The organism is Christensenella hongkongensis (assembly GCF_000981035.1).
Lineage (GTDB): Bacteria > Bacillota > Clostridia > Christensenellales > Christensenellaceae > Christensenella > Christensenella hongkongensis.
Genome location: NZ_LAYJ01000076.1, coordinates 57,672 through 101,820, shown reverse-complemented (window position 1 = coordinate 101,820; position 44,149 = coordinate 57,672). Strand labels below are relative to the sequence as shown.

Sequence of the window (44,149 nt, the reverse complement as noted above, 5' to 3'; positions counted from 1 at the left end):
CTGGACGAATTCACGGCGATTATCAATACGCCGGAATCGGGCATACTGGCACTGGGAGCGATCACCAAAACGCCGGTGGTAATCGGTGATGAAATTGTGATCAGGCCGATCATGTCGATGACGCTGACGTACGACCACAGGATCGTGGACGGCGCGCCGGCGGCACAGTTCCTGGGACGTGTGAAGCAGTATGTAGAGGAACCGACATTGATGCTGTAAAGCAAGCAAATACTCCTGTTATCCGGCTGCCGGGGGCAGCCGGATAACAAACAAAGGAAAACGAGGATTGGCGAAAATGGCAGAGAAAGTAATCATGCCCAAGCAGGGGCTGCAAATGACGGAAGGAACCATCATCAAATGGCTGGTGCCGGAAGGCGGAAAGTGCGTGGAAGGCGAACCGCTGTTTGAGATGGAAACAGATAAATTGACGATCACGATGGACGCGCCGGCAAGCGGGACGCTCCTTAAGATCGTAAAGGGCGAAGGCGAAGTGGTGCCGATCACAGAGCTGATAGCGGTGATTGGAGAGCCGGGCGAGGATATTTCGGCGCTCATCGGGGAAACGGGCGGAGCAGCGGCTCCGGCGGCGCAGGAAACGCCTGCGGCAGGCGGAATGGAAGAGTTTGACGTAGTGGTGATCGGCGGCGGCCCGGGCGGATATGTGAGCGCGATCCGCTGCGCACAGTACGGCAAAAAGACGGCGCTCGTTGAAAAGCGGGAGCTTGGGGGGACATGCCTGAACAGGGGATGTATCCCGACAAAGGCGCTGCTGCACACAGCGGAGCTGTATGAGGAAATGAAGGAATCAGGCGATACGCTGGGCATTAACGTAAAGGAAATGGCAGTGGATTACGCAAAGACAGCGGAGCGTAAGAACAGCGTGGTGAAGAAGCTGCGGATGGGAATTGCGGGGCTTGTGAAGGGGCGTAAGATTACGCTTTTGGAAGGACAGGCGGTATTGACCGGAAAGAACACCTTCAAGGTGGGAGACAGGGAATACAGCGCGAAAAACATCATACTGGCAACGGGCTCGGAGCCGGCGCGCGTGCCGATTCCGGGAGCGGACAAGGCTGGCGTGATGAACTCGGATGGCGTACTGGAGCTTACAAAGCTGCCGGAGTCTGCGGTGATCATTGGCGGAGGTGTGATCGGCATCGAGTTTGCGACGCTTTTAAGCGCATTTGGCAAAAAGGTGACGGTAGTGGAAATGCTGCCGCGCATCCTCAATGAAATGGATGAGGACGCAAGCGCGACGATGAAGAAGCTGCTGGAAAAGAAAGGCGTGGAAATCCACACGGGAGCGAAGGTGCTGGAGATCAGGGACGGTCTTAAGTGCGTCTTTGAAGAAGACGGCAAGCAGGGCGAAGCGGACGGCGAGATCGTAGTGATCGCGGTGGGCAGGCGGCCTGTGACACAGGATCTTGGGCTTGAGGCGGCGGGAGTCGCAAGCGAGCGGGGCTTTGTGCAGGTAGACGGGCAGATGCGTACAAACGTGCCGGGGATCTACGCGATCGGCGACATCACAGGAAAGATACAGCTTGCGCACGTGGCGAGCGCGCAGGGGCTTGTGGCGGCTGCGAATGTAAATGGCAAAAACGAAACGATGAAATATGATATTGTACCGGCATGTATTTATTCGAGCCCGGAGATTGCGAGCGTAGGACTGACGGAGGCGCAGGCAAAGGCGCAGGGGCTGCCGGTGAAGACAGGAAACTTTGCGACGGCGGGAAATGGCCGCAGCATGATCATGAACTGTACAGACGGCTTTGTAAAGCTGGTGACGCACAGCGAGACGGGAGAAATCCTTGGGGCGTGCATGGTGGCGCCGCGTGCGACGGATATGATCGGCGAGATTGCGGTTGCGATGAAGGCCGAGGCAACGGTGGAAGAGATTGCAGATACGATCCACGCGCATCCGACGGTGAGCGAGATGATCATGGAAGCCGCACACGATGTGGAAGGCCTTTGCTGCCATAAGTTAAGGTAATAAAAAGAAACTAAATAAAAAATATGAGAGGTGTAAAAATGAGAAAGGTTGTAACGTATAACCACATTGGTCTTGTAACTGAAAACTTAGAAAAAATTATTGATTTTTACTGCGGCCTGCTTGGCTTTAAGGTGGCTGCAAAATTTAGGGCGGATGATGAGGACAGCAGGAAGACGCTCAACCTTCCAGGTATGAGCCAGGACATAGTAATGCTGGAAAACGAGGACGGCTCGGTGGCGATGGAGCTATTGTATTATATCACCCCCAAAGCGCCGAGCACAGCGAGGCCGAGCGATTTTGCTTTCAATGACGTAGGGGTAAAACATTTCAGTGTATCAGTTGACGATATTGGAGAAATTTACCAAAAGCTTTCACAATATGATGGGAAAAGTGTTTCGGAGCCAATTTCGCATTCGGAAGGATTCACATTTATGCTTGTAAGGGATCCGGACGGAAATTATTGCGAAGTCAGACAATATAACTAAATAGACACAATGAAAACAACAGGAGGAAAAGAAATCATGGAAAAACTGAGAATTGCTTCAATTGGTGTGGGACGTATGGGAATTTGTCATGCTGAGACGGTTGCATTGCGTGTGCCGGACGCGGAGCTTGTGACGGTATGCGATCTGAATGAAGAGCTTGCAAGGTCTACTGCGCAAAGGCTGGGCGCGAGAAAATACACAACCGATTATCATGATGTAATGAATGACGAGGAAATTGATGCCGTGTTTATTACGAACACCTCTGCTGCGCACTGTGAGTGCATCAAGGCGGCCTGCGCTGCGAAAAAGCATATTTTTTGCGAAAAGCCGACGGGACTTACGTTTGATGAACTGGATGAAATAGACGAAGCTGTGGCGTCGAATAAAGGCAAAGTAATACAGGTGGCTTTTTTGAGACGGTTTGATAAATCGATGATGGATGCAAAGGCAAGAGTTGACCGTGGAGAAATTGGGGATGTGATTAAGGTAAAAAGCGTGACGAGGGATCCCGGCAAACACAGGGAATTTTTCGATCGTTTTCTACCGGGATCGGGTGGCATTTTCTTTGACCTGAACGTACACGATTTCGACCTTGCGAGATGGTTTGCAAATTCTGAGGTGGAAAAGGTGTTTGCGATTGGCGGGGTATACTCGTTTGAAGAATTTAAGGACTTTAACGACCTGGACGCTGATGCAGTTATGCTCCAGTTCCAAAACGGTGTGATGGCGGAAATTGAAGGTAACAGGCTGGCAACCTGCGGTTATGACGTTTGGCTGGAAGTAGTGGGGACAAAGGGTTCTATCACTGTAAATACAGGGATCAATTCATTTGTTACGGTGAAAGACGAATACGGTATGAGAAATGAATGCTGCCCGTGGTATTGGGAACGTTTTGGCGACGCATACGAGAGCGAAGTGTTTGCCTTTGTGGATGCCGTACAGACAGGCAAAGAAACTCCGTGTGGGACGACAGACGCAAGGCGTGTAGTAGAAATTGCAGATCTGGCAAAAAAATCGTTTGATGAAGGGACGTCTGTGTACAACCATTATCTGAAGTAAAGAATGGAGCCGGAAAATGGAGAAAAGAATTGAAGCGCTGTTCCAGCCAATCAAAATTGGGACATGCGAAATCAAAAACCGTATCGTACAGTGCCCAATGGATCCGGGACCAATCGTCGATTCAGACCGCAAGTTTGATTACCGTGCCAGGAACATACTGGAAGAAAGAGCGCGGGGGGGAGTTGGGTTGCTGATTACAGGAAGCATATATGTACTTACGCCGGAATGGGACTCTTTTGCTGATTACAGGGATGTATTTCTTGGACCTGCTACGGAAATGTGCAAAAACATCCACCAGTATGGGGCCAAGGTATTTGGTCAGCTTACAATTGGAGTGGGGAGATGTCAGTTTCTGACACCTGAAAATGTAAAGGATATTGACCGTAGCCGTCTTGTGGCTCCGTCTGACGGGGTTCCAAACGCATGGATGCCGGAAATAAAACATTCCGGTGTATCCAAAGACTGGATTGGCCATTTGCTTCAGTGTTTCAGGGATTCCGCAAAGCTTTTGAAAGATGCGGGATTTGATGGAATTGAGGTACACGCACTGCATGAGGGATATCTCCTGGATCAATTTGCGATTGAAAAATTTAACCACAGGACGGATGAATATGGCGGTACGCTTGAAAACAGGCTACGCCTTGCAAAGGAATTGCTGCAAGCTGTAAAAGACTCCTGTGGTGAGAAATTCCCAACCATAATGCGAATGAGTATGGAAAGCAAAATGAAGGGCCTGAACGATGGAGCACTGCCCGGGGAAAGATATGAAGAATACGGACGTTGCCGTGAAGAATCAAGAGAGATCGCCGTATTGCTTGAAAAAATGGGATATGATGCGATTGATGCGGACAACGGCTCAAACGACGCATGGTATTGGTCCCATCCACCTGTCTACATGCCGCATTTGTGCAATCTTGAGGATGTAGCATTTGTCAAGCAGGCCGTCAGAATTCCCATGTTCTGTGCCGGTAAAATGGACGATCCGTACAGGATTGCCAAGGCGATAGAGCAGGGGAAAATCGACTGTGCAAGTATTGGAAGGACGCTACTCGCCGAACCGGACTGGCCAAACAAGGTAAAGGAAGGACGAATGGAAGAAATACGTCCGTGTATTTCATGCCAAAGCGGCTGCTTTCGGATTGTATTTGGACAAAGCATGACCTGTGCTATCAACCCAAGGCTGGGAATGGCAAACGAGCGCGATTTCGGTAAAAGTGACCGTCCGGGGAGAATTGCTATTGTGGGCGGTGGTATTGGCGGTATGGAGAGCGCGAGAATTTGCAGCCTCAGAGGACATAAGGTAGACCTGTTTGAAAAGGACTCAAAACTGGGCGGTGTTTTTAATGCTGCGGCAATGCCTGCATGTAAGGCCTTTGACAGAAAGCTACTGGCATGGTATGAACACGAAATGGAGCGCTGTGGCATCATGATCCATCTGAACACAACAATATCCGCGGCAGAACTTGCGGCGAAAGGATATGACCGTGTGATTGCAGCCACGGGAAGCAAGGAACGCAGACTACCGATTCCGATGGATGTGGAAGCGGATATGCGTACCGCGATTGAGGCACTTTGCAGCCTTGATACGGTTGGTAAGCGTGCAGTGATCGTAGGGGGCGGGTTGACAGGATGTGAAATTGCCTACGAATTGGCTTTGAATGGAAGGAAGGTGAGCGTTGTAGAAATGCTTCCGGACATTTTGCAGACACCCTTCCTGAACCCTGCAAATTCAATGATGCTGCGCAATCTCCTGACGTATTACAAAGTGAATTTGTACAAAAATTCAAAGGTGGTATCTATTGGAAAAGAAGGCGTTTGTATTGAGAGCAAGGGAAAGCAGACAGAGATTCCAACCGATACGGTGGTCATTGCTGCAGGATATGTACCAAATCATACGCTGTTTGACGAACTCATAAAGCTTGGAGTAAATGCGTATAACATTGGCGACTCCAGAGAAGTTGGAAATTTGCTGTCGGTTGTAGAGAATGCTTACGACTGCGCAATGTCTTTTTGACAACAGGATAAAACAGAAAGGAAGAACAACAATGGACGTGAAGTTTGGGATTATCGATTTTGCCCTTCCGGGCAAACGAATCGGAAATATTAAGCTGGCGAGCGATATGGGGCTTAACGGTATACAGATCATTTATATCACGCCGGAAGACGAACCTTTTATGCTCGACTGGAAATGGCACAGGGATTATTATCTGGAGATGGGTGACAAATATAATGTAAAATTCCCTTCCGTAAATGTAAGCGATTTTGATTACACAGGTATGCTTCACCCCAAAAATACGGAAAAGGGAAAACTTGTCTATGATATTATCGACAGGACGATAGACATGGCCTCCTATATGAAAATGCAGATGGTATTATATCCCAGTTTTGGCGACGGTGAGATCAGGACGGAAGAAGAACTAGAAATTACTGCGGAGGCTCTGCGGTATGGCTGCGATGAAGCGGCAAAGCATGGAATGGATGTTACATCGGAAAACACGCTCTCACCGGAATGGACGTTGAAACTTGCAAAGCTTGTGGACAGACCAAATTTCTCAATCTCCTACGATACGCAGAATTATTGGAGGGTGGCGAGGCTCGATCAGCTTGAAGTAATCGATTTCCTGTACAAAAATGATCTTTTGTATCCTGAGATACATGTAAAGGACGGGATAGATAGTGTTATCAGCTCTCAGTTGATTGGAGACGGAAACGCCAACGTACCGGGTTCGCTCGAATATCTTAAAAACATCAACTACGACGGATGGCTCTATCTGGAAAATTACTACAGCAAAAAACCGTTGTGTGAACGTGGCGGGGATATTTTTGACCTGCTCAGGCAGGACGTCAAAAGAATGAAAGGTGCCTTTGAAGAATAAAGGCTGGGAGAGAAGGAGAAAAACATGGGAAAAGTAATTGGACTCAACCACATGGGAATCGTGGTGGAGGATTTGGAAAAAATGAAAGCCTTTTTTACTGGCGTTCTGGGATTCAGTGTGGAACGAGAATATGGTTGCAAGGATGATGATTTTTGCAAAGGAATTGGCCTTGGAGACGCCCGGATTAAGATAGCCGAGCTTTGTTATGCCGACCAGAGCCCGGCAATGAAGCTGCTATCCTATGAATCGTGCAAGTCGTCGAATACACAGCGCCCAAAAGATTTTATGATCAATGACACAGGATTGCATTACAGCCTTGAGGTCAGAGGAATCGACGAAATCTACGAAAAGCTTACAGACGCGGGCTTGGAATGCTTGAGCCCGCCGTTCTGGAGGGAGAGTGGAAATTCCTATTTGTTCTGCAGGGATCCGGAAGGAAATTTCTGTGAAATGGTTCAGTGTGGAAAATGAATCAAGTGGTTAAAAAAACGGCTGGAAGAATCCAGCTGTTTTTTGCTATTGGATTTGGAAAATGATCATTTGCCCAAACAGTACTTGAAGGCTGGACGATGCTCTGATACAATAATTAGGAGTATAAGTCATGATCCCCATCATTAGAGGTTTGACAGGCAAATGGCGGGGAAAGGAACGACAGAATCAGGCTGGTATTGTTTTCATCGGACGCAAAGGACTGTGCAGCTACAGATTTCGATGAGACGCAGGGATGGTTTTATGCCCGATACAGCAAGACCTTGCAAAATAAAGGGGGAAACGCGGTATGGAGTACTTCCAGCCGCTTCAAGTGAAATATGACAAAAGAAGGCGGAATCAAGACGGCAAAGGGTTTTTTGTTCGTATTGTCACGGATTGCGATTGTAATTGTTGTAATTGCGCTTGTTATTGTCGCATTTTATGCGGCAATGAACACCATGAATATCCGTATGGTAGCAAAGGATGCCTTTACGCAGAGAGCTACGGCGGTTTTAATGGATGACGAGGACGGGACGAACAAAGAGCTTTTGAGCCGCTTTTTCACAGAGTATTATTTGAGCGCCGATTCGTTGTTGCATGGATCGGCATATGATGATTTTACAATTACCAATTATTACCAGCGTACGGATGTAGACGGTACGATCGTGTGGCCGTGGCAGGATCGCGCAACGATTAACGTGGATGACCTGGTGACGGATATTGCCGGAACGCCGATCGTTCAGGATGAAGCGGCGGCGCAGGAGGGCCTGGAAATTACGCAGAAGCCCCCGGAATGGCAAAACGGAACCTATGAGGTAACGCTGGTTAAGGAAGACAATACCTGGAAAATAGACGGTATTAAGTTTGTGAAGGCTGTGGAGCCGACTGTAACAACCAGCCCTTCGGCAGTGGCAAGCCCTTCCGCAAGCGCGTCACAGGCTGCGGATGAGCCGGAGGACGGCGAAACGGCGCAGCAGGAATAAAGCGGAAAATAAGAGGGCATACAAAGGGATATTCTTTTGTATGCCTGTTTTTTTGACGGGAATGGACGATATGGAAATACCAAAAGTTTACCTTGCACCGATGGCGGGCGTAACGGATGCGGCGATGCGTGAGGTATGTATTGAGTGCGGCGCGCAAATGACCGTTACGGAGATGGTCAGCGCGAAAGGAATTATGTACAAAAATGCACATACCAAAGAGCTTCTCTCGCTTAGCAAGCTTGAAAAGCGGGTGGTGGTTCAGCTTTTTGGGCGGGAACCGCAGACGGTTGCAGATACGGCTAAAAAAATATGTGATTCGATGGGCGAACGGTTGTTTATGATAGATATCAATATGGGTTGCCCTGCGCCAAAGATTGTAAACAACGGCGAAGGGAGCGCGCTCATGAAGGAACCGATTTTGGCGGGAGAGATTATTTCTGCTGTCAAAAAGGCGTCGGATGTACCTGTCAGTGTCAAATTTCGCGCAGGGTTCAGTAACCGTGATAAAAACGCTGTAGCCTTTGCAAAAACAGCCGAGGATGCGGGAGCGGATGTACTTGCGGTACATGGAAGAACGCGCGAACAGTATTACAGTGGAAAGGCAGACTGGGATATTATCGCTGAAGTGAAGCGGGCCGTACAGGCAAAGGTGATTGGTAACGGCGATATTTTTACGGCACAAGATGCTGTGGGGCTGCTTGAAAAAACAAAGTGCGACGCGGTGATGGTAGCGCGCGGCGCGCAGGGGAATCCTTTTTTGTTCACGCAGATCAGGGAATTGCTTGAAACAGGATGCGTCAAAACAATTCCAACAGAGGAGCAAAAAATAAGGATGTGCCTGAGGCAGGCCCGTCTGGCTGTAGACCAAAAGGGCGAAACGCTTGCGATCAAACAAATGCGTGGACACGCTTCCCATTATATAAAGGGAATGAAGCATGCGGCGCGTTTGCGTACCGAGGTAGTCCGGGCTGATACTTATGCGCAGCTCGAGGAAATATTGACCGGCATATTACGGCCAATGGATGAAACTTAGCGCGTAGCGAAACGCAATTATGTATGCTTTATAGCAGTTTTGGTAAATATTGGTTGTGTAACCATTTAATCAACTGCAATAAAAAATAAGTTGCATTTAAAGCTGTTTCATGGTATTATACTGCTGTTACGTATTTTAATCGGAGGTTTGTCATGGAGGTATTATCTCTTATCATAAAAATAGTGTTGGTAGCTTTCTCTATTTTCCTGATTGTGGTGGTTCTGCTGCAGTCTGGTGCGAAAACAGGGGTGCCCGGTGCGATCGGCGGCGGTGCGGAAGCTATGTGGGGTAAAAAGAAGGCCCGTGGGATGGAAGCGACGTTGGTGCGGCTTACAAGAATTGCCGCGATCGGTTTCATGATATTGGCTGTATTGCTTGTGGTCATGCAAAAGTATTGGATGTAAGCAAAAATGAGAATCAAAAGCACCCACGCAGGGGTGCTTTTTTTATGGCTGGATCATACGGAATGCGTATGACCGGAAGGACAGGAGAATTTATTTGATAGAAAAAGAACGGATATTGCAGATGATCGGCGACCGGATTTATGCAGATCCAAAGATGATGGCGCAGGATTTGGAAGTCCCGGAGGAGGAACTGCGGGAAGAGCTTGGCGCGCTGGAAAAAGAGAATGAGGTCGCAAAGACAAAAAGCGGGAAATATGCGCTGGCAAGCACGATGGGGTTGTTTAAGGGAGTTCTTGACTGTAAACAGGGCGGTTTTGCGTTCCTGAGAACGCCGGAGGGCATGGACGATATCTTTGTAGCGCCTTCGCATAAGGGCGGTGCGTTCAGCGGGGAAGAGGTGCTTGTAAAACTTTCGAAGCACCAGCAAGAGGGGAAGCATCTGGAAGGAAAGGTAATCAAGGTGCTTTCACCGCTGCCCGTAGAGACGGTTGGGACTGTTCAGGCAAAAAATGGGACTGTATTTGTTGTGAGCGACGATTCGGCAATCGACGATATCTACGTTCCCAAAAGCAAAACAATGAAGGCCAAAAACGGCCAAAAGGTAGTGATCAGCGTAACGCGTCGCGCACAGAATGGAAAAAGCCCGGAAGGTAAAATTACTGAAATACTTGGACGAGCGGGAGACGCGGGCATCGATATCCTTGCATATGCGCGGCGGTTTGGACTGGTATCCGATTTTCCTGAGGATTGCGCGCAGCAGGCGCGTGAGCTGACAGGCGGGGAAAAGGATTTGAAGAACCGGCTGGACCTGCGCGATGAAATGATTGTGACGATTGACGGCGACGACGCAAAGGATCTTGACGACGCGGTATCGCTGCGCCTTCTGGATAATGGAAATTATGAACTGGGCGTCCATATTGCGGACGTAAGCCATTATGTACGCGAGGGAACGCCACTTGACAGGGAGGCGCTCCGGCGCGGCACGAGCGTTTATCTGGTGGACAGGGTTGTGCCAATGCTTCCAAAGGAATTGTCCAATGATTTATGTTCGCTCAATGCAGGCGAGGATAAGCTTACGCTTTCCTGCCTGATGGAAGTCAACGCGCGTGGAGATATAGTCAGCCAGCGTATTGAGAATAGTGTGATTCGTTCCAGGCATCGCCTGACTTACAATGGCGTGAACCGTCTTCTGGCCGGGGACGCGCAGGAAAATGAGGCGTATGCGGATATTGCCGGGATGCTGCGAAGCATGAATTCGATTGCCAAGACGCTTCGTGAAAGACGCTTTGAGAAGGGGAGCATTGATTTTAATATCGATGAAGCTGAGATCATATTAGGAGATAACGGCGTGCCCGTAGATGTTCGAGTCAGAAAACGCGGAGATGCGGAAAAGCTGATAGAGGAATTTATGCTTCGGGCGAATATCACAGTTGCAGAGTTATATCATTATATGGATATACCGTTTTTATACCGTATCCACGAACAGCCGGATGCAGACAGAATGAAGGAGCTTGCGATTTTTCTTGGGAATTTTGGTATCCACCTGAAGGGATTCCAAAACATTCATCCGCACGCGATTCAGGACGTGTTGGAGAAGGTTGCCGGTACGACAGAGGAAACGATTGTAAATACAGTGACGCTGCGGGCGCTTAAGAAAGCGCGGTACGCAACGGAGCCGGTTTCGCATTTTGGGCTCGCGGCAGATCAGTACTGCCATTTTACATCGCCTATCAGGCGATATCCGGACTTGCAGGTGCACCGTATTATCAAAGCGACGATAGAGGGCAGGATGAATGAGGGATATATTCGCCATTTGTGCAGCATACTGCCGGAGGTAGCGCAGCACACCAGCGCCCGCGAACGTAACGCAATCGAAGCGGAACGCGCAGTAACGAACCTGAAAATGGCAGAGTACATGAAGGAGCATGTTGGCGAGGTATACGAGGCAGTTGTATCGGGAGTGACTCGCTTTGGGATTTTTGCGGAGCTTAAAAACACGATAGAGGGCATGATTCCATTGGCGCGGCTTGATGATGATTACTATGAATACTATGAAAAAGAATACTGTGTGATCGGCGAACATACAAAAAAACGGATTACGCTTGGTGATAAGATCAGCATCAAGGTGGTATCCGCAGATGTGGCTTTGGGGAAAATAGAATTTACCTTTGCATAAACTTGGGTTATAATAGTAATAGAGAATGTGATAAGAGGAAGCGGCATGGCGGCAGGAGAGAAGGTGCTTGCGCAGAATAAAAAGGCGTGGCATGAATATTTCATAGAGGATAAGTACGAAGCAGGAATCGAGCTTGTGGGCACGGAAGTAAAATCGTGCCGTATGGCGAGGGTAAACCTGCGGGATTCTTATGTAAATATTCATGGAGCGGAGGCGTTTGTCAATAATTTACACATCAGCCCCTACGAAAAGGGAAACATTTTCAACAGGGATCCGCTGCGTGTCAGAAAGCTGCTGCTTCACAAAAAAGAAATCACAAGGTTATTGGGGCTTACCGCGCAAAAGGGATACACGCTGATTCCGCTGCGGATGTATTTAAAGCGGGGCAAGGTCAAGATTGAGATCGGCGTCTGCCGCGGAAAGCATTTGTACGATAAACGGCAGGATCTCAAGGAAAAGGCAATCAAGCGGGATATGGAGAGAAGATTTTAAGGAAAACAATTAAAAATTTCATATGGGGATGTACTGGTTTCGACGGGGGCATTTGTAAAGGCAATAAGCAAGCCGCAGTTGAGTACTCTGCGTTAAAAAGATTCACCTAAATATAAATGCTAAAACAAACAAAACTGCAGAGGTGGGTTCTCCCGCTCTGCTCGCTGCTTAATTAAATAAGCGGCCTTCTGACCTTTCCTTTCCTGTTTGGGAAAGAATCGGGAGCTAATTTAAAACAGGCTACTATGCTGCCAAAGCTTTGAGGCGGCATGGATTTTATGAAGCTACTTCTTCCTGAATTTTGTGGTTTGGGGTCTTGAAGAGGGAATTTTACAAAAACCAATAAGCTTGTAGAAAGTTGCCCGGGCAGGCTTTCGGACAGGGGTTCGACTCCCCTCATCTCCACCAAGTCTTACTGACAAAATAGCTGGATTTCTAAAAAAGCCTATAACAATGGGCTTTTTTAGGCTTCGAAACACAGAACAAAAAAAGTATGTTTTCCATAGCTGGATTTCAAATTTTCATATTTTTTCTAAAATATTAGTATAATATTTAATTAAAAAATGTATCGGATGAGCGGAAATATGAAAAAGGAATATCAATCTGTCAGTGTGTATGACGCTTTACAGGAACGGCTTGAATATATATTCCAAGAATTTGATAATATTTATGTTTCTTTCAGCGGAGGGAAAGACAGTGGGCTGCTGCTTAATCTTGTGATGGATTTCAAACGGAAATATTACCCTGACCGTATTGTTGGTGTTTTCCATCAGGATTTCGAGGCGCAATATACGCTGACAACACAGTACATTGAACGAACCTTCCAAAATTTATGGCCCGAGACCAAAAATCTATATTGGGTATGCCTGCCAATGGCGACGAGGACGGCGCTCAGCAGCTATGAAATGTACTGGTATCCGTGGGATGATACTAAAAAGAAGCTGTGGGTGCGCGATATGCCGGACCACCCTTATGTCATCAATTTAGACCATCCATTCGATCATTATCGCTACCGGATGCATCAGGAAGACCTTGCAAAGCAGTTCGGACGTTTTTATAAAGAGCAGCATGGGAATAAGAAAACGGCCTGCTTATTGGGCCTGCGGGCGGATGAATCATTACAGCGGTATAGTGGATTTTTGAATAAAAAATATGGATATAAAGGTGAATGCTGGATCTCCAAACAATTCAAGGATGTGTGGTGTGCCTCTCCCTTGTATGATTGGTCGACGAGCGACGTTTGGATTGCGAATTACCGGTTTGATTACGATTATAACGGTCTTTATGATATGTATTACAAAGCTGGATTAAAGCCGGACCAGATGAGGGTTGCTTCGCCGTTCAGCGACGCTGCAAAAGAAAGCCTGAACCTGTACCGGGTGATCGATCCTGTGATCTGGACAAAGCTGGTAGGAAGGGTGCATGGGGCAAATTTTGGCGCTATATACGGCAAAACAAAAGCAATGGGATATCGGAATATTACGCTGCCGGAGGGACACACATGGAAAAGCTATACTTATTTTTTGCTGGAGACTTTGCCCAAAAGGCTACGAAATAACTATATCAAAAAATTTAACGCATCTATAGAATTTTGGCATAAGACGGGCGGCGGACTGTCGGAAGAGACGATAAGGGAACTAAAGGAGAACGGATACAAAATCAAACGAAATGGAGTTTCCAACTATACTTTGGATAAAAAGTCCCGGATTGTTTTTTTAGGGAGACTTCCAGACCATACGGACGATATCAAAAGTACCAAGGATGTGCCAAGCTGGAAACGGATGTGTTATTGTATTTTGAAAAATGACCATGTCTGCCGCTTTATGGGATTTGGATTGGCCAGGCAGGAGCAAAAACGAGTGGAAATGATCAGGAAAAAATATGGAGGATTTATCGATGAGCAAACAAGACTTTAAGAGTCCGGCGTATCAGGTCATTCCAGTGCCGATTGAAAAAGTGATTCCGAATACATATAATCCGAATAAAGTAGCGCCGCCGGAGATGAAGCTATTATATGACAGCATCAAAGAGGATGGTTATACCATGCCCGTCGTATGCTATTATGAAAAGACAGCGGATAGATATGTGATCGTAGATGGGTTCCACAGGTACCAGGTCATGATGAATTATCCGGATATTTATGAGCGGGAACATGGTATGCTGCCGGTTTCCGTGATCGATAAACCTTTATCAAAACGAATGGCAAGCACTGTCCGGCATAACCGTGCACGGGGCTCTCATGATGTGGACCTGATGAGCAATATTATCAAGGAGCTGCACGAGATTGGGCGTTCTGACGCATGGATATCCAAACATTTGGGAATGGATAAGGATGAGATTTTACGCTTGAAGCAAATAACAGGGCTTACCGCATTGTTCCGTGATGTTGAATTTGGGAGGGCGTGGAAACCGGCGGAGGAAACAGAATAGATATATACCGGCAATCAAACAGAACCCGTATTCCAAAGATACATATATGAAAGAGAAATGATACAATAAAACGAAAACAGGTATAAAAAAACGGGCACAGCCCATATAAATTTTATCCGTTTACTTGCTATAATTGAGAGTATGTTCAGCAAAAAAACTCTCTGCAATTCAACTACACTAGTAAAATACCATTTGATTGACAGTGAACACAGGCAGCTTTTTCAGGCGATTAGTAATTTGCTGGACGCTTGTTCCCAGGGAAAAGGGCGCACGCAAATAGAGACCACGATTCAGTTCCTGAATAATTATGTGGGTAAGCATTTTTCCGGCGAAGAACGTCTGCAGATGGAAAGCAAATATTCGGATTACCCAGCGCACAAAAGATTCCGTGATGGATATAAGCAGAAAATGGCACAAGTGACTAACGAATTAACAGTAAATGGGGTAAATGTCTCATCTGTTGACAAGGTGAATGAAGCAGCAGGACTTTTGGTCGCACATATACATACAGAGGACAAACGATTGGCATAACACATAAAGTCCGCCAAGTAAGAAGGGATGAGCTGGGCGCAGGACACAAAGGGAGAAAGCCGCTCGTTTCCAGTAAGAAGGCATAATGAAAGCGGTTGGGGAATTTTATGCTCTCCAACCGCTTTTTGTAATTGAACCCCACGCTAAGCGTGGGGTTCCGTAAAGCTTAAAGCTATGAGAGAGAAAACCTCCGTTTGCTAAAATAAATTTGCGGACTGACAAACTGCAAAAAAGAAGCAAAGGGAGGTTTTCAAAATGAATGATAAAAAAAGCTTAGCACATACAAAATGGAACTGCAAATATCATATCGTATTGGCAATAGTATATTGAATAACACAAATCCGGTGATATATCGAAAGTGTAAAATAATGTATCATCTGAATTTGCCGTATCGTGAAATGTGTAATTTAGATCACTATAGCATTGGCACCAAAGTATAGAAGACAGGTGTTTTATGGAGAAAAAAGAAGAGAAGTTGGAGAAATATTGATGACAAGATGGGAGATCGGTTGAGGAGCCCATTTAAGGACAACCCATTTATGGATAGCAAGTAACGAATATGCAAATGTCAGGCCCTATATGTGCCTGTTTAGGCATTGCTGGTAGCCCGCATATGAAATACCTCCGGCGTAGCGGGGGGATATTTGAAGCCCGTAGTGATCCTGTAAAAGCAGCCCGGCGCCAATCTCTTCTGCATAACCGATCATGGCGCCCCTGCGGGAGCAGTACTCCGTAACGGGATGAATATTGGGATTATACCAAAAAAGCGTTGGCTCCAATCCCTCTTCGCGGAGGGCTTCAATATATTTGGTCGAACAGGGAGCACAACAAACATGAAGCAGTAATTTCATACAATTCCCCCTTTCACAAGTTATTTTATACAGTATCCAGCATCAAGAAAAGCGAGGCCTGTGGCAAGTGGAATCGTTTATGGCTGCTGTTTTCCGAGCGGGATATTTACATGGCATAAATAGTTCGATATAATTATATAAAAAACAGAAAACGGTTTCATATGAAAGAAAAATGAGTGGGGAAAACAGTATGATAGACCAGAAACTTTTCAATGAGATGATGAATAAAATGGAAAACACACTGAATGAGGGAAAAATTGATGTGATTTTATGTGAAAAGTTGGATAAACAAGCACTTGAATCACGCTTAGTAGAACATGCGTCTGAATACGGACAGATAATCTATCTGTTGAATGGAGCAATGGAATGCGAATGCAAAGACGGAAAACAAAAAGAGGTACATGCCAACGAGAGTATCCTGATCCCGCGGGGAATGCCGCACTGTATTAGAAATATAAGCAGTGAGGATTTTTTGACGATCTATGTTCAGTTTCAAACAAACCATTTCGAAATTTCCCGCTGCATTCATATTTGTGACAGAAATTTAAGAATCCTGTGGATTTTAGAAACTTTAAGAGATGAACTCAAATGTGAATACCGTTCCGCAATGATTGGACGTTATCTTTTTGGAACTGCTTTGCTGATGATGATAAAGATGCAGTTTGAAAAAGAAACTAAAATTTCAACATTTGACAAGGCAGTTTTGTATTTACGTACGAATATCAATGGAAAGATCAATATCGAAGAGCTTGCAAAGACGCTTTTTGTCAGCCCTTCTTATCTGTGCAGGTTATTTCAAAAGCGTGTGCATATGACAATCATGGGTTACTTGTGCAGCATGCGTATTAATGAAGCCATGCAATATCTGGAAGAAACAAATTATGGAATTGAAGAGATTGCCTTCAAAGTTGGATTTTCTTCCCCAAAATATTTCACGAAGAAGTTTAAAGAAGTGGTTGGTATGACGCCGTCTGCATTCAGGAAAAAATTCGAATAAAAATCAAATTTAAAAATCTGAGCCGTGTTTCATATGATAGGTTCAATAAAATATACTTTTTGTTCAATAATAGGCATTTTATTTACATAAAAACTATAATATAATTTCATACATAAATATAAACACTTGCGAAAATAAAAATCTATTTCTCAAGTCTTCATTCTATAATTCACAAAAGTAAATACAGTTTAAAGGCGCAGATAAAATAGCTGTTGTCTTTATAAATATAATTATTTTAGGAGGAATAAAATGAAAAAAAGTATTGCAGTATTGATTTCTGTCTTATTGGTTGTCTCGCTTTGTCTGGTAGGGTGTAGTGGAGGCGGTTCTGGCACTGTAGCAAGTCAGGATCAGCCTGCAGAAAAAAGTGCTGCGGCAACGGAAGCCACTGCAACGGAATCTGCGGAAACGTCCGCAAGTGCAGCCGGCAACGCGGCATCTGGAAATGAAGATCTGTTAGTCTTTATTGCCGATACGACAAACGAATCCCAAGGGTACTCCGCAAAACAATTTGAAAAATATGGAAGCGAATATGGTTTTCAGGTAAAAATTATGTCAGATGAAGGAGACGCCCAGAAACAATCCACGGCGATTGGCAATGCTGTTACGGCAGGGGCAAAAGTAATCTTTGTAAATCCGTGCGATATCAATGCAATTGTTCCCGCATTGCAGAGTGCGAAGGATGCTGGTGTGAAAATTGGTTTATATTCTTCTGATTTAGCTGAAGAAAATGCTTCCGTGCGTGATTTCTTTGTAGGAGCGAACGATGACGATGCTGGAAAATTCGCGGCAGAGGCATTCAATAAAAAGTTTCCGGATGGAGCCAAAATTGTCGAGGTAATGGGGCAGACCGGTCACGACGCACAGATCAAACGCCACAGTGGTTTTGACAAGTATAAGAACGATAATATTGAAGTACTGGACAGCAAAGGTGTAACGCAATGGGCGACAGCTGAAGCCATGGCAATCATGGAAGATTTCATTGTGAAGTACGGGGATGAAATACAGGGTGTTTTTTGCCACTGGGATAATGGAGCGACGGGCGTTATCGAAGCGCTAAAATCCGCGGGGATGAATGACGTATATGTCGTGGCGGTTGACGGATGTAAAGCAGGGTTTGACCAGGTTGAGTCAGGGAAACAATCTGTAACAATCATGCAGAACTTTGTAACAATGGCTCAAAAAGCTATGGAAGTAGCGCGCAACGCAATTGATGGCAAGGATTTCGAAGTCGTAAACTACATTGATTTTGACGTAGTTACAAAAGATAATATTAAGGATTTTGAAGTCCCGGAATGGTAAGCTTTGGGCATTGAGGGATTGGCAAGACTCGCTCCGGTTAAGCTGTACGGAGGCGAGTCTTGCTTTTCAAAACAAATGGAGGGAAAAACATGGAAAAGGATAAAGAACCGATTTTAATCATCGAAGATGTCAACAAGTCGTTTCCAGGTGTTAAGGCTCTCAATCATGTATCCCTTGAAGTAGGGAGAGGGATTGTCCACGGGATCATCGGCGAAAACGGAGCAGGAAAATCTACTTTGATGAAGATTCTATCCGGCGTATATACGAAGGATTCCGGCACAGTGATATTTGATGGAAATACGATTGAACATACGACTCCTATTCAATCACTGAATATGGGCCTGAGCATCATATATCAGGAACTTAATTTAGTTAACAGTATGAGTGTAGGCGAAAATATTTTTCTTGGAAGATTTAAAGAGCTAAATGGGATGAAGGGTGTTCACAGGCAAGCAAAAGAGCTTCTTGACAGCATTGGATGTAAAATAAACACCTATACGCTTGTGGAAAAACTGAGCGTCTCGGAAAAGCAAATGGTGGAAATCGCAAAAGCGTTATCATTTCGTTCTAAGCTAATTATCATGGACGAACCGAGCAGCAGTTTAACGGATGAAGAGTTGGAGGGCCTGTACCAGATCATTGAGGGATTAAAACAAAAAGGAATTGCAATTATTTATATCAGTCATAAAATGGATGAAATTTTCAGGCTGTGTGAAACTGTTACGATCATGCGTGATGGCAACGTAATAGAGACAAACAGGATAGGGGCATACACCCGGGAAGATATTATTGCGAAGATGGTGGGCCGCTCTATTGAAATGGAGTTCCCGGAAAGGCCAAGGAGCCAGGGAAATGTGCTTATGGAGGTAAACCATCTTAATTCCCATAAACTGCATGATATTTCCTTTCAAATCAAATGCGGCGAAATATTGGGCCTTGTCGGGCTTGTCGGTGCCGGGAGGAGCGAGATCGTCCGTGCTATTTTTGGTGCAGATAAGGTGAAAGGCCATACGATCAAGATGGCGGGGAGACCTGTAAATATCCGCAGGCCAGCAGATGCCATTAAGGCCGGTATTGCATTTGTACCAGAGGACAGGAAGGAGGAGGGCCTTGTGTTGCCATTCAGTGTGGAACAGAATATTTCAATGGCCGCCTTGAAAAACATAAGCCCAAACAGCTTTGTGAATAAAAGCAGAGAACAGGAAATGGCAAGGGAGCAAATCAAGGCGCTGGAGATAAAGACACCCTCTGAAAAGACCAAGGTGGTCAGTCTTTCCGGCGGGAACCAACAGAAGTGCATTCTGGCACGCTGGCTCGAGATGAAGCCTAAGGTCCTTATATTGGACGAGCCTACGAAGGGGATCGACGTTGGCGCGAAATACGAGATTTATCTTCTGATGAAACAAATCGCAGAAAGCGGCAGCGCTATTATTCTGATATCCTCCGAGCTACCCGAAGTATTGAATATGAGCAACAGGGTACTGACGGTCAGCGAAGGAAAAATTACCGGTGAATTCAACCCTGAGGGAATCAGTGCTGAAGTAATCATGAAAAGTGCTTTGGCATAATGATGGGAGGATGACAAAAGATGGAAGCAATCAATGAAAAAGGACGCGCCCTTAACCGGGCGGGTAAATTTATCCAGACAAATTTGGTGCTTGTTGTCCTGATCGTTCTGGTCGTGATTACAGCAGTGGCGGAACCCCGGTTTGTTTCAAGCGCGAATATCGCAAATATATTAAGGCAGTTCGGTCCCCTTGCCTTCGTGTCACTGGGGATGACTTTCGCAATTATAGCCGGATTTATCGACCTGTCTGTAGCAGGAATTATCAATCTGACAGTTGTAGTTACCATAACCCTGATCGACGTGCTTGGGCAGGTCCCGGCGCTGTGCGTGGGACTGCTTGTTGGAGCGGGCGCGGGTTACCTGAACAGTAAAATACTGATTTCTGGCGGGGCTACAACGCAGGCCCGGGCACTATTTATTACTTTTGGGATGAGTACGATTTATGGGGCTCTTGCACTCCTTATTTCCGGTGGCTCGACAAAGCAGTTAAGGTCGCTGGGATCGGATTATTCTCTTTTCCAATCGATCGGACAGGATGGATTTGGAATATTGCCAGTATCGTTTATCATTTTTCTCGGCTGCCTTGCAGTTCTCTATATCTTCCAGTCCAAGACCTATATGGGGCGGGCGATCAATCTGACGGGAGGAAATAAAAAAGCAGCAAATCTGGCGGGTATTCCTGTAAACAGAAGTATTACAATTATATTTACATTATCAGGTCTTATGGCGGCGGTAGGCGCAATCGTGTTATTTTCCCGTGTGACCTCAGCTTCACCGCTTATCGGCGAAGGGTATGAAACAAACGCGATCCTGGCTGTTGTAGTCGGCGGCTCATCCCTACTGGGGGGGAACGGAAGCGTGTTAAAGACCATTCTGGGCGTGTTGCTCGTCACCCTCATGTCAAATTGCCTGAACCTTTTGGGTGTGTCAACCTATATGCAGGTTGTTGTCAAGGGGGCGATACTTGTAATCGCTATCTGGCTTGACAACCGCCGGAAGGTATGAGGAGGGGATTGTATGAATACGGAATTGACTTTGGGTAAGAAAGTAGCAGACGGTCTTTTGAAACAAAAGGCTCTGCTTGTAGTCATCATATTATTGGCCTATATGGCGTTCGGGCATCCCGAATTTTTCTCTTCTTTCAATTTGATGGATATGCTGAAACAGGCATCTGTGAACGAAATGATCGCGTTTGGAATAACGATCGTAATCATTTGCGGCGCGTGTGATCTGTCTGTGGGTGGTACGATGTGCGTCTCGGGTATCTTGGCAATCCTGCTCATGAATGTCCTGCCAATGTGGATCGCAATTCTGGTGGCTGTCGGAGCGGGTGCGTTAGTCGGATTTATCAACGGCTTTTTTGTGGTAAAGCAGAGGACGGAGCCGTTTATTATTACGCTTGGTATGGGGATGCTGTTGAAAGGAGTATGCCAGCAGCTAACGGATGCAAAACCGATCCAGCCGGGCAATCAGGAATTTATGCAGTTGGCGAACGGGAAGATCTTGGGGATTGTTCCAAATATCGTAGTTGTAATGATTTTGGCCTTTATTGCCGTATTCGTATTGCTGCGGTATACGGCGTTTGGCAGGAACTGCTATGCGATTGGCGGGGACTATTCTGTGGCCCAGTACTCGGGCATCAATGTGATACGGACAAAATGGGTTGCCTTTGTCCTGTCCGGTGTAATAACTGCCGTGGCAGGAGTAATGCTGTCCTCACTCATGAATTCGGGTGCTTCTACCTATGGCGATAATACTGCTATGCTCGTTAATTGCGGCGTTGTTGTAGGCGGCACTTCGTTTGCCGGTGGGGTAGGCGGCGTATGGCAGTCTGCATTGGGTATGTTTGTTCTGGTTATACTGTCCAACTGTATGAACCTGATGGGAATCGATCCATATGTCCAGCAGGCCATACAGGGAATCGTTATCGTGGCGATTATCTGGCTGGATTGCTATACGCTCAAACGCGCAAGGGAAACCGTTTGATTATGGAGTATGCTTCTTTTGAAAGAAAAATACGATTGAAAAGAAAGAATAATCGTGCTAAAATGAAATAAAAAATGATTGGCTAGTATATTATGAAGAAGCGTGAATTGGATATTTTAAATATTGTCACAAAGCAGGAAAGCGTAGAAGTCTCTAAACTGGCGGAAATGCTCGGGGTATCCTCGGTGACGGTGCGTAAAACGCTGGACAGTCTCGAATCAAGGAAGCTGATCCGGCGGGAGCACGGGTTTGCACTGGCGATTTCAAAGGACGACATCAATAACAGGCTCGCGGTCAATTATGAAATCAAACAACGCATCGGAAGAGAAGCGGCAAAAACTGTTTCCAACGGAGAAACGGTGATGATAGAATCCGGTTCCTGCTGCGCCGTACTGGCCGAACGTCTGGTCAATGAAAAACAAAACGTCACAATAATTACAAATTCCGCGTTTATTGCGGATTTCATTCGGGAAAAGCCGTCGGCTAAGGTGATCCTTTAGGGAGGCGAATACCAGAATGAAGCGCAGGTAATGGTTGGCGCGATTGTCAGAAAATGTGTAGAGAGCTTTTGCGTCGATAAATTTTTTATTGGAACCGATGGATTTTCGGCTAATACCGGATTTACGGGAAAGAACCTTGACCGGGCTGAAGCGGTGCAAAATATGGCAAAGCAGGCAAACAAAGTCATCATTTTGACGGATTCCAGCAAGTTCAGGCAGCAAGGGGTTGTGATGCTACTGCCTACGAAGGCCATAGATACGGTTATTACGGATGAAGGGATCGACAGGCAGACGGAAAATTTGCTGCGTGAGAGTGAAGTGCAGATTGTCAAAGTAAAAGGGATGCCAAATGATTTGGAGCCGGATACTACAATGAAAAAAACATGAAAACAAAAAGCCGGTAAGGATACCCTCCTCTACCGGCATTTTATTTGTGGGATGATCAGAAAAACGCTTCCACGTCATTTTCGAAAAAGCGCTGTTGGAAGGCCAACAGATCGGTTTCATGAAGCGCGTCTGCTTTTTCGTAATCATATGCCAATCCCAGCATAGAATATTTTTTTTCACCAAATTGATGAAAAGGCAGGAGTTGGACACGTGCCAGACCGAGTTCTTTTATAACGCTGCAAAAGGCATCTGCATCACTGAGCGAGTTGTTAAAACCGGGAATCACGGGAATACGCAGCAATACATTTTTTCCACTTTTGACGGCACGCCCTATATTTGAGAGAATAACCTCATTCGAAACGCCTGTTTTTTCTTTATGCTGTCCGCTGTCCCAGTGTTTCATATCTGTAAGCAGATAATCGGCATGTTTTGTCACTTTATCAAACGTTTTATAAGGGGCATAGCACGAGGTTTCGATTGCAGTTCCGATATTCTCTCTCTTTGCCGCACTGAGTAAGAGGTCCGAAAACTCAGGCTGACAAAGCGCTTCACCGCCCGAGAGAGTGATTCCTCCCCCGCTTTCCTCATAGAAAGGAGTATCCTGACGACATATCTCGAGGACTTCCTGAACCGTCATTAAACGGCTGTCTGATTCCAGCGCACCTGTGGGACAGGCAGATACGCAGGTTTCGCAGCCGGTGCATTTCAGGCGGTCAAAGCGAAGGCTTTGATCAGCGAATGAAATAGCCTGATTGGAGCACATGCGTACGCAGCTGCCGCACCTGGCGCATTTTGAGAAATCCCAGAGGATTTGCTTCCCGCAGGACTGGCTTTCCGGGTTGGAACACCATGCGCAACGAAGAGGGCAGCCTTTCAGAAACACAACCGTCCTGATCCCCGGACCATCGTTTAAACTGAATTTCTGGATATTGAAGATAAGCGCTTCCATTTATGCCATACTCCTTTAAAATATTCACTTACGAAAACATTATAACAAGATAAAAAAGTATTTTCAATTACGAATGAAAATATATTTTATTGCAAATAAAAAATATTTGATATTTATAGGAAATTTATCTTGATAATTGATATCTATATGATATAATAATTACGAATGAAACTATAAATACTTTCTTTAAAAATAAGGGGCGGTAAAGATGCTTTCAGTAGGAATTGATATTGGCGGAACAAAAATCGCATATGGTTTATTTGACCGGAACAGGAAACTGATCGGTAAAATGAGGTCGCAGACTCCGCAGAATTTGGCGGCCGAGGATTTTTTCCAATATGTGAAACGTGACGTTGAAAAAATGGCTAACAAAAGTAATGGTTTATTAAATGATATTGAAGGGATTGGGGTTGGAATTCCCGGTTCTATACGTTATCCGGATGGATATATCGTTGTAAATTCCAATATTCCAAAATTAGCAGGTTTTGGGGCTGGGGATTACCTGAAAAAAATTTTCCCTGGCGCTGCAATCGAGATAGATAACGACGCACATGCGGCGGCATTGGGAGAAAACCGTTATGGAGCGGGCAAAGGGCACGACCATATGATTTATTGTGCCGTCAGCTCAGGGATATCTTCTGCGGTCGTCATTGATGGTAAGCTGTTTAAAGGAAGCAATGGATTTGCGGGAGAAAGCGGGCACATGCTGATTACGCCGGATCAGAAAAGGGAGGTTTATTGCCCGTGCGGGAATGATGGGTGCTTCATGAGTTGGTGCAGCGGGCAAATGATAGCAAAACATCTATGTAAATGGGTTGAGGAAGGCAAGAAAACCACAATCAGCGACATGGTGGAATGTCCGGAAGAGATTTCAACTCTGGAAATCGTGCGGGCATGGGAGCATGGCGATGCGCTTGCGGGGAAAGCAATCAAACAGATGCAGCACTATTTCGCTTTATGGTTTTTTAACATATATGTGTTTTTAAATATTGACTGTTTTGTTCTGGGAGGTGGTTTGCTGAAGCTAGGCGGCCGCTTTTGGAACGAGATATACAGACAGTTTGAAGGATATAAAAAAACGGGTGAAAAAGTTATTTTCAAGGAAGCGGAGCTTGGCGATGATATGGGGATCATAGGCGCCCATGAATTGCTTTATTAGATTTTGCAAGCAGATGGAGGGATGAATCAAATGAGCAAAGTTATAGAGAACTATTTTGGCGAAATGACAGGAAGGATGAGAAAGTTTCGTGAAGAGCTTGTCGACACTAAACCATATATTTGCGTAGAACGTGCGTTGATAACAACAAAAGTATACCAGGAAAACCAGGATCAGCCTTTGGCAATTAAACGTGCGATTATGCTCAAGAACATTCTTGAAGGCATGAGCATATTTATCGAACCGCAAACCCTGATTGTTGGTAACCAGGCCAGCAGTAACCGCAGTGCGCCGATATTCCCGGAGTATGCGATGCAATGGGTGATAGACGAGTTAGACCAATTTGAGCATAGGGATGGAGACGTTTTCTATATAACAGAGGAAAATAAACGCAAGCTGCGCGACATCGCGCCTTTTTGGGAGCACAATACAGTGCTTGACCGGGGACTTGCAGCGTTTCCTCCCCACAGTAAGCTATATTATGATCTGGGAATTATCAAATCTGAAGGCAATATAACCTCGGGCGATGCCCATTGTGCTGTCGATTACGGCAGAATGCTTCAAGTGGGATTGAAGGATTATGAGCGGAGAACAAAAGAAAAGCTGGAGGCTCTTGACTTAACGGATTACAAAAATATAAAAAAAAGCTATTTCTATCGAGCGATCCTGATCGTTATCGAGGGAGTCAGGGCCTTTGCAGCGAGGTATTCAAAGCTTGCGGACGAAACGGCGGCGCAGGAAAAAGATCCGGTGCGCAGGGCGGAACTTCTGGAAATCAGCCGGATACTTGCGAAAGTCCCCTATGAACCGGCTTCAAGTTTTCATGAGGCGGTCCAAAGTGTTTGGCTGATCCATCTCATATTACAGATCGAATCCAACGGTCATAGTCTTTCCTACGGGCGCATGGACCAGTATTTATATCCTTTCTATGAGGCCGATATTCGTAGCGGAAAAATCGACGACGACAGGGCAGATGAACTATTGTGCAACCTGTGGCTCAAGACCTATACAATCAATAAAGTAAGGTCGTGGAGCCATACGCAATTCAGCGCAGGCAGCCCACTTTATCAAAATGTAACGGTGGGAGGGCAAACGACTGACGAAAAAGATGCTACAAACAAGCTTTCAAGGCTTATACTGAAAAGCGTCGCACAATGCCATCTCACACAGCCCAATTTGACTGTAAGATATCACAAAGGCTTGACTCATGAATTTATGAGGGAATGTGTAGAGGTGATACGTTATGGCTTCGGTATGCCGGCGTTTAACAATGATGAAATTATTATTCCAAGTTTTATCAAATATGGAGTTTCACATGACGACGCCTATAATTACAGTGCCATCGGCTGCGTGGAAACCGCGGTGCCGGGCAAATGGGGCTACCGTTGCACGGGAATGAGCTTTTTGAACTTTCCCAAGGCTCTGTTGATTGCGATGAATAACGGCGTGGACCCGGCTTCCGGTGAAAGGGTATGCGAAGGGACGATGCACTTTAAAGACATGAAGAGTTTTGACGACCTGCTGGAGAGCTGGGATAAGGTGATACGTGAAATGTGCAGGCAGTGCACGATCATCGACGCAACCTGCGATATGGTCTTGGAACATGATACGGCCGATATTTTATGCAGCGCCCTCACGGACGATTGTATAGAGCGCGGACTTAATATGAAGGAAGGAGGTTCCGTCTACGATTTTATTAGTGACTTGCAAGTAGGCATCGCAAATCTGGCGGACAGCCTTGCGGCCATTAAACAACTAGTATATGAAACTAAGCAGATTACGCCGGCAGAATTATGGGAAGCACTGCAGGCAAATTTTGGGGGCGAAAAAAACGAGCGGATCAGAAAGCAGCTTGAAGCTGCGCCCAAATATGGCAACGACGACGATTATGTGGACGAGCTTGTGGTAGACGCGTATAATGTTTACATCGACGAAATGAAAAAGTACCATAATACCCGCTATGGGCGCGGACCGATCGGTGGAATTTATTATGCAGGAACCTCATCTATATCAGCCAATGTTCCGCAGGGGGCAGGCACCTTGGCAACGCCCGATGGAAGGAAGGCGGGCGAACCGCTGGCGGAAGGTTGTAGCCCGAGTCATGAAGCTGACAAGAATGGGCCGACAGCAGTATTTAAGAGTGTGGCCAAGTTGCCGACTGAGGAGATTACAGGAGGAGTCCTCCTCAATCAGAAAGTGACGCCGCAGATGCTCCAGAAGGAAGAAAATCGCGATAAGATTATTATGTTGATGCGAGGATTTTTTAATCGGCTGCAGGGCTACCACGTTCAGTTCAACGTAGTCAGCAGGGAGACATTGCAGGACGCACAGATACATCCGGAAAAGCATAGGGATTTGATTGTGCGGGTTGCAGGTTACAGCGCGTTTTTCAATGTGCTCAGCAAAAAGACGCAAGATGATATTATAGAGAGAACGGAACAGGTTATCTAACAATGGGTAGCGGGCCATAAGCAAATCCTTAAATATTGAAAGTGCAGGGAGAGCTTTGTAACGGAATTGATACAGAAAGCGATATAGATGTTGTTTGTATTCTTTTGTCGAATAGGTTTATGTGCCGTAGGTCATACAAGCGATGAAGCATATTTATGTCTAATTATGTTGCCTGCAAAAATTACTTGCGTGTTTGGGAAAACTCCGCTCTGTAGAGCTTTGCTACAGGTAATATTCGTCAAAGTATGGCACCTGCATTCGCGGCAAGAATCCGAGTGGTTTTGGCAAGGAGATGCAGGACGGAACACTGAACGATTTAGGGGTTATAGTATCCATTTGATCGTTGTATCTGTTTGGTTGACCGAAAGTCGTGGGATATGGCCCTAACGGTATCACTGTGACCAATACGCTGAGGCTGCATTATCCCACGGGAGGTCGACTGCCGGGCAGAAGTTGTAAAAAAACAAGGACTTGAACCGTGGTTGCAAGATTTCTAGTGAAAGATTTTGATAAAAAGTTTTTTAGGTCATTCATAAAAACGTAAGAACCAGATGTCTTCAAATAGTTATTATAGATGCTTGCGAATAAAATAGCGGCATCTTTTGGATTAACCGCAGCTAATTGAATATGCTTTACTAAGACGTTATTAATGTTGTGCATGATGACGATTTTTTCTATTTGGCATGGTGTGTATAACTATCCTTTGCACAAAATTGTCAACAATTCGCTCTTGATATTCTTTTTTCCGGCGCAGGAACGCTTTCGAGCCTTTCATCTGCGGCCGCGCCCCCTGCGACGTGGATTGATGCTATGGAAGGATTGACCGCTTACCCGGCCATGCGATACACGCTTAACAGGTTCGGGAAGGACAGGCGAATCCTCCGTTGGGGATATATCGATATTCAGGTTCTTAATCATCTTTCGCAGCCGGTCGATCTCGTCCTCATCCTGGTTGATAAACGTATAGGCGACGCCTTCCTGTTCGGCGCGGCCTGTGCGCCCAATACGGTGTACATAACTTTCGTCATCCAAAGGCGCGTCATAATTGATGACGGCGTCGATATTCTTGACATCAATACCCCGGGCGGCGATGTCTGTGGCAACGAGAGTATCAAGTTTGCCTAAACGGTATTCTTTCATCACCCGGTCACGCTGATTCTGGCTCATATCTCCATGCAGTGCGGCAGCCTTAAATCCCTTTTTCCGTAACTGGGCTGCCAGTCTGTCCGCCTTGTGTTTCATGTTTACAAAGATCAGCGTCAAAGGAAGATCATTGTTTTTTAAGAGTGTAATCAGGATATCATTTTTATAGCCGACAGGAATGATCGTATAGTATTGTTTTACCGTTTCCACCGCCAGGGATTCTTGCTCAACACGGATTTCCCGTGCATCTTTTTTTAAGAACTGGTTTGCGATCATATAGATTTCCTGCGGGATGGTTGCAGAAAAAAAGACGGTCTGCCTGTCTTTTGGCGTTGCGCGCAATATTTTTTCCATATCCTTGCGAAAGCCCATATCCAGCATGCGGTCGGCTTCATCCAGAACGACGGTACGGATATTTTTGAGCTGAACGGTTTGACGGTGCATATGATCCATCAGGCGGCCGGGCGTAGCCACAATGATATGCGGCGTTTTATGCAACATGTCAAGCTGCTTCTTGATATTTTCGCCGCCATATAGGGTGACGATACGTATACCGGGTTTGTTTTTTGCAAGATTACGAAGTACACCTGCAACCTGCACCGCCAGTTCTCTGGTCGGGCACAGGATAAGCGCCTGGGAAATTCGCTGCGTCCGGTCGATCTGCTGAACGATAGGGACACCGAACGCGCCCGTTTTGCCTGTTCCGGTCGGCGCCTGTACCAACAGGTCGGCTCCTTCCAGAAAGCCCCCAATGGTCAGCTCCTGCACCGGTGTGGGTTTTTCAAAATTCATGTTACGAAGGCTTGCTTGGATATCATCTGAGATACCGAGGTCTTTAAAAGGTGTTTCTTGCATTTATTGTCTCCTAAAAATAATCTTTAAGCCGTAGAGAGAACAATAAAATAGAATGTTTCCCAAACAGCCCGCTGTATCTTTCCATAAAAAAACGCATATTTCTGTAAAACCATACTGGGCTTACAAAATATGCGCGACAGTGCGGAATTGGATACTATAACTATGATAGCACAACAAGGGACTTTTGTAAAAAAAATTTCATATATGGACCAGTTTTAAGGTGCAAGGATTAGTGGAATTCAAACAGGAATATTCTCCGCGACAAGTGGTACTATTCTAAATATATCTTACCATACACAAAAAAATAAGGTATAATATTATTGGAAAAATCCAAAGTTCTATGTCCATGAAGTTGCTTAAGACAGTAAGGAACCCAGACAACTGAAGTTGGCATAGTATGGACAACCAGAAATGGTTGTCTTTTTAGAAACGCTGTATCAGTGTAAGGAATAATATTCAGAAATCCAGTATTGCGGCTGAAGTGCTTCCGGACCTTACGGTGGATGGAGAACTGACGATCGGCGAAACTGTGGCGGACCTCGGTGGCATTGCCTGTATGATGGATATCGCCAAGACGATTGACGGATTTGATTACAAGGCCTTTTTCAATGCGTATGCGCAGGTATGGCGTAAATCGGCGTCGGAGGCTTTCTGCACGATGCAGACAAGCGCGGACGCCCATCCGCTGGGGTATGTGCGTACCAATGTTAATGTGCAGCAAATGCAGGAATTTTACGACGCCTATGGGCTTGGAGAAAACGATGGGATGTACGTTGCGCCCGATGAACGCCTTGCGGTTTGGTAAGAAGGAAGATATACCAATAAACAGGCGCTGATCGATAAAGGAGCAGTACACGGAGGGTAGATAAATAAAAATGAAGAGGATCATATGTTGGCTGGTGGCGATCATTTTAGCGGTAACCGCAGTATTTTCCTGTGTATCATTTGCTTTTGCAGCGGAAGGCCCCGCGGAGCTTTCTCTGGTTTTTGAAAACTGTGATCCGCCGGAGGCGGGCGATCTTTACGCGGCGGAGGAGGACACTACAGTCCGGGTGGCCGATACTGCTCCCGCGGGCGGGGAAACGATCTATTATATGCTGATGTTTACCCTGAAAAATAAGGAAACGAGGATGACGGAGCGCATTGCGTATACGGGGACTATATTGCTTCGGGAAGCAATCGCGCAGGCGGTAGCAGATGGAGTGCTCACGCAGGAGGAGCTCGACGGCGTGGGTGTTGTATTTATCGATATGACGGCGGGCGATGAATATGATCCGGTTGCATCCGGCAATGCACGATTTATGCCGGCAACCTGCAAACAGGTCGCCTTCGATCAGGCAGCCGGAGAATATCCGGCGGGAACGCAGCTTGGGCTTTCGAGCGGAACGGCGGATGCGCAGATTTATTATACGCTGGACGGGACGTCGCCGAAGCTCTCCAGTGCGTCTTTGTATAACCCGGCGAATAAACTGACGTTGACAGAGGATGTCAGGATTTTGGCAAGCGCGCGGAAGGCGGGACTCAAGAGCAGCGAGCCTGCATCGGGAGCCTATACCGTGCACAAGAGCGGAATGGTGACGGCAGATCCCGCGCCGGGTACGGTTGCGGCAGGAACGCAGGTGACACTGCGTGCGGCGGCGGACGAGAAGATATTGTATACGACAGATGGGACTGTTCCGGCGCAGGGCGCGGCGGGAACGACAGACTCCGGGGCCGACACGGCAGTGGTTGTGATCGGTCAGGATACGCTCATCAATGCCCGTACCCATAAAGACGGTGTTGCTATGGGCAATGTGCAGCGTTTTTCTTATACGGTGGGGGGCATGGGCGATCAGTACGAGCCCAACGACGCCCGGGAGACGGCGACAGATGTTTCCTTTCCTTCCAAAATCCGGGCCACGATCCACAGCGCCGCGGATGTGGATTATTACAAATTCCATTACAGTTATGCGACGCCCATAGAGCTTTTGCTTTTCCAGCCGGATGAGGAAGACGCGGCATATTCGCTTACTCTTCTCCGCAGCGACGGAAGCGAGGTCGCGGCAAGCGCGCTTGCGGGAGACCAGCGGATTACGGCAGAGCTTGTCGAAGGGGATTATTATGCTGTGGTAAAAAGCCCGGATGGGGCTTTTTCCGCAAAAGAATATACGCTTACGATTTCCAAGCAGGCAGCGGAAGGCCTCGATCTCTCAGAATACAATATGCTCAATGCAATGCTCAACGCAGATTCCTCTGAGGAATGCTATACGCCGACCGAAGGACGCGGCGGGGTGCTTTCCGGCGGGGACATCTATATGGCGCTCGCCTATCTTGCGCGGTGGAGCGGTCCGGTTCTGGAGGAAGACGATCCGTATATGCTGGACGAATTCGGCGGCGACGTGAGCGAGTTCGCCTATAACCAGCTTCCTGCACGCTATCACTTGCGGCAGGCGATTCTGCTGCCAGACCGGGAGAAAACGGCGGAAGATACGCTCCACTATAAAAACGCGATCTATACCTATGGGGCGATCTATTGCGGAATTCGACATCAGGAAGGAGAAGGCGGGTATTACGACGAGACCGGTTCGTATTATTTCAAGCCGGAGGCGGATATGGCCGGGGGCGGACATGCAATCTCACTGGTAGGGTGGGATGATACGGTTCCGGCGGAACAATTCACGGTAACTGTGGACGGCAGTTCGTATACGCCTGCGGGCGACGGCGCGTTTATCGCTAAAAATAATTATGGTACGGAAAAGGGACAGAATGGTTTTTTCTATATTTCCTATTATAGCGCAGACCTATCCGCCAATCCTGCTGCCGCCATATTTGTGGACAATCCGTCGAGCGATTACGACAATATTTACCAGTACGATCCGCTGGGCTATACGAACCTCTACGAGCCCAGTCAATATTCGCGGGGCAAGGTGCTGTACACAAAAAACGTGTTTACGGCAGCAGGCGCGCAGGATGTAAAGGCCGTGTCATTTTACTCCATGCACGAGGATCAGGATTATGACGTTTACCTTGAGGCGAACGGCGAGACGCGCCATGTGGCGAGCGGGGCCCATAAATATAAGGGCTATTATACGGTGGAGCTTGGCGAGGGGATTTCCGTCGCCGCAGGAGAAGAGTTCAGTGTGACTGTGCGGCTGCAAAACCGGGACGGAAGCGACGTCGTCGCGGCGATTGAGATGCCGATCGCGGGCCGTTCGGACAGGGCGCGGGCGCAGGCCGGGCAGAGCTTCACCAGCACCGACGGACGTGACTGGACTGATATTTCCGCGAAATATTCCGCGAACAACTGCATCAAGGTGTTCACGGACGGCGCGGGCGGCGGAACGGACGATTCTTCCCAAGGCGGCGTGGGCCGGGTGCTCAGCGTGGCACAGCTCGAGAGGACGGGCGAGCTTTCCATTCCGGCGGCAGCGCCGGACAGTGCGTCAGGCAGCGGACAGAACACGACCAGCAGCCTGCCGCAGGGCAGGACAGCCGATCCTGTTACAAATTTGCCGGAAAAATTTGACCTGCGCGATATTGGTGCGGTCACTCCGGTGAAAAATCAGGGCTGGATTCCTTCCTGCTGGACCTTTGCGACGATGAGCAGTGCGGAAAGTATCCTGCTGCGGCAAAATAATATTGCCGAACAGATGGGCGTGGAAAGCGTCAGCATCGACGGCGCGGATTCGGTTTATCTGGAGATCGGGCAGACGGCAGATTTTTCCGCAACAGCGACGGTTACCCCAAACGAAGAGGTATTTTCCGGAATCCGGTGGAGCTATGCAGGCGATCTTGACAGCATCGATATCAGGATGGAAACCGGATGCAGCGGAGAAACAGCGGTGCTGTTCACTGCAAAAGCGACAGGAACGGTTGTGGTTACGGCGACAAGTACGGCAGACGATACCAAGTCGGTGAGCAAAACGATCACAATCGTGCAGGACGCACAGATTCCGGGCGCGGAAGGCAAGGAGATTATTTCATTGCCGCGGATGGAGGACGGCCTCGAGCTCGAAAAAATACAAGAAGCCCTGAATGGGCTCGGCCCACAGCAGGCGCTGCTGATTCCGGCGGAGGAAGGAACAATCGTTCCCAAAGAGGTCTTTGAGCAAATCAAGGGGCAGGATAAGACAGTCATTTTTGCAATTCTGGATGATACGGGCAAGGTGGTTGCGCGGTTCGTATTCTACGGGGGAGACATTACGGCGGCAATGGACATGAGCCTTGCGTTTTCCAACACACCCGGCGAGGCGGCGAAAAATGCAGCGGTATTTCCTCAGGGAACAAAGCTGCTGTTCCTGAACTTCGGGCACAGCGGGGCGCTCCCCGGAAAAGCAACGGTATCCGTGCTTGCCGTGCCTCCGTTTGGAACAGGCGAAGAAACATACCTGTATTACTTCAATGGAACAGAATATGATGATATCAGCACGCAAAGCGTGGACAGCGCCGGATATGCGGCGTTTACCCTCGAACATTGCTCCGAATATGTACTTGCAAACCAGAAACAACCGGACAGCGGCGGAACGGCGGATAGCGGGAGCGGAACGCAGCAGGAAAATGGGACACAGCAGGGAAGCGGGGCGCAGACAGGGGATACGAAAGATATGACGCTGTGGGTTATCGTTGCCATCATTGCAGGCGCGGCGGTGGCTGCCGCGGTGCTGATCGTGCTGCTGCGGCGCAGGAGTGGAAAGTAAGGCAAGCAGTGGTGGGAAATACCGTTAAAGTCAGGCGATACGGTAAAACTGACAATTTGCCAGAGTCAGACCTGTACTGTACTTTATTCGCCAATTATTTTTTGGAGTTCCTGTAAAAAAAGCGTTGCCGCTTTTGAAAAAACCTGATACCGTTTCCAGATAAAATTCATCCCGGCCTCAATTTTTGGAGAAAGCGGTACAAAACAAAGATTGCTGTTACCGCTGGTATTGATCAATTTATCGAAAGTAATTGCATATCCCATACCTTCGTCTACCATGCGGGACGCATTGTAGATCAGATTATAGGTCGCCACAACGTATCCGGACTTCACAAAGACAGACAATTCATCGCTGCTTCTTTGCGCAGAGACGATCAACGGCTTCCCGTACAAATCCTGCGGGCGAATTGAATCCATCTTCGCAAGGGGGGAATCCCGCCGCATCAATACGCCCCATAAATCCTTGGCGGGAACAGCAAAATAGTCATGTTTGGATCGGTCGGCAGGAGCAAAGATAAGCCCGAAATCGATGAGGCCTTTATCAAGACGCTCCATCACAAATTCCGCATTGCCACTCAGAATGTGAAAACAAACCTGCGGATACCTGTCTTGCAGGTTCCGCGCCGCCTTTGCAATCAATCGGATGGCGTCGGTTTCGCCTGCGCCAATATAAATATCACCGGCGACAACGCCATCTGAAACCATAAGCTCGTTTTCTGTTTTCTTCACAAGATCAATGATTTCTTCGGCGCGTTTTTGAAGGAGCATTCCTTCCTCGGTTAATGTGATTTTTCGGTTGCCGCGGATAAAGAGCTGTTTTCCCAGCTCATTTTCCATGTCCTTCAACTGCCTTGAAAGAGTAGGCTGGGATAAGTGTAAAGATTCCGCTGCGGCCGAGATATTTTGCTCCCGGGCGACTGCCAGAAAATATTGCAACACTCTGATTTCCATTGTTTACCCTCCTGATAATAAAATAGCATTGAACTAATATGCCTGTCAAGCATGGATGTGTATTTGATATAAGTATTTTTCATTTTAAAATCAGGGTGCTAATATGAAAATATGTTTGAAACAAACACAGAAAGGAATGATGGCGATGTTAGGAAATTTTAGTTATTGCAACCCAACCAAATTGCATTTTGGAGAACAATCGATCCAGGCTCTGCATGATGAGCTTCGGCAATACGGAAAAAGAGTCATGCTGGTCTATGGCGGCGGCTCTATTAAGCGTAATGGTATCTACGATGAAGTAGTGGGAATATTGAAGGCAGAAGAAAAAATTATCTATGAAGATGCGGGCGTTATGCCAAATCCAACGGTGGAAAAATTATACGAGGGATGCAAAATTGCACGGAAAAACGAGGTGGATTTAATCCTTGCGGTGGGCGGCGGTTCCGTATGCGACTACGCAAAGGCGGTTAGCGTTTCCGCTTACTGCGAGGAGGATCCATGGGATAAATATTATCTGCGCATGGAGGATGTGGATAACCGGATTATTCCGGTAGGGTGTGTTCTCACGATGGTGGGGACCGGCTCTGAAATGAATGGCGGTTCAGTTATCACCAATCATACGCAGAAGAAAAAGATAGGGCATGTGTTTGGGGAAAATGTGTTTCCGAAGTTTTCGATATTGAACCCTGTATTAACGTTTTCTATTCCAAAATACCAGATGGTGGCTGGTTTTTTCGATATTATGTCGCATATACTGGAACAATATTTTTCTGGTGAGGATGACAATACCTCCGATTACATCATGGAAGGATTACTCCGCTCGCTGATACACTCTTCGCGGATTGCGCTTAAGAACCCAATGGACTATGAAGCGCGCAGCAATATCATGTGGACTGCGACCTGGGCGCTCAACACATTGGTCGCAAAGGGAAAATCTACCGACTGGATGGTGCACATGATCGGCCAGGCAATCGGCGCATATACCGATGCGACTCACGGCATGACGCTTTCCGCCGTATCCATGGCATATTACAGGTTTATCGCTCCGTATGGACTTGAAAAATTCAAAAAATACGCAATTAATGTTTGGGATGTAGTCCCGCAGGGAAAAACGGACAGGCAGATTGCCGATGAAGGCCTTGGGCGCATGGAGTCTTATATGAAAGAGCTGGGACTTGTTATGAACATCAGCGAATTGGGTGTTACACAGAATATGCTGGAGGATATTGCAGACAGTACTTTTGTAATGCAGGGAGGATATAAGGAGCTCAACCATGGCGAAATTGTCGAAATCCTTCAAAACAGCATATGACGAAGCAGGACTGAAACAGTACGGTGTAATGCGTGTTTTGATTGGGATAAGAAAAGGAAATACGTGAAGCAGGTTTGGGCGAGAGCAGGCGTTTTTTAACAATGTGCGTTTAATCATTCACGATATATTTTTGTGAATGGGAACCGCAGCTTAAGGAGCACAATAACATTGAACGATACGGCAGTACGTTTCAATGGAAATACCAATTTTGGTATGCAAAGAATATCTGTGGAGCAATCGGGATGACTGCCTTTATCCAGACAAGATGGTAATGGGACAAATTGAAGGGTATATAAAATGAACCAGAATGAATTTTTAGATCACATGAACCGCGGGCTTTTTGTAAAGGGCGGATCGGAAGAGCATGACTGTATGCAGCAATTAAACAGGGAGGCGCGCCGCATCACAGCAGAGCTGAACGGCTCGTATCATGAAATGGACGAGATTCAAGCGTTGTTTTCGGAATTGACAGGGAGGCCTGTAGATAAAACGTTTGGACTATTTCCGCCGTTTTACACGGATTGCGGCAAAAATATACGGCTTGGCAAAAATGTGTTTATCAATGCCGGATGTCATTTCCAGGATCAGGGTGGCATCACAGTGGGAGATAACACTATGATTGGGCATAATGTCGTGCTGGCAACGCTCAATCATGATCTTGATCCCCAAAAGCGCAGGGATATGTATCCCGCGCCCATCGTGATCGGAAAGGACGTATGGATCGGATCCAATACCACGGTCACGCCCGGCGTGACGATTGGCGACGGTTCTGTCATTGCCGCGGGCGCGGTGGTTACGAGGAATGTTCCGGATCACGTGCTTGCAGGCGGAGTTCCTGCAAGAATAATCAGGAAAATTTGAAAGGAATCGAAACCATGAGAAACATATTTTGGTGATTTCCACAAGCCCGCGTAAGGGCGGAAATTCGGAGTTGCTTGCGGACGCTTTCATATGAGGGGCGCAGGAGGCGGGCTATGAGACGGGCAAAATGGCTTAAGGTGTTTTACGGCAGGTAGAAATAAATGACGAAAAAAATTACGGTTTTATTATGCGGAATATGGCTGATATTTTCATTGGCAGCATGCGGCAGCACTGTAGCGACAATGTCGCAGGCTGCCCAAGCGCAGGCTATCCCTTCTGTGCAAACAACGCGGGGAACCTCAACGGAACAGCCGGGCACGTCACAGACAGAGCAGGGGCGAGCGGAGGAAAAAATCGATCAGCTGGATATGCAAATGACAATAGGCGAACATACCTTTATAGTGCGTTTGTATGACAATGAAACGGCGCGGGCCTTTGCAGAGCGGCTGCCGCTGACTCTGGAGATGGACGAGCTGAACGGCAACGAAAAGTTTAACTACCTTTCCGATGGACTGCCGACTGAAGCTGAGCAGCCGGCCACCATACAGGCAGGCGATTTGATGCTTTACGGCTCTGATTGCCTGGTGCTGTTTTATGAGAGTTTTTCAACTTCATACAGCTATACGCGGCTTGGTTATATGGAAAATACATCCGGCCTTACGGAAGCGCTTGGCGGGGGAAGTGTGCAAGCGACATTCAGTATAGGGTAATGCAGTTTATCAAGGAATTTTTCATCGAGCAGCTGAAAAAATCTTTATCGCAAACGGTTTGGGATGCCGGATTATGGTGAGTTATAAAAAACAACCGCGAAATGCGGTTGTTTTTTATAGAAACGTGACTGACAATCTACCAATCTATGTAAACAAAGTAGTAAATTTTTTGTAAAAGGCTTGACTTGGAGTCCACTTCAGGTATTATGCTGAAGTGGTAGAAGATACGATGAAACTGAAAAGAGGGTAAGATATGGAGATAAAAAAATTGGGGTTTGGCCTGATGAGGCTCCCGCTTTTGGATGAAAATGACAAAAAAAGCGTAGATATGGAGCAGGTCAGGTTCATGGTGGACGAGTTTATTTCACGGGGATTTACGTATTTTGATACAGCGTATATGTATCATGAGTTTACAAGTGAAATAGTGGCGAGGGAGGCTCTTGTAAAACGCTATCCGCGGGAAAGCTTTACATTGACTTCAAAAATGCCAACTATGTTTTTGGAAAAAGCCGAAGATATGGACAGAATTTTTTCTGAGCAGCTTGAAAAATGTGGGGTGGAATATTTTGATTATTATTTGTTGCATAACCTGAACGTTCTGCATTACGAAATTGCACAGAAGTTTGATAGCTTTGGATTCATCAAAAAGAAAAAAGCGGCTGGCAAGATCCGTAAGATTGGATTTTCTTATCATGACAATGCAGACCTCCTGGAAAAGATATTAACCGATCATCCGGAGGTTGACGTCGTACAACTTCAAATCAATTATCTGGATTGGGAGAATGAAAGCATACAGTCCCGCAAATGCTATGACGCCGCGCGAAGGCATGGAAAGGAAATCATTGTGATGGAGCCTGTGAAGGGCGGCACGCTTGCCAAGGTACCGCCAAAAGTGGAAAATCTGTTCAGGAATTATGCGCCTCATATGTCCGCAGCGTCATGGGCGGTACGGTTTGCCGCGAGTAACCAGGGGATTCTCACTGTTTTAAGCGGTATGAGCAATCTGGCGCAGCTTTTGGATAATACTTCATATATGGAAAAATTTGCTCCGCTTAATGCAGAAGAGCGCGCTATTATAAAGCAGGCGGTCAGCGAGATTAATTCAACGATTGCAATACCGTGCACTGGCTGTGGATATTGCGTTGAGGGATGTCCAGGGAATATTCCGATTCCGGCATATTTTTCATTGTATAATCTGGAAAAGCAGGCAAAACCCAAGGGATTTTCGGTTCAGGGCGTGTATTATGAAAACTATACGAAGACGCATGGAAAAGCATCCGATTGTATTGGCTGCAAAAACTGCGAACGCCAGTGCCCGCAGCACCTGGAAATTGTGGAAGGCCTTCGTGATGTGGCGAAAGCTTTTGAGTAAAAACAGATAGGGGCCGACCTGTAAATTGTAGCGCCGGATTTTTTATGAAAGCGTTTGATGGATTCCGATTCTGGGTATTACTAATTCAAGTGAAACCATACCGATAAAAAATACCAATCAGGAAAGGAATTATGATCATGAAAAAAATTTATTCTGTTAAAATGACAAACACCGGAGGACGCACAGGAGAGGTTTTTTCGGAAGACCACTCGCTTGATTTGAAAATTGCAGCGCCGGGCAGTGGCAATGCGGGAGCGACAAATCCGGAACAATTATTTGCGGCAGGCTACAGCGCCTGCTTTAACAGTGCGCTGGAGCTTGTGATGCAAAAGGCAGGGATCAATGCGAAAAGCACGGTTGCTATCGTCGTTTCCCTATATGAAAAAGAACCGTTTGACTATATGATCGGCGCAGATATCGAGGGACATATAGAAGGGCAGTCCCCGGAAAAAACGCAGGAACTCCTGGAAAAAGCGCATGAGGTTTGTCCGTATTCCAAGGCAACGCGGGGTAATATTGAAGTAACGTTAAAGGCAGTCTGAATCAGGAGAAAAAAGCGATCCCTTTGGACCGCTTTTTTTGTTGACTAAAACCATTTGGAAAAAAAGACAAAATATGTGTACTGCATTCACCTTACAAACATGCGGGTGTTTTGGCAGCCCATGTAAAAGGGGCTGTAAAAGCAAAATCACGTAAGTATAAAGAGGTCTGTAAAATAAAAGCCGGAACAATCCGGCTTTTTGTATTTGAAAAATGCCTGTACCCATTAAAATGGTGCGTATAAAAGGGCAAAAGAATTGCGAAACATTTGCACCTATGATAAAATTGAACATATATGGACAGAGTTATGTGGGCATTTCCGCTGTTCCTTTTCAGGTGCCATGTAACAGATGATTTACAGAATTCAGGGATTTTATTACAGCAAAATAATACTTGATGGTAAAAATATAGAATTTGTATGGCAGGGAAGGTATATGCAGGACAAAAACGATAGCGCGATGTTTTCACAAAAGAAAATTTTAATTGTGGAAGATAACCAAATGAACCGGATGATTTTGAAACGGATTTTATCATCCGAATACCAGGTGCTGGAAGCGGAAAACGGACAGGCGGCACTGGAGGTTCTCAAAAAACATCATGAAGATATTTCTTTGATCCTGCTTGATATCGTTATGCCTGTCATGGACGGATATACGTTTCTTTCAATTATGAAGGCTGATCCTTTATATTCTTCCATTCCGGTTATTGTTACGACGCAAAATGACGGTGAGACGGACGAGGTTGCGGCTTTATCAAACGGCGCGACCGATTTTGTGGTTAAGCCATACAGGCCCCAGGTGATTCGCCACAGGGTGGCAAGCATTATTAATCTGCGCGAAACTGCAGCTATGATAAACCAATTCCAGTTTGACAGGCTCACGGGGCTTTTCGGTAAGGAATTTTTTTATAAACGTGCAAAAGATATACTCATTCGGAATCCGGGAAAAAAATATGACATCATTTGCTCGGATATTGAGAACTTTAAACTGATCAACGATGTGTTTGGAACCCAGGCGGGCGACAGCCTTTTAAAGGTAATTGCGGGCGTTTATACGAGCATTGTGGATGACAGGGGAATTTGCGGACGGTTTAACGCAGACCAGTTTGCATGCCTGCTGGAGCGTCAGTCAAACTATGCGGATGAGATGTTTATCGAAGCCAGCGCACAGATATGTACCCTATCGAACACAAAAAATATTGTAATGAAGTGGGGGATCTATCCCATAGAAGACGAAACAATTTCTGTGGAACAGATGTGTGACCGTGCGCTATTGGCTGCACGCAGTATTAAGGGCCAGTATGGAAAATATTTTGCTATTTATGACGACGAGCTTCGCAGCGCGCTGCTTCACGAACAGGCGATCGCCGATATTATGGAATCGGCACTTGAAGAGGAACAATTCGAAATATACCTGCAGCCTAAATACAGGGTAAGGGACGGAGAACTGGCGGGCGCGGAGGCACTGGTGCGATGGAATCATCCACTATGGGGATTTCAATCTCCCGCTGAATTTATTCCATTGTTTGAAAAAAATGGCTTTATAACAAAGCTGGATCAATTTGTGTGGGACAAAACCTGCTCTATCCTAAGGGAATGGGAGGACAGGGGGATCCCGCCGTTTGCCATTTCTGTAAACGTATCACGCGCCGATATCTACAATGCCGACCTTACCGACTTTTTAGTGAAAACCGTACGAAAATATGGATTGCATCCTTCGCGCATTCATCTGGAAATCACGGAAAGCGCTTACACGGAAGATCCAAACCAGATCATCAATACGGTGCGGCACCTTCGCGAGCTTGGCTTTATCATTGAAATGGACGATTTTGGAAGCGGTTATTCTTCTCTGAATATGCTAAATAAGATGCCGCTTGATATTTTGAAGCTGGATATGAAATTCATACAAAGTGAAACGGCAAAACCGGTGAATGAAGGGATTTTACGCTTTATTATCGGCCTTGCCCGCTGGATGGATCTTAGCGTTGTGGCGGAAGGCGTTGAGACAAAAGAACAGCTGGAGCGCCTGAGAGATATTGGATGTGATTTTGTCCAGGGATATCTTTTTGCAAAACCAATGCCATGCAACGAATTTGAAGCGTTGCTCAAAAAGCAGCAGATAGCTGTGCAGGAAAAGGCAGATGCAGGCCCCGGGATATATGGAAAAAAACTCCTTCTGATTGCGGATGAAGATCAACAATACCGCAATGCCGTGCGAAAAAACTTTGAAGATCATTTTGAAGTATTGGAAGCGCCGGATGCCAAAAGCGCATTGGATTACATAGGGCGATATGGTTATAAAATCGTGGTAGCCGTCGTGAGCATGACGCTTGCGGATTGCGGAGGCGCTTCTGTTCTGAGCGCGTTGCAAAAGGAAAAAGCGATTTGCGATGTTCCTGTCATTGCAACAGGACCACAGGACGAACAACTGGAGGAAAAGGCGCTGAGCTATGGCGCTGATGATTTTGCAGGAAAACCGCACTCTTTAAGGGGACTTTCAAACCGAATTATGCGCATGATCGAAATAGCGGCGTCGCAGGATCGCGAAGGGGTGCTGGAAAAAGAGGCGTACCGTGATTATTTAACGGGACTCTTGAACAGGCGGGGTATGGATTTTGCAATTAATTCCATGAAAAAAGAGAAGACGCCTTTGGCGGTTTATCTGTTTGACCTGGATCATTTAAAACAGGTTAACGATACGTACGGACATTTGGAAGGGGATCGTATTATTCAGCAATTTGGCGCCTTCCTGCAATCCCATACGCGGGAGAACGATGTTTTGGCACGTTATGGCGGGGATGAATTTATTGTTGTAATGAAACAGATTAAATCGGAACAGGATATGCTGAAAAAAGGCCGGGAGATTTGCCGGACCTTTCAGGATAACTGTTTTGTAAAAGGCATTCCGGCATCCTGTACGGCAGGGATAGCCATTTGGAATGCGGGAGATTCGATGGAAGAAATCATTGACGGGGCAGACCAGGCTTTGTATCGTGCGAAGAGCGGTTATAAAGGTGATTGTTGCCTGTGGGAAGGATAAGCGGATGGAGAAGACGGGGACGGCAAGAGAGGTTGTGCGCGAATTCTGCGGCAGTTGGTTTGAACGGAGGGATGCAGAAGCAGCCGTCGGATTTTTATCTGACGGTATTAATTTTGTAGGCACCGGCGAAAACGAATTTGCCTGGGGAAGGGATGAGATGATCGAATATATAGGCAACGACATCCGTGAGATTTCGGAGCCGTTTGCCTGTAAATTTTCGTTTGTCCGTGAGCAGAAAATTTCTGATCGTATTTGCTATATATCGATTGAGATGATATTAAAAAATACTCTTTACGCATGGCACCTGCGTGGTTTTTTTACGATGGTTCAGGAAAAAAATGACGACTGGCTGATTCGAAACCTTCATTTTGCGGAACCAAGCAGCAGCCAGAAGGGGAGTGAGCATTACCCGCAAACGCTTGTAATGGAGAACATTGCGCGGCAGCGGCAGGAGCTGCTTTACGACTCCCTGCCCGGCGGAATGATGGGTGGATATATTGAAGATGGGTTTCCGTTCTATTTTATCAACCGCCAGATGCTCGAATATTTGGGCTATGATGACGAAGCGGAATTTGTTGCAGATATTGACGGAATGGTTTCAAATTGTATGCACCCTGACGACAGGAGCCTGGTGGACGCTTCCGTTGCATGCCAGATGAAAGCGGGCGGGGAATATATCGTGGAATACCGGATGAAGAAAAAAGACGGTTCTTACATCTGGGTGCACGATACGGGCAGGCAGGTCGTGGCAGAGGATGGCAGGCATGCAATTATATCGGTCTGCATTGATATAACCGATCAAAAACTTGCGCGCGAAGAGGTGCTGAATCTTTATAACAACATTCCCGGCGCGGTATTCCGTTGCCGGTTTGACGAACATTTTTCTGTCATTGACGCGAACGATGGTTTGTTCGAATTTTTGGGCTATACCCGTGATGAATTTGCAGCAATGGGAAACAAGATGTCCGCTGTGATCTGTCCGCAGGACATGGCTGAAATGCCCGGCAAGCTAAACGCACAGCTGGAACATGGCAACACCATTCAAAACGAAAACAGGCTGATCTGCAAGGACGGGACCGTCAAATGGGTTTCAATTAAGGCGCAGTTGTTTACGGAAAAAGGTAAAGAGCAATATTTCTACTGCGTTTTTGTGGATATTACGGATGAAAAGCAGTTGCAGGAGAGGGAAAAAGACCTCTACGAAAAGGAACTGGCTTATTTCGCGGAACTGGCTCCGGCCGACGGGACCATACAGGGACGTATCAATGTAACGCAAAACAGGATGGAAAATTATGTGAGTACGTCTAACGTTGCTGTTGCGCGCGTAGGGGATTCTTTTGACAAAACGGTGGATAACCTTGCGGCATCGGCCGTTTATGCGGAATATGGGGAAGAAATCCGCAGCGTTATGGACAGGAAAAAGGTGCTGGCAGATTATGCGATGGGAAATGTTGATTATCATTTTGAGTTTTTGAGAAGGCGCAATGACGGCAGCACCTTCTGGGGCAGTACCAGCCTGCGCTCCTGCCTGAATCCGGAAACCGGCGATATCATCGTTTTTTTCTATACGTTGGATATTACAGAGCAAAAATTGCAGGAGCAGCTTTTGGACCGGATTG

General features: G+C 46.6%; 36 protein-coding genes, 1 other RNA gene and 2 pseudogenes (1 of these 39 running past the window's edge). 35 read left to right on the top strand and 4 right to left on the bottom strand.

Annotated elements, in window-relative coordinates; genetic code table 11:
* The 16 genes from CHK_RS05060 to CHK_RS04990 all read left to right on the top strand — a co-directional run.
* Positions 1–219 (top strand): 2-oxo acid dehydrogenase subunit E2 (locus CHK_RS05060; RefSeq protein ID WP_046442934.1); only part of this gene is annotated, 219 nt, incomplete at its 5' end.
* 76 nt (positions 220–295) lie between these two features.
* Positions 296–1,987, top strand: a complete 1,692-nt coding sequence (gene lpdA, locus CHK_RS05055) for a dihydrolipoyl dehydrogenase (protein ID WP_046442957.1) — start codon at positions 296–298, stop codon at positions 1,985–1,987.
* 38 nt (positions 1,988–2,025) lie between these two features.
* On the top strand, positions 2,026–2,472 hold the full coding sequence (locus CHK_RS15595; protein ID WP_052740350.1) for a VOC family protein: 447 nt from the start codon (positions 2,026–2,028) through the stop codon (positions 2,470–2,472).
* A gap of 36 nt (positions 2,473–2,508) precedes the next feature.
* Complete coding sequence (locus CHK_RS05045; protein ID WP_046442933.1) at positions 2,509–3,531, top strand: Gfo/Idh/MocA family protein; 1,023 nt, start codon at positions 2,509–2,511, stop codon at positions 3,529–3,531.
* A gap of 16 nt (positions 3,532–3,547) precedes the next feature.
* Positions 3,548–5,545, top strand: a complete 1,998-nt coding sequence (locus CHK_RS05040) for an oxidoreductase (RefSeq protein WP_046442932.1) — start codon at positions 3,548–3,550, stop codon at positions 5,543–5,545.
* A 31-nt stretch (positions 5,546–5,576) separates the two neighbouring features.
* Positions 5,577–6,407, top strand: coding sequence for a sugar phosphate isomerase/epimerase family protein (locus tag CHK_RS05035; RefSeq protein WP_046442931.1), 831 nt, complete (start codon positions 5,577–5,579; stop codon positions 6,405–6,407).
* A gap of 24 nt (positions 6,408–6,431) precedes the next feature.
* Positions 6,432–6,878 carry a VOC family protein gene (locus CHK_RS05030; RefSeq protein ID WP_046442930.1) on the top strand — a complete coding sequence of 149 codons (447 nt, stop codon included), beginning with the start codon at positions 6,432–6,434 and terminating at the stop codon, positions 6,876–6,878.
* A 338-nt stretch (positions 6,879–7,216) separates the two neighbouring features.
* Positions 7,217–7,861 carry a hypothetical protein gene (locus tag CHK_RS05025; protein WP_046442929.1) on the top strand — a complete coding sequence of 215 codons (645 nt, stop codon included), beginning with the start codon at positions 7,217–7,219 and terminating at the stop codon, positions 7,859–7,861.
* Positions 7,862–7,901: 40 nt separating this feature from the next.
* The gene (gene dusB, locus CHK_RS05020; RefSeq protein ID WP_242844866.1) at positions 7,902–8,894 is read left to right on the top strand and encodes a tRNA dihydrouridine synthase DusB; all 993 of its coding nucleotides are present in this window, start codon (positions 7,902–7,904) and stop codon (positions 8,892–8,894) included.
* Between the two features lie 152 nt (positions 8,895–9,046).
* Positions 9,047–9,298, top strand: coding sequence for a preprotein translocase subunit SecG (gene secG, locus CHK_RS05015; protein WP_046442928.1), 252 nt, complete (start codon positions 9,047–9,049; stop codon positions 9,296–9,298).
* A gap of 94 nt (positions 9,299–9,392) precedes the next feature.
* The gene (gene rnr / locus CHK_RS05010) at positions 9,393–11,474 is read left to right on the top strand and encodes a ribonuclease R (protein WP_052740349.1); all 2,082 of its coding nucleotides are present in this window, start codon (positions 9,393–9,395) and stop codon (positions 11,472–11,474) included.
* Between the two features lie 45 nt (positions 11,475–11,519).
* On the top strand, positions 11,520–11,966 hold the full coding sequence (smpB, locus tag CHK_RS05005; protein WP_046442927.1) for an SsrA-binding protein SmpB: 447 nt from the start codon (positions 11,520–11,522) through the stop codon (positions 11,964–11,966).
* A 24-nt stretch (positions 11,967–11,990) separates the two neighbouring features.
* Positions 11,991–12,374, top strand: a transfer-messenger RNA (tmRNA) gene (gene ssrA, locus CHK_RS16050).
* 176 nt (positions 12,375–12,550) lie between these two features.
* A complete protein-coding gene (locus CHK_RS05000; protein ID WP_046442926.1) occupies positions 12,551–13,882 on the top strand; it encodes a phosphoadenosine phosphosulfate reductase in 1,332 nt (443 codons plus the stop codon).
* The gene (locus CHK_RS04995) at positions 13,863–14,396 is read left to right on the top strand and encodes an IbrB-like domain-containing protein (RefSeq protein WP_046442925.1); all 534 of its coding nucleotides are present in this window, start codon (positions 13,863–13,865) and stop codon (positions 14,394–14,396) included. The genes CHK_RS05000 and CHK_RS04995 overlap by 20 nt, the downstream gene beginning before the upstream one ends.
* 192 nt (positions 14,397–14,588) lie before the next feature.
* A complete protein-coding gene (locus CHK_RS04990; RefSeq protein WP_235843832.1) occupies positions 14,589–14,927 on the top strand; it encodes a hemerythrin family protein in 339 nt (112 codons plus the stop codon).
* 575 nt (positions 14,928–15,502) lie between these two features.
* Here the strand turns inward: CHK_RS04990 and CHK_RS04985 are convergent.
* Positions 15,503–15,778, bottom strand: coding sequence for an epoxyqueuosine reductase QueH (locus CHK_RS04985; RefSeq protein WP_052740347.1), 276 nt, complete (start codon positions 15,776–15,778; stop codon positions 15,503–15,505).
* 172 nt (positions 15,779–15,950) lie between these two features.
* Between CHK_RS04985 and CHK_RS15590 the strand changes: the two genes are divergently transcribed.
* The 6 genes and pseudogenes from CHK_RS15590 (at position 15,951) to CHK_RS04955 (ending at position 22,517) form a co-directional block, all read left to right on the top strand.
* A complete protein-coding gene (locus tag CHK_RS15590) occupies positions 15,951–16,775 on the top strand; it encodes an AraC family transcriptional regulator (RefSeq protein WP_082103402.1) in 825 nt (274 codons plus the stop codon).
* 249 nt (positions 16,776–17,024) lie between these two features.
* Positions 17,025–18,077 carry a sugar ABC transporter substrate-binding protein gene (locus tag CHK_RS04975; protein ID WP_046442923.1) on the top strand — a complete coding sequence of 351 codons (1,053 nt, stop codon included), beginning with the start codon at positions 17,025–17,027 and terminating at the stop codon, positions 18,075–18,077.
* A gap of 89 nt (positions 18,078–18,166) precedes the next feature.
* Positions 18,167–19,645: a sugar ABC transporter ATP-binding protein gene (locus CHK_RS04970; protein WP_046442951.1), complete on the top strand. Its 1,479-nt coding sequence runs from the start codon at positions 18,167–18,169 to the stop codon at positions 19,643–19,645.
* Positions 19,646–19,665: 20 nt separating this feature from the next.
* Complete coding sequence (locus CHK_RS04965) at positions 19,666–20,649, top strand: ABC transporter permease (RefSeq protein WP_046442922.1); 984 nt, start codon at positions 19,666–19,668, stop codon at positions 20,647–20,649.
* Between the two features lie 12 nt (positions 20,650–20,661).
* A complete protein-coding gene (locus CHK_RS04960; RefSeq protein ID WP_046442921.1) occupies positions 20,662–21,630 on the top strand; it encodes an ABC transporter permease in 969 nt (322 codons plus the stop codon).
* A gap of 92 nt (positions 21,631–21,722) precedes the next feature.
* A pseudogene (locus CHK_RS04955) lies at positions 21,723–22,517 on the top strand (DeoR/GlpR family DNA-binding transcription regulator).
* A gap of 55 nt (positions 22,518–22,572) precedes the next feature.
* Here the strand turns inward: CHK_RS04955 and CHK_RS04950 are convergent.
* Positions 22,573–23,466 carry a glycyl-radical enzyme activating protein gene (locus CHK_RS04950; RefSeq protein WP_046442920.1) on the bottom strand — a complete coding sequence of 298 codons (894 nt, stop codon included), beginning with the start codon at positions 23,464–23,466 and terminating at the stop codon, positions 22,573–22,575.
* Positions 23,467–23,674: 208 nt separating this feature from the next.
* Here CHK_RS04950 and CHK_RS04945 point away from each other — a divergent pair, with 208 nt between their 5' ends.
* Positions 23,675–24,625: an ROK family protein gene (locus tag CHK_RS04945; protein ID WP_046442919.1), complete on the top strand. Its 951-nt coding sequence runs from the start codon at positions 23,675–23,677 to the stop codon at positions 24,623–24,625.
* 30 nt (positions 24,626–24,655) lie between these two features.
* The gene (locus CHK_RS04940) at positions 24,656–27,073 is read left to right on the top strand and encodes a glycyl radical protein (RefSeq protein ID WP_046442918.1); all 2,418 of its coding nucleotides are present in this window, start codon (positions 24,656–24,658) and stop codon (positions 27,071–27,073) included.
* A 771-nt stretch (positions 27,074–27,844) separates the two neighbouring features.
* Here the strand turns inward: CHK_RS04940 and CHK_RS04935 are convergent.
* Positions 27,845–29,071 carry a DEAD/DEAH box helicase gene (locus CHK_RS04935; protein WP_052740342.1) on the bottom strand — a complete coding sequence of 409 codons (1,227 nt, stop codon included), beginning with the start codon at positions 29,069–29,071 and terminating at the stop codon, positions 27,845–27,847.
* Positions 29,072–29,570: 499 nt separating this feature from the next.
* Between CHK_RS04935 and CHK_RS04930 the strand changes: the two genes are divergently transcribed.
* A complete protein-coding gene (locus CHK_RS04930; RefSeq protein WP_160295593.1) occupies positions 29,571–29,876 on the top strand; it encodes a M13-type metalloendopeptidase in 306 nt (101 codons plus the stop codon).
* Between the two features lie 70 nt (positions 29,877–29,946).
* Entirely contained in the window at positions 29,947–33,747 is a 3,801-nt protein-coding gene (locus CHK_RS04925) for a lectin like domain-containing protein (RefSeq protein ID WP_046442916.1), read from the top strand.
* A gap of 83 nt (positions 33,748–33,830) precedes the next feature.
* On the opposite strand, the gene CHK_RS04920 is transcribed toward CHK_RS04925, so the two are convergent.
* A complete protein-coding gene (locus CHK_RS04920) occupies positions 33,831–34,697 on the bottom strand; it encodes a LysR family transcriptional regulator (RefSeq protein WP_046442915.1) in 867 nt (288 codons plus the stop codon).
* Between the two features lie 145 nt (positions 34,698–34,842).
* Between CHK_RS04920 and CHK_RS04915 the strand changes: the two genes are divergently transcribed.
* From CHK_RS04915 to CHK_RS04885, 9 genes and pseudogenes are all read left to right on the top strand, one after another.
* A complete protein-coding gene (locus CHK_RS04915) occupies positions 34,843–36,009 on the top strand; it encodes an iron-containing alcohol dehydrogenase (protein ID WP_046442949.1) in 1,167 nt (388 codons plus the stop codon).
* A 122-nt stretch (positions 36,010–36,131) separates the two neighbouring features.
* A complete protein-coding gene (locus CHK_RS17150; RefSeq protein ID WP_131924830.1) occupies positions 36,132–36,281 on the top strand; it encodes a DUF3737 family protein in 150 nt (49 codons plus the stop codon).
* Between the two features lie 25 nt (positions 36,282–36,306).
* Positions 36,307–36,870: a sugar O-acetyltransferase gene (locus tag CHK_RS04910; RefSeq protein WP_046442914.1), complete on the top strand. Its 564-nt coding sequence runs from the start codon at positions 36,307–36,309 to the stop codon at positions 36,868–36,870.
* Positions 36,871–36,895: 25 nt separating this feature from the next.
* Positions 36,896–36,961, top strand: a pseudogene (locus tag CHK_RS17145) (flavodoxin family protein); the annotation flags it as partial.
* Between the two features lie 70 nt (positions 36,962–37,031).
* A complete protein-coding gene (locus CHK_RS16895; RefSeq protein ID WP_235843831.1) occupies positions 37,032–37,580 on the top strand; it encodes a cyclophilin-like fold protein in 549 nt (182 codons plus the stop codon).
* 253 nt (positions 37,581–37,833) lie between these two features.
* Positions 37,834–38,952 (top strand): aldo/keto reductase, encoded by a 1,119-nt coding sequence (locus CHK_RS04900; protein ID WP_046442913.1) that lies wholly within the window; start codon positions 37,834–37,836, stop codon positions 38,950–38,952.
* Positions 38,953–39,089: 137 nt separating this feature from the next.
* Positions 39,090–39,494: an organic hydroperoxide resistance protein gene (locus CHK_RS04895; RefSeq protein WP_046442947.1), complete on the top strand. Its 405-nt coding sequence runs from the start codon at positions 39,090–39,092 to the stop codon at positions 39,492–39,494.
* A 456-nt stretch (positions 39,495–39,950) separates the two neighbouring features.
* Positions 39,951–42,530 (top strand): EAL domain-containing protein, encoded by a 2,580-nt coding sequence (locus tag CHK_RS04890; protein WP_046442946.1) that lies wholly within the window; start codon positions 39,951–39,953, stop codon positions 42,528–42,530.
* Positions 42,531–42,534: 4 nt separating this feature from the next.
* Positions 42,535–44,149 carry the 5' end (the start) of a response regulator gene (locus tag CHK_RS04885; RefSeq protein WP_046442912.1) on the top strand. It continues 1,976 nt past the right edge of the window, so only the first 1,615 of its 3,591 coding nucleotides appear in the window; its start codon is at positions 42,535–42,537; the stop codon falls past the right edge of the window.

What these genes read in the sequence shown, in the direction of transcription:
- lpdA (WP_046442957.1), top strand. Translation starts at nt 296, where the DNA reads ATGGCAGAGAAAGTAATCATGCCCAAGCAGGGGCTGCAAATGACGGAA.
- CHK_RS15595 (WP_052740350.1), top strand. Translation starts at nt 2,026, where the DNA reads ATGAGAAAGGTTGTAACGTATAACCACATTGGTCTTGTAACTGAAAAC.
- CHK_RS05045 (WP_046442933.1), top strand. Translation starts at nt 2,509, where the DNA reads ATGGAAAAACTGAGAATTGCTTCAATTGGTGTGGGACGTATGGGAATT.
- CHK_RS05040 (WP_046442932.1), top strand. Translation starts at nt 3,548, where the DNA reads ATGGAGAAAAGAATTGAAGCGCTGTTCCAGCCAATCAAAATTGGGACA.
- CHK_RS05035 (WP_046442931.1), top strand. Translation starts at nt 5,577, where the DNA reads ATGGACGTGAAGTTTGGGATTATCGATTTTGCCCTTCCGGGCAAACGA.
- CHK_RS05030 (WP_046442930.1), top strand. Translation starts at nt 6,432, where the DNA reads ATGGGAAAAGTAATTGGACTCAACCACATGGGAATCGTGGTGGAGGAT.
- CHK_RS05025 (WP_046442929.1), top strand. Translation starts at nt 7,217, where the DNA reads ATGACAAAAGAAGGCGGAATCAAGACGGCAAAGGGTTTTTTGTTCGTA.
- dusB (WP_242844866.1), top strand. Translation starts at nt 7,902, where the DNA reads ATGCCTGTTTTTTTGACGGGAATGGACGATATGGAAATACCAAAAGTT.
- secG (WP_046442928.1), top strand. Translation starts at nt 9,047, where the DNA reads ATGGAGGTATTATCTCTTATCATAAAAATAGTGTTGGTAGCTTTCTCT.
- smpB (WP_046442927.1), top strand. Translation starts at nt 11,520, where the DNA reads ATGGCGGCAGGAGAGAAGGTGCTTGCGCAGAATAAAAAGGCGTGGCAT.
- CHK_RS05000 (WP_046442926.1), top strand. Translation starts at nt 12,551, where the DNA reads ATGAAAAAGGAATATCAATCTGTCAGTGTGTATGACGCTTTACAGGAA.
- CHK_RS04995 (WP_046442925.1), top strand. Translation starts at nt 13,863, where the DNA reads ATGAGCAAACAAGACTTTAAGAGTCCGGCGTATCAGGTCATTCCAGTG.
- CHK_RS04985 (WP_052740347.1), bottom strand. Translation starts at nt 15,778, where the DNA reads ATGAAATTACTGCTTCATGTTTGTTGTGCTCCCTGTTCGACCAAATAT.
- CHK_RS15590 (WP_082103402.1), top strand. Translation starts at nt 15,951, where the DNA reads ATGAGTGGGGAAAACAGTATGATAGACCAGAAACTTTTCAATGAGATG.
- CHK_RS04975 (WP_046442923.1), top strand. Translation starts at nt 17,025, where the DNA reads ATGAAAAAAAGTATTGCAGTATTGATTTCTGTCTTATTGGTTGTCTCG.
- CHK_RS04970 (WP_046442951.1), top strand. Translation starts at nt 18,167, where the DNA reads ATGGAAAAGGATAAAGAACCGATTTTAATCATCGAAGATGTCAACAAG.
- CHK_RS04965 (WP_046442922.1), top strand. Translation starts at nt 19,666, where the DNA reads ATGGAAGCAATCAATGAAAAAGGACGCGCCCTTAACCGGGCGGGTAAA.
- CHK_RS04960 (WP_046442921.1), top strand. Translation starts at nt 20,662, where the DNA reads ATGAATACGGAATTGACTTTGGGTAAGAAAGTAGCAGACGGTCTTTTG.
- CHK_RS04950 (WP_046442920.1), bottom strand. Translation starts at nt 23,466, where the DNA reads ATGGAAGCGCTTATCTTCAATATCCAGAAATTCAGTTTAAACGATGGT.
- CHK_RS04945 (WP_046442919.1), top strand. Translation starts at nt 23,675, where the DNA reads ATGCTTTCAGTAGGAATTGATATTGGCGGAACAAAAATCGCATATGGT.
- CHK_RS04940 (WP_046442918.1), top strand. Translation starts at nt 24,656, where the DNA reads ATGAGCAAAGTTATAGAGAACTATTTTGGCGAAATGACAGGAAGGATG.
- CHK_RS04935 (WP_052740342.1), bottom strand. Translation starts at nt 29,071, where the DNA reads ATGCAAGAAACACCTTTTAAAGACCTCGGTATCTCAGATGATATCCAA.
- CHK_RS04925 (WP_046442916.1), top strand. Translation starts at nt 29,947, where the DNA reads ATGAAGAGGATCATATGTTGGCTGGTGGCGATCATTTTAGCGGTAACC.
- CHK_RS04920 (WP_046442915.1), bottom strand. Translation starts at nt 34,697, where the DNA reads ATGGAAATCAGAGTGTTGCAATATTTTCTGGCAGTCGCCCGGGAGCAA.
- CHK_RS04915 (WP_046442949.1), top strand. Translation starts at nt 34,843, where the DNA reads ATGTTAGGAAATTTTAGTTATTGCAACCCAACCAAATTGCATTTTGGA.
- CHK_RS04910 (WP_046442914.1), top strand. Translation starts at nt 36,307, where the DNA reads ATGAACCAGAATGAATTTTTAGATCACATGAACCGCGGGCTTTTTGTA.
- CHK_RS16895 (WP_235843831.1), top strand. Translation starts at nt 37,032, where the DNA reads ATGACGAAAAAAATTACGGTTTTATTATGCGGAATATGGCTGATATTT.
- CHK_RS04900 (WP_046442913.1), top strand. Translation starts at nt 37,834, where the DNA reads ATGGAGATAAAAAAATTGGGGTTTGGCCTGATGAGGCTCCCGCTTTTG.
- CHK_RS04895 (WP_046442947.1), top strand. Translation starts at nt 39,090, where the DNA reads ATGAAAAAAATTTATTCTGTTAAAATGACAAACACCGGAGGACGCACA.
- CHK_RS04890 (WP_046442946.1), top strand. Translation starts at nt 39,951, where the DNA reads ATGTTTTCACAAAAGAAAATTTTAATTGTGGAAGATAACCAAATGAAC.